We start from the raw sequence: 56,398 nt of genomic DNA, 5'->3' as shown, positions 1-56,398 counted from the left end.
CAGGGTGGTCCTCATCGCTTCCAAGGTCGAAGTCCGCATGAGAACCTCCCGAAGGATGACGCAGTCGCCCCTGACTCAACCAGCGTCTCGCCGGGGCAAGGGACCCGCAAAACGATCTCGACCCCGGCGGTGATCGGAAAACGCCGACGCCCCCCGTCCACCAAGGACAGGGGGCGCCCGAAGCCTCGCAGGCGGTTACTTCACCGGCTCACTTCACCGGCTCCGGCTCCGCCTCGCTCTCCGCGTCCGCCGAACCCTCCGGCGTCACCGGCGTCTTGACGGAGTCGAGCAGCAGCTGGGCCACGTCGACGACCTGGATGGACTCCTTGGCCGTCCCCTCGTTCTTCCGCCCGTTGACCGAGTCGGTCAGCATCACCAGGCAGAACGGGCAGGCGGTGGAGACGATGTCGGGGTTCAACGACAGGGCTTCGTCGACACGCTCGTTGTTGATGCGCTTGCCGATCCGCTCCTCCATCCACATCCGCGCACCACCGGCGCCACAGCAGAAGCCGCGCTCCTTGTGGCGGTGCATCTCCTCGTTGCGGATGCCCGGGACGCTGGCGATGATCTCGCGCGGCGGCGTGTAGATCTTGTTGTGGCGGCCCAGGTAGCAGGGGTCGTGGTACGTGATGATGCCCTCGACCGGCGTCACCGGGACCAACTTGCCCTCGTCGACCAGGTGCTGGAGCAGCTGGGTGTGGTGGATGACCTCGTAGTCGCCGCCGAGCTGCGGGTACTCGTTGCCGAGGGTGTTGAGGCAGTGCGGGCAGGTGGCGACGATCTTCTTGGCCGACTTGGGCTTGCGGGACTCCTCCGTCACCTTGCCCTCGTCGTCCGTCTCCTCGCCGAACGCCATGTTCAGTGCCATGACGTTCTCCATGCCGAGTTCCTGGAACAGCGGCTCGTTGCCGAGGCGCCGCGCCGAGTCACCCGTGCACTTCTCGTCGCCGCCCATGATCGCGAACTTGACGCCCGCCATGTGCAGGAGCTCCGCGAAGGCCTTGGTGGTCTTCTTCGCGCGGTCCTCCAGGGCGCCGGCGCAGCCGACCCAGTACAGGTACTCGACCTCGGTGAGGTCCTCGATGTCCTTGCCGACGACCGGGACCTCGAAGTCGACCTCCTTGAGCCACTCCAGGCGCTGCTTCTTCGCCAGGCCCCAGGGGTTGCCCTTCTTCTCCAGGTTCTTGAGCATCGTGCCCGCCTCGGACGGGAAGGCGCTCTCGATCATGACCTGGTAGCGGCGCATGTCGACGATGTGGTCGACGTGCTCGATGTCCACCGGGCACTGCTCGACGCAGGCACCGCAGGTGGTGCAGGACCACAGGACGTCCGGGTCGATGACGCCGTTCTCCTCGACGGTGCCGATCAGCGGACGCTCGGCCTCCGCCAGGGCGTCGGCGGGCACCGAGGCGAGCTGCTCCTCGGAGGCCTTCTCCTCGCCCTCCATCGTCTTGCCGCCGCCGGCCAGCAGGTACGGCGCCTTGGCGTGGGCGTGGTCCCGCAGCGACATGATCAGCAGCTTGGGGGAGAGCGGCTTGCCGGTGTTCCAGGCGGGGCACTGCGACTGGCAGCGGCCGCACTCGGTGCAGGTGGAGAAGTCGAGCAGGCCCTTCCAGGAGAAGTGCTCGACCTGGGAGACGCCGAAGACGTCGTCGTCGCCGGGGTCGGTGAAGTCGATCGGCTTGCCGCCGGACGTCATGGGCTGGAGTGCGCCGAGGGCGGTCTCACCGGTGGCGTTGCGCTTGAACCAGATGTTCGGGAAGGCGAGGAAGCGGTGCCAGGCGACACCCATGTTGGTGTTGAGCGAGACCACGATCATCCAGATGAACGAGGTGCTGATCTTCACCATCGCGGTGAAGTAGACCAGGTTCTGCAGCGCGGTGACGCTCAGGCCCTTGAAGGCCAGGACCAGCGGGTACGAGGCGAAGTACGCGGCCTCGTAGTGCTCCACGTGGTGGATCGCGCCCTCCAGGCCGCGCAGCACGTAGATCGCGAGGCCGATGGTGAGGATGACGTACTCGACGAAGTACGCCTGGCCCGACTTGGAGCCCGCGAAGCGGGACTTGCGCCCTGCCCGGGACGGCAGGCTCAGCAGGCGGATGACCATCAGGACGGCGATGCCCAGGATCGTCATCACACCGATGAACTCGATGTACAGCTCGAACGGCAGGAACCCGCCGATGACCGGCAGTGTCCAGTCGGCCTGGAAGAGCTGGCCGAACGCCTGCGCCAGGGTCGGCGGCAGCGTCAGAAAGCCGACGGCCACGAACCAGTGGGCGACGCCGACGATGCCCCAGCGGTTCATCCGCGTGTGACCGAGGAACTCCCTGACCAGTGTCACACTGCGCTGGTAGGGGTTGTCGGTCCGGCTGCCGGCGGGCACGGGCTGCCCGAGCCTGAAGTGCCTGACGAACTGGCCGACGGCGCGTGCGAGCAGCGCGACACCGACCACGGTCAGGACCAGCGACACGATGATCGCGGCGAGTTGCATTTGGGGGCTCCTCGGGCCTGCGAGGGAGATTACTAAGCGGTAACTTACCCAGTCCGTCTGAGACTACCCGCATCCCTCGTCGCACTGTAGCCAGGCATGGGGTGATCTGGGTCGCTGAGGGTCGCCTCACGAACCGGACGCTTTACCTGACGAACTGAACGTGTTATTCGTACCAAATTGATAGATTCGCACCTAATTTAAGAGCGTGCTCTACGGCATCGCCGCCGCCGTCGCGGCCCTCTTCTTCGCCTCGCTGCTCACGGCCCTGCTCCGCGGCCCCGCGCTGCGCCTCGGCCTGATCGACCGGCGGCGCCGCAACCGTCCCGTCCCGCTGCTCGGCGGGGTGGCCGTGGTGCTCACCACCCTCGCCGTCGCGGGCGCCGGCGAGTGGACCGGCGTCGCCCCGCTCGGTTCCGGCGTGCGCAGGCTGCTGATCACGGCCGCCGCCGTCGCCGTCCTGGGGCTGGTGGCGGACGTGTGGCGGCTGCGGGCCCGGGTGCTGCTGTGCGGTACGGCCGTGGCGGCGGCCTGTGTCGTGCCGTACGAGGAGGTCGGCGTGGCCGGTGGGGTGGTGGCCGTCGGGTGGATCGCCGCCGTCGCCGTGGCCTTCCGGGCGCTGGACCACGCGGACGCGCTGGTGGGGACCGTCGGGGTGGTGACCGCCTTCGGAGTCGGGGTGTGCGCGGCGGTCGCGGTGATGGACGGGCTCGCGGTGCTGCTGAGCGTGCTGGCGGCCGCGCTGACCGGGTTCCTGATGCACAACTGGCATCCGGCGCGGATCGCGCTCGGCGCGTGCGGGTCGCTGTTCACCGGGTTCGTGCTCGCCGCCGCGGTTGTGCTGACCCGTGCGGGGTACGCGCCCGGGGATTCCGTGGGCGTGCTGTTCGCGTTCACCGCCGTGGTGAGCGCCGACGTCCTGCTCGTGGTGCTGGTGCGGCGGTTCACCGGGCGGCCCGGGCCCGATCATCTCGCGCACCGGCTGCGCCGACTGGGGCTCACCCCGCAGGGCGTGACCGTCGTCCTCGGCGCCCTCGCCTTCGGTGGGGTGCTCGTCGGCGTCCTGGTGCACGCCGGGTGGGCCGACGGCGGTGCCGTGCTCGGGGTGGCGGGCGCCGCGCTGATCCTCGTAGGAGCACTGCTACGGGTGAAAAAGCGCGGCCCGCTGACGGCAACCTCCACGCACGCTCCTGCGTCTTTGCAGGTCACAGGGCACTTGCGTGTAAGGAACGGATAAGAGTTGAGTCTCACCGACTCAGGTCTGTTGACCCCGCCCCGGCCGTCGTGCACACTTGAGCCTGTTCCACTCAAGTCAGCTGGAGGAATCAACCATGGCACGTGCGGTCGGCATCGACCTGGGCACGACTAACTCCGTCGTCAGCGTTCTGGAGGGCGGCGAGCCCACCGTCATCACCAACGCCGAGGGCGCCAGGACCACGCCGTCCGTCGTCGCCTTCGCCAAGAACGGCGAGGTGCTGGTCGGCGAGGTGGCCAAGCGTCAGGCCGTGACCAACGTCGACAGGACCATCCGGTCGGTCAAGCGCCACATGGGCACCGACTGGAAGATCGAGCTCGACGGCAAGCCCTTCAACCCGCAGCAGATCAGCGCCTTCGTGCTGCAGAAGCTGAAGCGGGACGCCGAGGCCTACCTGGGCGAGAAGGTCACCGACGCGGTCATCACGGTCCCGGCGTACTTCAACGACGCCGAGCGTCAGGCCACCAAGGAGGCCGGCGAGATCGCCGGTCTGAACGTGCTCCGCATCGTCAACGAGCCGACCGCCGCCGCCCTGGCGTACGGCCTCGACAAGGACGACCAGACCATCCTGGTCTTCGACCTCGGTGGCGGTACGTTCGACGTCTCGCTGCTGGAGATCGGCGACGGCGTCGTCGAGGTGAAGGCCACCAACGGTGACAACCACCTCGGTGGTGACGACTGGGACCAGCGCGTCGTCGACTACCTGGTCAAGCAGTTCCAGTCCGGCCACGGCGTGGACCTGAGCAAGGACAAGATGGCGCTGCAGCGCCTGCGCGAGGCCGCCGAGAAGGCGAAGATCGAGCTGTCCTCGTCCACCGAGACCTCGATCAACCTGCCGTACATCACGGCGTCCGCCGAGGGCCCCCTGCACCTCGACGAGAAGCTCACCCGCGCCCAGTTCCAGCAGCTCACCGCTGACCTGCTGGAGCGCTGCAAGACCCCGTTCTTCAACGTCATGAAGGACGCCGGCGTCTCCATCAACGAGATCGACCACGTCGTCCTCGTCGGTGGCTCCACCCGTATGCCCGCCGTCGCCGAGCTCGTCAAGGAGCTGACCGGCGGCAAGGAGGCCAACAAGGGTGTGAACCCGGACGAGGTCGTCGCCATCGGCGCCTCGCTCCAGGCCGGTGTCCTCAAGGGCGAGGTCAAGGACGTCCTGCTGCTCGACGTCACCCCGCTGTCCCTCGGTATCGAGACCAAGGGCGGCATCATGACCAAGCTGATCGAGCGCAATACCACGATCCCGACGAAGCGTTCGGAGATCTTCACCACGGCCGAGGACAACCAGCCGTCGGTGCAGATCCAGGTCTACCAGGGCGAGCGCGAGATCGCGGCCTACAACAAGAAGCTCGGCATGTTCGAGCTGACCGGTCTGCCCCCGGCGCCGCGCGGCGTCCCGCAGATCGAGGTCTCCTTCGACATCGACGCCAACGGCATCATGCACGTCACGGCGAAGGACCTCGGCACGGGCAAGGAGCAGAAGATGACCGTCACCGGCGGCTCCTCGCTGCCGAAGGACGAGGTCGACCGGATGCGCCAGGAGGCCGAGCAGTACGCGGAGGAGGACCACCGCCGCCGCGAGGCCGCCGAGACCCGCAACCAGGGCGAGCAGCTCGTCTACCAGACGGAGAAGTTCCTCAAGGACAACGAGGACAAGGTCCCCGGCGAGATCAAGACCGAGGTCGAGGCCGCGGTCGAGGAGCTCAAGGAGAAGCTCAAGGGCGAGGACACCGCCGAGATCCGCACGGCCACCGAGAAGGTCGCGGCCGTGTCCCAGAAGCTCGGCCAGGCCATGTACGCCGACGCCCAGGCGTCCCAGGCGGCCGCGGGCGGCGCCTCCGAGCAGCCCAAGGCCGACGACGACGTGGTCGACGCCGAGATCGTGGACGACGAGCGCAAGGACGGTGCCGCGTGACGGAGGAGACCCCGGGCTTCGAGGAGAAGCCCGACGTCCCCTCCGGCGCCACTCCTGACGACGCCGAGCCGCAGGCCGCCCCGGAGGAGGGGGCGGCCACGGCAGGGGACGTGAACCAGAACGCCGGCCTGGTGGCAGAGCTGGACCAGGTGCGTACGGCGCTCGGTGAGCGCACGGCGGACCTCCAGCGGCTGCAGGCCGAGTTCCAGAACTACCGCCGCCGCGTCGAGCGGGACCGCATCACGGTCAAGGAGATCGCCGTCGCGAACCTCCTGACCGAGCTGCTGCCGGTGCTCGACGACATCGGGCGGGCCCGGGAGCACGGCGAGCTGGTCGGCGGCTTCAAGTCCGTCGGCGAGTCGCTGGAGACCGTGGCGGCCAAGATGGGCCTGCAGCAGTTCGGCAAGGAGGGCGAGCCCTTCGACCCGACGATCCACGAGGCCCTGATGCACTCGTACGCGCCGGACGTCACGGAGACGACCTGCGTCGCGATCCTCCAGCCGGGGTATCGCATCGGCGAGCGCACCATCCGCCCCGCGCGGGTGGCCGTCGCCGAGCCCCAGCCGGGCGCGCAGACCGTGAAGCCCGCCGAGGAGAGCGAGACGAAGGCCGACGACAAGGAGAACGGTGGCCCGGACGAGGGCTGACGTTGAACGGATGAGGAAGGAGGGACGTCGAGGATGAGCACCAAGGACTTCATCGAGAAGGACTTCTACAAGGTCCTCGGCGTCCCCAAGGACGCCACCGAGGCCGAGATCAAGAAGGCGTACCGCAAGCTCGCCCGCGAGTACCACCCGGACGCCAACAAGGGCAACGTCAAGGCCGAGGAACGCTTCAAGGAGATCTCCGAGGCGAACGACGTCCTCGGCGACCCCAAGAAGCGCAAGGAGTACGACGAGGCCCGCGCCCTGTTCGGCAACGGCGGCTTCCGTCCGGGCCCCGGCGCCGGCGGCGGCTCGTTCAACTTCGACCTGGGCGACCTCTTCGGAGGCGGCACCCAGGGCCAGGGGGCCGGCGGCTTCGGCGGCGGACTCGGTGACGTCTTCGGGGGCCTGTTCAACCGGGGCGGCGCGACCGGCACCCGGACCCAGCCGCGGCGCGGCCAGGACATCGAGTCCGAGGTCACCCTCAGCTTCACCGAGGCGATCGAGGGCGCGACCGTCCCGCTCAGGATGTCCTCGCAGGCGCCGTGCAAGGCCTGCTCCGGCACCGGCGACGCCAACGGCACACCGCGCGTGTGCCCGACGTGCGTCGGCACCGGGCAGGTGGCGCGCGGCTCCGGCGGCGGCTTCTCCCTCACTGACCCGTGCCCGGACTGCAAGGGCCGCGGCCTGATCGCGGAGAACCCCTGCGAGGTCTGCAAGGGCAGCGGACGCGCCAAATCGTCCCGCACCATGCAGGTGCGCATCCCGGCCGGGGTGTCGGACGGGCAGCGCATCCGCCTGCGCGGCAAGGGCGCGCCCGGTGAGCGGGGCGGCCCGGCGGGCGACCTGTACGTGGTCGTGCACGTCAAGGAGCACCCGGTCTTCGGCCGCAAGGGCGACAACCTCACCGTCACCGTCCCGGTGACGTTCACCGAGGCGGCCCTCGGCGGCGAGGTCAAGGTGCCGACCCTCGGTGGTCCCTCGGTCACGCTGAAGCTGCCGCCGGGCACGCCGAACGGCCGTACGATGCGAGCGCGGGGCAAGGGCGCGGTCCGCAAGGACGGCACCCGCGGCGATCTGCTGGTCACCGTCGAGGTGAGTGTCCCGAAGGACCTGACGGGGAAGGCTCGTGACGCGCTGGAGGCGTATCGCGAGGCGACCGCGGGCGAGGATCCGCGGGCGGAGCTGTTCCAGGCCGCGAAGGGAGCATGAGTCAAGCCATGGACACCAACGGCCGTCGACGCAACCCGTATGAACTGACCGAGGAGACCCCGGTCTACGTCATCTCGGTGGCGGCCCAGCTGTCCGGCCTGCACCCGCAGACACTGCGCCAGTACGACCGCCTGGGCCTGGTGTCTCCGGACCGCACGGCCGGCCGCGGCCGCCGCTACTCGGCCCGTGACATCGAGCTGCTCCGCCAGGTGCAGCAGCTGTCGCAGGACGAGGGCATCAACCTGGCCGGCATCAAACGCATCATCGAACTGGAGAACCAGGTCGCGGCCCTGCAGTCCCGCGTCGCGGAGCTCCAGGCCGCGCTGGACGGCGCGGCGGCGGCGATGCAGCAGCGCGAGGCCGCCGTGCACGCCTCCTACCGACGCGACCTGGTGCCGTACCAGGAGGTGCAGCAGACGAGCGCGCTGGTGGTGTGGCGGCCGAAGAAGGCAAAGGACTCCTAGTCAGGCGCACATGTGAAGGGGCCCGGAGGTTCACCCGAACCTCCGGGCCCCTGCCATGTCGGGTCAGAGCCAGCTCTCCCAGATGCCGTACGCCCGCTCCCACATGACCTTCTCGTTGCCGGCGGGGCCGTCGCTGTACACGGCCCGGTAGTAGTACAGGCCGAGCACGTCGTCGTGCACCGTGTTGTCCATGTAGGACTCCGGGGCGTCGACCTTGCCCGTGGCGAGTGTGGTCCACGAGGCGGTGGCCGGGTCCCACCGCTCGTAGCGGTAGTCGGTCCAGTTCTCGCACGGCGGGTCGAAGAGGATGTCGCCGCAGCGGACGGAGAGCTCCGGGTACTGGTCCGTGTGCACCTCGGTGCCGGTCCAGCCCGGCGGGCGGGTGTCGGGGAGGGCGACCGAGATCTCGGCCGTATGGAAGAACTCGGGCCCCTCGTGCGAGTACTCGCGGTCGGTGGCGGCCACCCGGTAGACGTGCTCGCGTCCGTCCGGCAGCGTCGGGCAGAGGATCTCGGTCCCGGCCGGCGAGTCGCTCGTCACGCAGTTCTTCTTCCACACCGTCTCGCCCGTGTCCGGGTCGGTGGTGCCCTGCCAGACGTAGTAGCCCATGACGTCGTCGTCGGCCGGGGGGTTCCAGGTGAGGCGGACGCCCATCGGAACGACCTCGGCCGCCAGGTCGGTGACCGGGGCGGGGCGCCGGGTGTCGTCGGTGGTGGCGGTGACCGGCTCGCTCGGCCGGGAGCGGTGCCCGTAGCGGTCGACCACGACGATCCGGTACTCGTACGTGGTCTCGGAGGCACCGGTGCCTTCCAGACAGTGCGAGTGGATGACCTCGGTGGCCCCCGCGTAGGAGGGGTCGTGCGCGTCCGCCGAGCCGTACGTGTAGCTGTTGGGCGGTTCCGGCGGACCCTCGCCGGTGATCGGCGGGGAGCACTGCTCCACGGTCGTGCTCTGCCCGGTCACGGGGTCCGTACGGACGATCTGATACGTCGGCAGGTGCCGCTCGTCGGCGGCCCAGGGGTCGGCGCTGCGCCAGGCCAGGTCCACGCCCTTCTGCCACACCAAACGGGTGTAGAGCCGGTACGGGGCGATCGCCTCGGGCCGGTCCGCCATCCTCAGCGTCACCTCGGCGGGCCCGGAGGCGTTGCCCTTGGCGTCCGTCGCGCGGACCGCGTACCGGTACTCGTCCGCCAGGGCCACCTTCTGCCGCGGCACGACATCGGTCGCGGTGGTGGTGGCGGTGTCGAGGGCGTTCACATAGGCGCCGGTGGCCGGGTCGTACTGAAGCACCTCGTACGTCGCCGCGTCCGCGACCGGCGTCCACACCAGGTGCGGTACGCCCGCCTCGTACGCGATGCGAAGGTTCGCGGGGGCCTTCGGCGGAACCGTGTCCCAGAGGGTGAGCGTCGTGGCGGCGGAGTACGCGGACCAGTTGCCGGCCGCGTCCCGGGCCCGACCGCGGTACGTGACCTTGCTGCCGTCGGCCGGCTGCCCGGCGTCGCAGACGAAGCCCTTCGGGCCCTCGTGGACGGTGATCCACGCACCGGTGGCGGCGTCCTTGCGCTGCGCCTGGTACCAGGCGATGTCGGCCTGGTTCGCGGCCGTCGTGACGAGCTCCGGGCCCGCCAGCTTGTCGTCGACCGCGCAGACGTCCTGCTCGACGAACGGCGCGGCGGGCGGCGTCCTGTCGACGGTGGTGACGGACCGTTCGGCGCTGCCGCTCGACTCGTTGCCCGCCTTGTCGTGGGCGCGCACCTGGTAGGCGAAGGCCTGCCCGGTGGCGGGCGGGGCGTCGGTGTACGAGGTGGCCGTGGTACCGGCCAGCCGCGTCCAGCTGCCCCCGGTCTTCAGCCGGCGGTAGACGCGGTAACCGGCGAGGTCCATCTCCTTGTTCCGCGCCCAGGTGACCTTGGCCTTGCGGGTCGTGGTGTCGTACGAGACGGCCGCGCCGGTCGGCGTCAGCGGCCTGACCTTGTCGACGCTCGGTGATGTCCGGGGCGTGTAGGCGAACTTCACGTTCGCGGCGCCCGTCCAGTTGACGTAGTCGACGCGCAGGCTGTGTGAGCCCTTGGAGATGGTGAGGTTGACCGTCTTCGTGACGGTCCTCGACACGTTCTTCCACAGGTTCACCTTGAGCTCGCCGTCGAGATACACCCGTATCCCGTCCTGGGCGGACGCCGTGAAGGTGAACGGGCCGCCGGAGCCGAAGTCCCGGGTGACCGACCAGCGGACTGCGAACCCGTCCTTCGGCAGGCCCGAAGCGGGCGCCTTGGTACCCCAGTTCTCGCTGACCACGCTGTCGCAGTCGGTCCGCTTCGGGGTGCCGGAGAACTTGGTGTTCGCCCAGAACTGCCGTTTGAGGACAGGGGAGGTGCAGGATGCCGCGGCGGAGGCGGGGGCCGCGACGCCGGTGAGCAGGCCGCCCGCCGTGGCGAGCACGACGGCCGTGGCGGCTGCCGCCGTCGTGCGTCTGGCTGGGTTCATTCGGTCCTCTGTCGGAATCGGAACGAGCGCGCAGCACGCTCGTGATCACGACTCGTGGCGAAAGGGATTGGTTGTGCGGCCCCGCGTGTGCGACCCAACTCCCCGTCCGTGGAAGGCTTGTAAGGGCTCTCGGGAGGGTGTTTCGCCCCGTGTTCACGACCTAAGCGGAACGTGATGTTGCCATCTCGTTAAGTAGTTTCCCTTGACGCTGAGGGGCGCCGACGCGTTGGCTTTTCAGTCATCCGGGCCGCAGCGTCGCGGCCACCTGACGGAAAGCAGCAGAAGTGGGCTCCTCCATGCGTCGTCGTATCGCCATATCCGTGGTCGCCTCGTCGTTGACCTTGTCGCTGGCAGGCTGTGGCGTGCTGGAGGCGACGGGCGACAGCAGCGACGCGAGCCCCACCAAGGGCAACGACATCACCGTCGGCCTGCTGCTTCCGGAGACGGCGAACACGCGGTACGAGAAGTTCGACTACCCGATCATCAAGGAGCGGGTGGCCTCGCTCACCAAGAACCAGGGCAAGGTCGAGTACGCCAACGCCGACGCGGATGCCAACAAGCAGGCCAGTCAGTTGCAGCAGATGATCGACGAGCAGGTCGACGTCATCCTGCTGGACGCCGTCGACGCGCACGCCATCGCCGGCGGGGTGAAGAAGGCCAAGGACGCGGGCATCCCGGTCATCGCCTACGACCGGCTCGCCGAGGGCCCCATCGACGCGTACATCTCCTTCGACAACGAACTCGTCGGCGAGGTGCAGGGCCGCTCCCTCCTGGAGGCGCTGGGCGGCGACATCGACAGCTCCGACAAGATCGTCATGATGAACGGCTCGCCCACCGACCCGAACGCCAAGCAGTTCAAGCAGGGCGCGCTGTCCGAGCTGAACGGCAAGGTGACGATCGCCCAGTCCTTCGACACCAAGGACTGGAAGCCGGAGAACGCCGAGGCCAACATGGCCCAGGCGATCCAGGCGATCGGCAAGGACAACATCGCCGCCGTCTACTCCGCCAACGACGGCATGGCCGGCGGCGTCGTCAAGGCCCTGGAGGCGGCCGGCGTGACCAAGCTGCCGCCGATCACCGGGCAGGACGCCGAACTCGCGGCGGTGCAGCGGATCGTCGCCGGTGAGCAGTACATGAGCGTCTACAAGTCCTACCCGCAGGAGGCCGAGGCCGCCGCCGAGATGGCCGTGGCCAAGGTGCAGGGCAAGGACATCCAGTTCGACGCCCTCGCCCGCGACCGGGTCGACAGCCCGACCGACAAGGGCATCCCGGCCCAGCTGGTGTCGGTGGTGGCGCTGACCCAGGAGAACATCAAGGACACGGTGGTCGCGGACGGCATCTACAAGGTGTCGGAGATCTGCACCGCCGAGTACAAGGACGCCTGCGCGACGCTCGGCCTCAAGTAGTCCTGCACAGTCGTGCACTGGAGGCTCGCGTTCCGGCGCGAGCCTCCTTCGTGGGCTCCACGCCCGTCGCTTTCACGCTACCTGCGTGGGCTCCGCCGACACCGCCGGCGGCCCACCCGCCCCCGGGACACCCGCTTGTACGGGGTGATGTCGTCTTACAGCCGGCCTCGACCGAACACGATGTGCGACGCGTCGACCCGGGTGCGCTTGATGGGGTCGTAGCCGCACGACTCGCCCGCCCAGTACTCGTTCCAGGCGTGGCTCTGGCCCTCCACCGGGCGGTGCAGGTCCGCCTCCCGCACGGTGCAGGTATTTGGAGACACAGCCTGCGTCCAGGCAGCATGGCGAGGGTGAGGTGCGAGATGTCCTGGCAGAGGCCCACGCCCCGCTCCCCACGGCCCGGCGAGGGCCGCCCGGAATGTCGTACGGGAGGTCGGGTGCACAAACTCCAACAGGCGGGGCCTTCGCTCGTTCGGCGATACGGAGGCGACGTCTCAGGCCTATCCCTGGGCCCACTCGATGGCCCCTGGTACGGGGAGAACCGTTCCGCGTCCGCGGAGCACGCTTGCTGCAAAGCCTGCAGCAGTACCGGGAGGTGGTCTTCGAGACCCCGGGACTCCAGCGGGTAGGAATACGACAGTGTCGTCAGGCTCACCACCCGATGCGCCAATGGCTGTCGCAATGCCGCCAACCAGCGTCCGAACACGTTGCATCACCACGGCGCGGCTGTCGATGCCTCAACCCCGCTCAGAATCGATGAGCCAGCAAAGCCCCGGCCCATCTGCCGAAGGGGGAGTGGCAGACGGGCCGGGGCGGACAACGGTCGGCGTCAGGGGTCAGCCCGTGCGCTCTTTTCCCTGTCCGGCCGAAGCTCGTGGCCTCAAGTTGATCACCGTCTGCCCGACCAGGACGACGAAGACGGTCACCGCTACAAGACGGGTGACGCTCCATGTCGCGCCAGCGACTGCCCCTTGCAGTGAAGCTTCGACGCGTAGCCGCTCTGACGTTTCGATGAAAGCGATCAGTGGAACCAGCGTGCGAAACGGGAGGCCTTGAATTCCCCGATTTCGCGCCAGGTTCCCGGCCAACCCCAAAAGGGCCCCTAGGGTGGCAGCGGCTGCACACCAGAACACTGTCTTGGACGAGAAGCCGTCCCAATAAAGCTGTGCTCCCTGGGAAGGATTACTAAGGTCCGCTGCCAGAAATTTGCCGCGCTCCAGCTTTGTCGCATAGTAAGTGATAACGGCGGCGATCAGGGACGCAGGGGCCAGGACCGCGGACTCAATCCGCGACTTTCGGGCGAGGCCGACACAAAAAGCCAAGGCTGCCCAAGACCATCCGGCAGCCAAGACAAGATGTGCCATGTGGCCTGCTGGCGCGTCGCTCATCTCAAGAAGGGGGGCAAGGACCCCGAGCGCCGCACCAGCCGTCAGCGCGGCGGCAGGCGCCAAGATGAAGGAGCGGGAAGAGAACACGAGGTTCGAGAGTCCTTTTTCGGTACCAGAGGCCTGAGGCCCTGCCTCGGCGCAAGTCGAGTGTTTCGTCCTCACGGCTTCACGACCCGTTACTCGCACAACCCGCCGATGAGGTCGTTGGAATGTGGGTGTTCATCGTGGCGCAGGCGCTCGCGGCGCCGGGCGTGCCGTAGCGGACCTCCCTGACTGTCGGCGCTTCCCAGGGGCGACGAGGCTGTGACGGTCGGAAGGCTGAAGGGCTCTTTATTCGAGATTTGCCCAGTACGCGTAGCACGTGTAGGCGGCGCCTGCCGTTCGGGTGGCCCTAGCCGTATGCCCAGGTGACTCCGCCGCCCTGCTTGTGCCACCGGCTATTGTCACGGACGCTCTGTGAAGCTTCGAGCCGTGGAAGTAGTACGAGTAGCAGCGCTTTCCATCGGCCGTTATTTCAGTGCCGTAGGTCCATGTACCACCGCCGACATTCTTAGTGGTCATAGGGGTCACCGACCGCGAGGACGGATCAACCTTGATGGCAACCATCCCCCAGTCCTTGGGCTGGGGTGTTGCCGCGCTGGCCGACGTGGCAGGAGCGAGTACTCCAGTGGTCAAGGCCGCAGCAGCGGCGGCCATAGTGAGAGATTTACCGGGGACCTTCGCGGTGTTGAATTCTCCTCTTGGTGTCGTTGCTGCAGAAGTGTGCGGCATACTCGCGAAAAATTGCGTTCGTTGCCGCTTGATCAACCATGCATGGCATGAGCATGTGCAGGTAGCCTCATGATGCTGAACATGCCTGAAGCGGAGGGGTTAAAAGGTGCATAACCTGGCATCTGGGCGAAGGTGGAGCCAGGGCCGGGTTGCGGTGGCAAGCCCCTCTGCGCATAGTTGCGCTGCGGAAGTTGGGCTGTTGCTCGTAATGCTGTGAGCGTGCTGCGCAGGCGTGTCGGTCGTGTGCGGCAAGGAACGGTAGCCGGGGGAGGAAGATGGCCGAGCGCGGAAGGGGCGAGCATCCACACGGTGCCGACCGACTGTGCGAGGCCGGGGATCGCGTGTATTCCCGGGCCGTACGCCGGGGCCGAGTGTCACGCCGGGATGCTGATGCAGTGCCCTGCCTACTGGAGTTGGCGCTGCTGCACCCGGACCCGGATGACATGGACTGGCTGGTGCCGACGTCCCCGCAGGAGGTCATGACGCGGCTGCTACGTGGGGTGTACGACGAAGTAAGTGCGAGTCAACGGCGGATGGGCTCGGCGGTGACGGCCTTCGAGTGGTACGCCGGCCTTCGCCCGCAGCCGCCGTCGTCCGCGGGGGAGGGCACGGCGATCCGGGTTCTCGACGGCTCCTCCCGCATCCAAGCGGCCCTGGACGAGGCGACCGAGGCGTGCACGACCGAGGTGCTGACCGTGCAGCCGGGCGGCATCCGCCGCGAGCACGAACTGACGGAAGGCCTGCACCGGGCCCTGGCGCTACGCAGCCGGGGTGTGCGAATGCGGGACCTGTACACGCATGTGGCCCGGCATGGCCAAGGCCTGCTCAACTACCTTGATCTAATGGGTGATTCGGTCGAGACCCGCACTCTGGACGAGGTGACCGACCGACTCATCCTCTTCGACCGCACCGTCGCATTCATCCCTGCGAACGCAGACCGCACCCTCGCACTGGAACTCCGCCACCCGGCTCTGGTCCACTACTTCGTCACGGTCTTCGAGCGTCTGTGGCGCCTGGCGATCCCCCTCGCGGCCCCCCTCCCCGACACCGGCATCGAGGGTATCTCCCACCGTGAGCAGTCCATCGCTGCACTGCTGGCTGAGGGCCACCAGGATGCGGTGATCGCGGAGCGTCTTGGCATAAGCGTCCGTACCTGTCGGGCACACATCGCCCGGCTCTCGGAGACGCTGGGAGCTGCCAGTCGCACCCAACTCGGTGTCCGCATCGCCCAGGTGGGCCTGGATGGGCCCCCTCGGCCCGCGGAAGGCAGGTCCTCAGCGCCGCTCAGCCTTCCTGATCAAGGATCCCCGACTGCCCTATGAGGTAGCCGAGTTGTGCTCGGCCAGCAGGCTCGCGATGGCTCGCCGGCAGGGGGTGATGCCCTGATGGGTGGGCGCTGGACGACTGCCTCCAAATACATGAACGTTGCCATGAACCAAGGCGGTCGAAGGTGATGGTGAAGTAGCCGATCTGGGTCGAGTGGCAGGTTTCGAGGGCGAGTGTGCGGTCCTTGTTGGCGTGGATGAAGGCGACGGTGCGGTCGACGACGAGGAGGCGGTCGGTGACCTGGTTGAGCGTGCGTGCCTCGGCGTCGCCGTTCAGCTGCTCGTAGTGAGCGACTACAGCGGGGATGTGGCGCTGTGTGTGCTGATAGGTGGTGCCTATAGGGTCGCCTCGGTCGAATAAGGCCTGGTCACGGTCCAAAGCCTTTGCCAGACGGGCGGCGGCCGGCGGCTGGCCGTTGTAGGGCTGCATAGCGAGGAGTTCGCTAGAGGCGGAGGTCATGGCCTCGGCGATGGCGTGTTTGATGGAGCCCAAGCCTTTCAGAAGAATGAGCTCCGATGGTTCCGCTGGTGAGAGGCGCTCTGAGCCGAAGACCAGGAGCGGCCCGAACGCTTCGGCCAGACGTGTCTCGGCCTGGCGGCGCTTGGCGATGTCCTCGGCGGCATTTCGCAGCAGCAGCGAGAGAGCCGCTGCAGGGTTGAGTGGTCGCAGCCGGCGCATGTCGTCCATGTCCGGGCGGAGCAGTCCGGGGTGCAGCAGGCAGGTCACCATAGTGGCGTCCTCCTCTGACGCGGAACCCTCGCCCAAGGCGCGGGCGTCTAGTGCCAGGTCTGTCGCACACACCTCCTCGCTGGATCAGTATGCGTATCTATGGTCACGCCAGGCTCTCCCCTCCCGACGGTCGGTGATCGCCAGTCAGGATGCCCGACTGGGCTATCAGGTAGCCGAGTTGGGCCCGGCTGCCGCTGCCCAGGGCCGAGGCCAGCTTGGCTATGTGGGCTCGACAGGTGCGTACGTTCATGCCGAGGCGGCGGGCGATTGCCTCGTCGACGTGGCCCTCCACGAGGAGTTTGGCGATGGAGTGCTGGATGTCGGTGATGCCGTTGGGGGCGGTCTCGTAGGGCGCGTGTTCGGTCAGCGGTACCGCGCGGCTCCACATGAACTCGAAGACCTTGATCAGGTAGCGGATGAGTCCGGGGTGGCGCAGCTCCAAGGCGACCTGCTGGTCGTCGCGAGTAGGGATGAAGGCGACCGACTCGTCGCAGATAATGAGGCGCTCGACCAACTCGTCGATGGTGCGGTACTCCACCTTTCCGTCGGAGAGCCGGGCCACATAGGCGAGCTTCCCAGGGTTGTACCGCACTGTGTGCTGGTAGAGGGTCCGTATCCGCACGCCGCGTTCGATCAGCGGCCGGTCCCGCTCCAGGCCCTGCAGAAGGCTGGCCTCCGAGATGCGGTTGCTCGGCTGGACCGTGAGCATTTCGACCTGGCACTGGGCGGTGGCCAGATTGAGGGCGGCGTTGATCCGCTCACCGCCCTCCAGCACAGTGACGGAGTGCGTGCTCCCCGTCACCTGAGTACTGAGGTCCATGAACGGCTGGAGGGTATCGGCAAGCTCGACGGACAACCGCCTGCGCTCGGCGATCTCCCGTTCGATGGGATTGAGTCGCTGTGCCAGGGCAACGGACGCGGGAATGGGGATCAGCCAGTTCGCGTCGTCAGGATCTGGGTAGAGCAGAGCGAACTCCATCAGGCAGGGTGCGGGCTCCACGTCGATGCGTGCGATACGCCCTGTGCGCAGCGCGTTTGCATAGAGACGGCCGCCTTCCGCACACATCTCAGTCATCGCATGGTGATGTGTCGCTTTAGTCTGGTTCGCTGCCAAATCTCCACCCCCCAGGGTCCTGAACATGCAGGAACATGATGCACCGATCGTGTGGCCATGAAGTGCCCGAATGAGCCATCGTCTTACTCGACGGGGGAAGAGGGGACCTTCAAGTGAGGACGAAGCCGATTATGCGGAACAGAATGCTTCGCTCGTTTCTTGTCGCCGCCTTCTCCACCGTTGTGGCCTTCGGAGTCCTGAGTGGCCTCTCGGAGGCGAAGGGCGACTCGCGAGCGGACAGCAGCTGGCCCAGCAAGGGGCAGGCTGTCACGATCGCCAAGGACAGTTCCTGGCCGAGCAGCATCGTCGAGGAGAGCAGCGGCGGGCAGGGGTCGGCATGACCACCCCACCCGACGACCGCTCCTTCCGTCGAGAAATGGCCACTGCCTACCGCTCCGGCTGGCACTTCATCGACCTGGCCACCGCCATCCCCCACAGCGGTGACTCGTTGATGGTGACCGTGTTCGGTGAGCCCGTCGTCGTGACCCGGGACGACGACGGAGACGTGCGGGCGTACCGGTGTCTGCGGCGGCCTCGGGGGGCGCCGCAGCCCGTGCGGTGCGCCATCCGGTACGGAATGATCTTTGTGAACCTGGACCAGCGCGACCATCGGCTGGCGGAGCCGGAGACCTCCGACCCCATGACCATCTCGGCCACCCCCCGCAGTGCCTGACGCGATTCCCCCGTCGTAACAGATCGCTCAGGTGCTTCCCCCCGCAGCGGCGTCACCGTGACCTGAACACGGTGACGCCGCTGCAGTTTTTGCGGGATATTTCCCGCTATCACGGCCTATCGGGCGGGCGTTCGAGTGTGGCTGAAAAGTGCCGCTCGCCGTCGTTGGCGCGTTCAAGACTTCCTCCGGGTACTCCATAAAGACCCTGGGTCGCCCCCACCCTCACCCTTGAGTGGAATAGACTCAACTTTATGCACGTTGCCTGAGTCAGAGGCTCACGCAAGGAGGAGAACGGACACGTGGACGCCGAGCTGACCAACCGGAGCCGGGACGCGATCAACGCCGCCGGCAACCGGGCCGTGACCGAGGGGCACCCCGACCTCACCCCCGCGCACCTGCTGCTTGCTCTGCTCCAGGGGCAGGACAACGAGAACATCACCGACCTGCTGGCCGCCGTCGACGCCGATCAGGCCGCCGTACGCGCCGGCGCGGAGAAGGTCCTCGCCCAGCTGCCCAGCGTGACCGGCTCCACCGTCGCGCCCCCGCAGCCGAACCGCGAGCTGCTCGCCGTGATCGCCGATGCCCAGGCCAGGGCGCAGGACCTCGGCGACGAGTACGTCTCCACCGAGCACCTTCTCATCGGCATCGCCGCGAAGGGCGGCGCGGCCGGCGAGGTGCTGACCCGGCAGGGCGCCGACGCGAAGAAGCTGCTGGAGGCCTTCCGCAAGGCGCGCGGTGGACGCCGGGTGACCACGGCCGACCCCGAGGGGTCGTACAAGGCCCTGGAGAAGTTCGGGACCGACTTCACCGCCGCCGCCCGCGACGGCAAGCTCGACCCGGTCATCGGGCGGGACCAGGAGATCCGGCGGGTGGTGCAGGTGCTCAGCCGCCGTACCAAGAACAACCCCGTGCTGATCGGTGAGCCCGGCGTCGGCAAGACCGCCGTCGTCGAGGGGCTCGCCCAGCGGATCGTCAAGGGCGACGTGCCCGAGTCCCTGCGCAACAAGCGGCTCGTCGCGCTCGACCTCGGCGCCATGGTCGCCGGGGCGAAGTACCGCGGGGAGTTCGAGGAGCGGCTGAAGACCGTCCTCGCCGAGATCAAGGACTCCGACGGGCAGATCATCACCTTCATCGACGAACTGCACACCGTCGTGGGCGCCGGCGCCGGCGGCGACTCGGCCATGGACGCGGGCAACATGCTCAAGCCCATGCTCGCCCGCGGTGAGCTGCGCATGGTCGGCGCCACCACCCTCGACGAGTACCGCGAGCGGATCGAGAAGGACCCCGCCCTTGAGCGGCGTTTCCAGCAGGTGCTGGTCGCCGAGCCGACCGTCGAGGACACCATCGCCATCCTGCGCGGACTCAAGGGCCGCTACGAGGCCCACCACAAGGTGCAGATCGCGGACAGCGCGCTGGTCGCGGCCGCGACCCTGTCCGACCGGTACATCACCTCCCGCTTCCTCCCCGACAAGGCCATCGACCTCGTCGACGAGGCGGCCTCCCGCCTCCGTATGGAGATCGACTCGTCCCCCGTCGAGATCGACGAACTCCAGCGTGCCGTCGACCGGTTGAAGATGGAGGAGATGGCCCTCAGCAAGGAGACCGACGCGGCCTCCCGCGAGCGCCTGGACAAGCTGCGCCGCGACCTCGCCGACAAGGAGGAGGAGCTGCGCGGCCTCAACGCCCGCTGGGAGAAGGAGAAGCAGTCCCTCAACCGGGTCGGCGAGCTGAAGGAGAAGCTCGACGAACTTCGCGGGCAGGCCGAACGCGCCCAGCGCGACGGCGACTTCGACACCGCCTCCAAGCTGCTGTACGGCGAGATCCCGGCCGTGGAGCGGGACCTTCAGGCCGCCTCCGCCGCCGAGGAGGAGGTCGCCAAGGACACCATGGTCAAGGAGGAGGTCGGCTCCGACGACATCGCGGACGTCGTCGCCTCCTGGACCGGCATCCCGGCAGGGCGGCTCCTGGAGGGCGAGACGCAGAAGCTGCTGCGGATGGAGGACGAGATCGGCAAGCGGCTCATCGGGCAGACCGAGGCCGTCCGTGCCGTGTCCGACGCCGTACGACGGTCCCGCGCCGGTATCGCCGACCCGGACCGGCCCACCGGCTCCTTCCTCTTCCTCGGCCCGACCGGCGTCGGCAAGACCGAACTCGCCAAGGCGCTCGCCGACTTCCTCTTCGACGACGAGCGGGCCATGGTCCGCATCGACATGAGCGAGTACAGCGAGAAGCACAGTGTCGCCCGGCTCGTGGGCGCCCCGCCCGGGTACGTCGGCTACGAGGAGGGCGGCCAGCTGACGGAGACGGTCCGGCGCCGGCCGTACAGCGTCGTCCTGCTCGACGAGGTCGAGAAGGCGCACCCGGAGGTCTTCGACATCCTGCTCCAGGTGCTGGACGACGGACGGCTGACGGACGGTCAGGGGCGGACGGTCGACTTCCGCAACACCATCCTGGTGCTGACCTCCAACCTGGGCAGCCAGTTCCTGGTGGACCCGATGTCCAGCGAGGAGGAGAAGAAGGAGCAGGTGCTGGAGGTGGTCCGGGCGTCCTTCAAGCCGGAGTTCCTCAACCGGCTCGACGACCTGGTCGTCTTCTCCGCGCTGAACAAGGACGAGCTGAGCCGGATCGCCCGGCTCCAGATCGACCGGCTGGCCCGGCGGCTCGCCGAACGCCGACTCGGCCTGGAGGTCACCGACGAGGCCCTGGCCTGGCTCGCCGACGAGGGCATGGACCCGGCGTACGGCGCGCGCCCGCTGCGCCGCCTCGTCCAGACCGCCATCGGGGACCGGCTCGCCAAGGAGATCCTCTCCGGCGAGATCAAGGACGGGGACACGGTCCGGGTGGACACGTTCGGAGAGGGCCTGATCGTGGGCCCGGCGACCGGGAAGACGCTGTAGCTGCCGTCCGTGCGCTTCTCGGTGTCACGTCGTGAACGCCGCGTCACGTCGTGAACGCCGAGAAACGCACCTGGGCGGTCTCGGTGCCCTCGTGGTCCACGTCCATGTGCACGCCGTGCGCCTCGACGCCCTTGGGCAGGCCCCCCGTGTAGACGCCGAGGTCGACACACAGCTCCGCGTCGGCGTCCGCGCACTCGGTCCGCGGCGCCGGGGCGTCCGGGTAGGTGTCGGCGAGCCAGGCGCGGAAGTCCGCCCGGGGCATCCGGAAGACCGCCGTGTAGGCCGTGTCGATGCCGTGCGCCACCGTGCACGACTCGGCCTCGACGCCCGCGGGCAGCGCGGCCCCGCCGAAGCCCAGCGCCTCGGCGCAGTCGGCGTTCTCGGCGGCGTACCGGCCGATCTCCTCGTCGTCGGTCAGGACGAAGGCCAGCATGGCGCCGACGAGCAGGACCACGATCAGTCCCGGCAGGGCCGCGACGGCCGCGAAGATCCCCCACCGGGTACGGCCCCGGGGCGCCCCTTGGACAGCCGTCGCGACGTCCCGTTTCTCCGCCATGAGCCCCCGCCCCGCCTCGCACCGGCCGTCCGGCCGGATCACGTCCGCCGACGGCTGACAGACTACGTCGGGGCTTGCCACCCCCCTCCCCGCATGGGGGAGGATGGCGGAATCCGTACGAAGGGAAATTCACGGTGACCATCGACCCGTCCTCGATTCCGAACTTCGGGGGCAAGCCCCAGCCCGAGCCCCAAGGACCGGCGGGCCCCGTCGTCCCGGATCAGGACCTTGTGAAGCAGCTCCTCGACCAGATGGAGCTGAAGTACGTCGTCGACGAAGAGGGTGACCTCGCGGCGCCGTGGGAGCAGTTCCGTACGTACTTCATGTTCCGCGGCGAGGGTGACCAGCAGGTCTTCTCGGTGCGGACCTTCTACGACCGCCCCCACCCGATCGACGAGAAGCCGCAGCTTCTGGAGTCCATCGACGACTGGAACCGGCGGACCCTGTGGCCGAAGGTCTACAGCCACACCCATGACGACGGCACCGTCCGCCTCATCGGCGAGGCCCAGATGCTGATCGGCACCGGCGTCAACCTGGAGTTCTTCGTCTCCTCGACGGTCAGCTGGGTGCGCGCGGCCATCGAGTTCGACCGCTGGCTGGTCGAGCAGCTCGGCCTGGAGAAGGAGATCAACGACGCGGACAAGCCCGAGGACGAGGAGTAGTCGGGCGTCACGGGAGCCCGGCCAGGGCACCGACCGGCAAGGTCGGGTGCCCGGGCCGGGCTCTTGCCGTGTCCGGAGCCCGCCGCCTCACCCGGCCGGCGTCTTCAGCCGCTTCACCGCCTCCTCCAGTACCGCCCGCTGCTTGCAGAAGGCGAAGCGCACCTGCCTGCGGCCGGCGTCGGGGTCGTCGTAGAAGACGGAGTTAGGGATGGCGACGACGCCGCAGCGTTCGGGGAGCGCACGGCAGAAGGCGTAGGCGTCCTTCTCACCGAAGGGCGTGATGTCGGTGGTGATGAAGTACGTGCCCTGGGGCTGGTAGACCTCGAACCCGGCCGCGCGCAGGCCGTCGCCCAGCAGGTCGCGCTTGCGTCGTAGGTCGGCGCGGAAGTTGTCGAAGTACGCGTCCGGCAGGCGCAACGCTTCGGCGATCGCGTATTGGAAGGGGCCGGAGCTGACGTAGGTCAGGTACTGCTTGGCCGTCCGGACGGCGGCGACGAGCGGGCCGTCCGCGGTGATCCACCCGACCTTCCAACCGGTGAACGAAAACGTCTTGCCGCTCGACCCGATCGTCACCGTGCGCTCGCGCATCCCCGGGAAGGTGGCCAGGGGCACATGCTCGGCGTCGTCGAAGACCAGGTGCTCGTACACCTCGTCGGTCACCACCAGCAGATCCCGCTCGACGGCCAGCTCGGCGATCGCGGTCAGCTCCGCGCGCGTGAGCACCATGCCGGTGGGGTTGTGCGGGGTGTTGATCAGCAGCAGCCGGGTGCGGTCGGTGACGGCGGCGCGCAGTTCGTCGAGGTCCAGGCGGAACGAACCCTCGTCGGGGCGCAGGGTGACCGGCACCCGGGTGCCGCCCGCCATCGCGATGCACGCCGCGTACGAGTCGTAGTACGGCTCGAAGGCGATCACCTCGTCACCGGGCTCGACCAGCGCCAGCAGCGCGGCGGCGATCGCCTCGGTGGCGCCCGCGGTGACCAGGACCTCGGCGGCGGGGTCGTACGACAGCCCGTAGCGGCGCTGCTGGTGCGCGGCGACGGCGGCGCGCAGCTCGGGGATGCCCGGGCCGGGCGGGTACTGGTTGCCCCGGCCCTCGCGCAGCGCCCGTACGGCCGCCTCCCGGACCTCCTCGGGGCCGTCGGTGTCGGGGAAGCCCTGGCCCAGATTGATCGAGCCCGTGCTCAGGGCCAGCGCGGACATCTCCGCGAAGATCGTCGTTCCGAACTCTGCGAGGCGGCGGTTGAGGAAGGGGCGCTCGGTGGAGGTCATGGCGGCCATCCTGCGCTCAAGCTCTGGACTTCCTCAACTCTGCTTTGGGCCGCGCGGCGGCCGGGCATCCCCTCGGCACGCAAGCGAACGAGGCGCCCACGGGGGGCCGCTTCGGGGGAAACGGAAGGAGGGTGACGCCATGGTCATCGGCATCATCCTGGCGCTCTTCATGATCTGCGTGCTCGTCGGGGGCATCGCGACCTCGGTCCGTAGCGGCCGGAGCAGGGTGGGCGCGCGGTCCCGCCGGCGCAGCCGCTCGTACGGGGACGGCGGCAGCAGCGGCGGGTGGTTCGGCGGGGGAGACAGCGGCTCGGGCGACTCCGGGGGCGGGCACTCCTGCGGGGGCGGCTCGTCCTGCGGAGGTGGCGGCGGTGGATGCGGGGGAGGCAGCTGACACGGGGCAGCCGAGCTCCGGAAGGGGGAACCGCATCCCCGCCGCGCGGCGCCCGCCGGGACCGTCGGTCCGGGCGGGCGCCGTGGTGTGCGCCGGGCAGTCGCCTTTCGCGCTCACTCCGGCGTACGCCAACCTCGCTCAGGCGTACGCCGTGGTTGAACAGTTGAGCTGATAAGCCCTCTGAGGGATGGAAACCCCACGAAGTTGGGTAAAAACGCTGTGGCGTCGCCACAGTTCATGATTCCCTCTTAACCACCAACGCGGCCCTCGGACGTCCTGCGGACCCCGCCACCGACCGGGCTCCTGACGGGCCGCCGGGCCGATCTCCCGGTGTCGACCGGGGCGCGCCGGACCCACACCGCCTTTCTTTGCGTGCTAGCGGAGCCGATCCATGCTCACGACCCTGAACACCTCCTACACCGACACGCGCGCGGCCGACCTCGCCTGGGCGCTGGGCCGTGAACCACTGCCCGCCCTCGCCACCCTGGACCTCGAACTGGCCGGTGCCAAGCTCCAGTTGCGCCTGCTCGGCGCGTCCCACCAGGTGCTCCTGGAGGAGAAGCGGAGCAGTTGCTCGGAGACGGTGGCGTGCATTCCCGGCAGCAGTACGCCCCTGCCGCTCGGCGTCGCCAAGCGGGTGGGGGACTGGGAGTACGAGTTCGCCGCGCGCGTCGAGGCCCTGTCACCGGGCTCCTTCGCGGGCCGCGCCCAGGAGTTGCTGGCCCTCGTCTCCGACCACCCCAACGGCCTTGTCGGCGTCTTCCCCGGCAGCCCGCACGCCTTCACGGCCCTGCTCGCCCAGCGCCACGAGGGCCAGGTGCACTGGCGCACCTGGCACGCGTACCCACAGGACGGCCAGTTGGTCGCGACGCGGACGAGAGTGGGGGTGAGACGAGCGGTGAACCCGCAACGCCGTGAGCTCATAAGCCCGTCCGGCGACTGAGGGCGGGCTCAAACGCCCCGAGCCTCGACAACACGCGGTTCCACACGTGTGGGTGACGAAGCGCACCGCACCCGTGACGTAACGTCGCAGTCGTGATCGACCCGCACGCGCCAGCCCCACCCGGCACCCCGCCCCCTGGCGCGCCCCCGCGCGGATCCCAGTGCGGCAGGCAACCGGACGGTTCCTGGTCCTCGCGGGCGTCTTCGTCTGCGCGGCCTGCGGACTGGTGTACGAACTCGAACTGGTCGCCCTGGCCGCGTACTTGATCGGCGACTCGGTCACCCAGGCCTCCGTCGTGCTGTCCGTCATGGTCTTCGCGATGGGCATCGGCTCGCTCGCCGCCAAGCGGCTGCGCCGCCACGCCGCCGCCGGCTTCGGCGCGGTCGAGGCGGCCCTCGCCCTGGTCGGCGGGTGCAGCGCGATGGCCCTGTACGCCGTCTTCGCCTGGACCGGGGACTGGGGCGGCCTGTGGGTCAACGGCCCGCGCTGGCTGCTGGTCGCCTTCTCCCTCGTCATCGGACTGCTGATCGGCGCGGAGATCCCGCTGCTGATGGAGCTGATCCAGCGCATCCGCCGCCAGGACGCGGGCGGCGCGGTGGCCGACCTGTTCGCGGCGGACTACGTCGGCGCCCTGGTCGGCGGCCTCGCCTTCCCCTTCCTTCTGCTGCCGTTCCTCGGCCAGTTGACCGGCGCCCTGCTGACCGGCGCCGTCAACGTCGTCGCCGGTGGCTGCCTGGTCCTGGGCCTGTTCCGGCGCGACCTGACGTGCCGTGCCCGTTGGCTGCTGCTCGTCGCCAACGTCGCCGTCCTCGCGATCCTCGCCTCGGCCGCCGTCCTCGTCGACGACTTCGAACGCGCCGCCCGCACCGCCGTCTACGGCCGGGACGTACGCGTCGCCCTGCAGACGGACGTCCAGGAGGTCGTCCTCACCGGCGGCAGGGACGGCCGCCCTCTCGACCTCTTCATCGACGGCCGGCTCCGCGTCAGCGGCCGCGACGAACGCCGGTACCACGAAGCGCTGGTGCACCCCGCGATGAACGGCACGCACGCGCGCGTACTCATCCTCGGCGGCGGGGACGGCCTCGCCGCGCGCGAGGTGCTGCGGCACCAGGGCGTACGGCACGTCGACATCGTCGAAATCGACGCGGCGGTCGTGGAGTTGGCGGGCGAGGACCCCGCGCTGGCCGACCTCAACGACCACGCCTACGACGACCCCCGCGTCCACGTCACCACGGCGGACGCCTTCCGCTGGCTGCGGGGCGCGCCGGCGGCGGCGTACGACGTGGTGATCGCGGACCTGCCCGACCCGGGCATCACGGACAGCACCAAGCTGTACTCCCAGGAGTTCTACGGCCTCGCCCGGCGCACCCTGGCGGACGACGGCCGCCTGTCCGTGCACGCGGGACCGTTCCGCTCCCACCCGCGGGTCTTCTGGACGGTCGAGGCGACGATCCGCGCGGCGGGCCTGCACACGGCCCCGTACCGGGTGTCGGGCCACGACTCCGCCTTCACCGCCGACCGCACCCCCGGCCCGGCCCACACCCCCCACGACTGGGGCTTCGTCCTGGCCGCCGCGCAGGCGACGCCACCGCTGGACGCGGCCGGGCAGGCCTTGACGCCACGGATGACGGGGCTGCCGGCGTCGACGTTGGTGCACCCGCGGTACTGAGGGCATGGGGGAGTTGCCGGGCGAGTTGCTGTCGAGGGGAGCGTACTTTCGCCCACCCCCGGGTAGGCTCGATCGCCATGGAGCATGAGGTGTTCGTTCCGGTTCCCTCCGACCGGTTGGCCGCGGCGCTGGCCGACCCCGCGCGGGTCGCCCGGGCGGTTCCCGGGCTCCAGCAGGAGGCGGGGGCCGAGCCCGTCGCCGGGCGGCTCAAGATGCGGATCGGCAGTCACTCCATCACCTACCGCGGCACCCTGCGCATCGCCGCGCAGGACGACGGTTCGTACGCCGTCGAGGGCGACGCCGCCGAGACCCGGGGCACCGGCTCGGTCAAGCTCGCGCTCACCGTCCGCCTCCGCGACACCGACGGCGGCACCACACTCACCGTCCAGGGCACCGCGTCGGCCGACGGCCGCATCACCGAGTTGCCCGAGGAAACGGTCCACTCCGCCGTGACCCGCCTGCTGGGCCGCACGGCGGAGAACCTGGCTGCGGACGCCGGCCGCGAGCCGCAGGAGACGGCGCCGGCGGCATCCCCCTCCGTGTTCGACACCGAGGTCCCGCCCCCCTCCCTCGACCCCACCACTGACGAACCCGACCTCATCGACGACCGCCCCGAAGAGCCCCCCGCCGCCCAGGACGCGACGGAACCCCCTGCTGCCCAGGACGCGACGGAACCCCCCGTCGCCCAGGGCGCGCAGCAATCCCCCGTCGCCCGGGACTTCGCCGAGTCCGCCGAGCCGCCCGCCGAAGCCGCGCACGCGCGCCGCACGATGATCGGCCGCAGCGCGGAGGAGGTCGACCACGCCCCGCCCCGAGGCCGCTACGCCCCCGTCCCGGCCCCGCAGACCGTCGCGCAGAACCCCACCCTGCGCTGGGCCCCGGCGGCCGCGCTGGTGGTGGCGACCGCCATCGTCGTCGGCCGCGCCCTGCGCCGCCGCCACTGAGACCTCGCCGGCCGGAGAGGCCGCCGGCGGGCGCCATTGGTGGTCGGGCCGGGTGCCGTCGCGGCTGGGTTCCCGCCGCGCGACAGGTCGCGACTGCCGTCGTTCGTGGGTCGCGGGTCGTGTGCTGTCGTCGCTGTCTTCCCACGGGCCGCGACGGCAACTGTTCGTGGGCCGCGCGCCCTGCGCCGCCGCCACTGAGCGGCCGCGGCCGGACAGGCGCTGTCGATCTCCCCGTAGGGTCGTCCCGTGAGTACGGGCCGCGACGGCAACTGTTCGTGGGCCGCGCGCCCTGCGCCGCCGCCACTGAGCGGCTGAAGCCGGACAGGCCCTCTTGATCTCCCCAGTAGGGTCGTCCCGTGAGTAACGAACCCATCACGCTGACCGCGGGCGACGCGGAAGTGACCGTGCGGCCCGACAACGGCGGCCGTGTCGCGGGACTCCGCGTCGGCGGCACCGAACTCCTCCGCCAGGGCGACCGTTTCGGCTGTTTCCCGATGGTCCCCTGGTGCGGCCGGATGCGCGACGGCCGGTTCCGCACCGGCGCCACCCTGCACCAGCTGCCGCTCAACGCCCCGCCGCACGCCATCCACGGCACCGCCCGCGACGGCGCCTGGCACCCCGCGCGCGTCACGGCCGACGAGGCGGTCCTGACGTACGACCTGGTGGAGCCCTGGCCCTACTCCGGCCGCGTCACCCACGCGATCGGCCTCACACCGGACGCCCTGACGCTGACCATGGCCGTCGAGACGTATGACGACTCCTTCCCGGCGCAGATCGGCTGGCACCCGTGGTTCAGCCGGAACCTCGGCGGGGCCGACGTACAGATCGACTTCAGCCCCGCCTGGCAGGAGGAGCGCGGCGACGACCACCTCCCCACCGGCAATCGCCTCGACGTCAAGCCCGGCCCCTGGGACGACTGCTTCGGCATGCCCGGCGGGGTCGACGTCACCCTCACCTGGCCGGAACAGCTGGAGCTGAAGGTCACCAGCCCCGAGGAGTGGGTCGTGGTGTACGACGAGCAGGAGGCCGCCGTCTGCGTGGAGCCGCAGACCGGGCCGCCCGACGGGCTGAACACCCTCCCGCGCCTGGTCACGCCACTGGAGCCGCTGGAGGCCACGACCACCTGGCGCTGGAGGCGGCTCTAAGCTGGTCGGCATGACGGACGTACGTGGCGCGCTGCTGCAGCAGATCAAGGACAAGGCCGTGGTGCACGGCAAGGTGACCCTCTCCTCGGGTCTGGAGGCGGACTACTACGTCGACCTGCGCCGCATCACCCTCGACGGCGAGGCCGCCCCGCTGGTCGGCCAGGTGCTGCTGGACCTGACCGCCGACCTGGACTTCGACGCCGTCGGCGGGCTCACCATGGGCGCCGACCCGGTCGCCGCCGCGATGCTGCACGCCGCCGCCGCGCGGGGCCGCAGGCTGGACGCGTTCGTCGTACGCAAGGCCGCGAAGGCGCACGGCCTGCAGCGGCGGGTCGAGGGCCCGGACATCGCCGGCCGCCGCGTGCTGGTCGTCGAGGACACCTCCACCACCGGCGGCTCCCCGCTCACCGCCGTCGAGGCGGTGCGCGAGGCCGGCGCCGAGGTCGTGGCCGTCGCGACGATCGTCGACCGGGCGACCGGCGCGGCCGAGAAGATCCAGGAGGGCGCGGGGGTGCCGTACCTGTACGCGTACTCGAAGGACGAGCTCGGTCTGGACTGAGCGCCTCTTAGAGCATCCCGGTTCGTCTGGAAAGATGGGGCCGACGATGACGTCGCACCCCAAGGTCTAGGTCAGGGCCGTAAGCACGCAGAACGCCAACCCGCACATACAAGGAGCGGACAGATGCCCATCGCAACCCCCGAGGTCTACAACGAGATGCTCGACCGGGCGAAGGCAGGCAAGTTCGCCTACCCGGCCATCAACGTCACCTCGTCCCAGACCCTGCACGCGGCTCTGCGCGGCTTCGCCGAGGCCGAGAGCGACGGCATCATCCAGATCTCGACCGGCGGCGCCGAGTTCCTCGGCGGTCAGCACAGCAAGGACATGGTCACGGGCGCGGTCGCCCTGGCCGAGTTCGCGCACATCGTCGCCAAGAAGTACGACGTGACGGTCGCCCTGCACACCGACCACTGCCCGAAGGACAAGCTCGACGGGTACGTCCGTCCGCTGCTCGCGGTCTCCGAGGAGCGCGTCGCCCGCGGCGAGAACCCGCTCTTCCAGTCCCACATGTGGGACGGCTCCGCCGAGACCCTCGCCGACAACCTGGCCATCGGCCAGGAACTGCTCGCCCGCGCCGCCGCCGCGAAGATCATCCTCGAGGTGGAGATCACGCCGACCGGTGGCGAGGAGGACGGCGTCACCCACGAGATCAACGACAAGCTGTACACCACGGTCGACGACGCGATCCGCACCGCCGAGGCGCTGGGCCTGGGCGAGAAGGGCCGCTACCTGCTGGCCGCGTCCTTCGGCAATGTGCACGGCGTGTACAAGCCGGGCAACGTCGTGCTCCGGCCCGAGCTGCTGAAGGAGCTCAACGAGGGCGTCGCCGCCAAGTACGGCCGTCCCGCCGACGCCAAGGTCTTCGACTTCGTCTTCCACGGCGGCTCCGGCTCCACCGAGCAGGAGATCCAGACCGCGCTGGAGAACGGCGTCGTCAAGATGAACATCGACACCGACACGCAGTACGCCTTCACGCGCCCGGTCGCCGACCACATGTTCAAGAACTACGACGGCGTCCTGAAGGTCGACGGCGAGGTCGGCTCGAAGAAGACCTACGACCCGCGCACCTGGGGCAAGCTGGCCGAGGCGGGCATGGCCAAGCGGGTCGTCGAGGCCTGCCAGAACCTGCGCTCGGCCGGTACGAAGCTGAAGTAGTACCCGGACTTCCCCGACGAGCCCGGCGCAACAGCGCCGGGCTCGCTGTATACCTGGGGGCATGCCCGATGTCCGGCTGGCCTCGTCCCAGGGCAAGTGGATCCTGTTCACCACCGTGCTCGGCTCCAGCATGGCCCTGCTGGACTCGACCGTCGTCAATGTCGCCCTGCCCCGCATCGGCCGCGACCTGGACGCCGACCTGGCGGCACTCCAGTGGACGGTCAACGCCTACATGCTCACGCTCGCCGGGCTGATCCTGCTGGGCGGCTCGCTGGGCGACACTTACGGCCGACGGAAGATCTTCGTCATGGGCGTGGTGTGGTTCGCCGTCGCCTCGCTGCTGTGCGGGCTCGCGCCGAACGCGGAGGTGCTGATCGCGGCCCGGGCGCTGCAGGGGGTCGGCGGCGCCCTGCTCACGCCGGGGTCGCTGGCGTTGATCCAGGCCTCCTTCCATGCCGACGACCGGGGGCGGGCGGTCGGCCTGTGGTCCGGCTTCGGCGGCATCGGCGCGGCCGTCGGCCCCTTCGTCGGCGGTTGGCTGGTGGACGGCCCCGGCTGGCGCTTTATCTTCCTGCTCAACGTCCCGCTCGCTCTGGTGTGCGTCCCCGTGGCCCTGCGGCACGTCCCCGAGTCCGCCGACGGCCGCAAACACGGCCGCTTCGACGTGCTCGGCGCGACACTGGGCGCACTGTCGCTCGCCCTGGTCACCTACGCCCTGATCGAGGCCACGGAGGGGTCCCTCGTCGTCGCCGTGACGGCGGTCGCGGGCGTGGCTGCGGGCGTCGCCTTCGTCTACGTCGAGAAGCGCCGCCCGGACCCGATGATGCCGCTGGACATCTTCAGATCGCGCCAGTTCACGGCGGTCAATCTGGTCACCCTGTGTGTGTACGCGGCCTTCGGCGGTTTCTTCTTCCTCGCCGTGATCCAGCTCCAGGTGGTCTCCGGCTACTCGGCCCTGGCCGCCGGTACGGCGCTGCTGCCGGCCACCGTCCTGATGCTGCTGTTCTCCGCCCGCTCCGGCGAGCTGGGCGAACGCATCGGCCCGCGCATCCCGCTCACCGTCGGCCCGCTGCTGTGCGCGGCGGGCATGCTGCTGATGCTGCGGGTGGGGCAGGACGCCTCGTACCTGGCGGACGTGCTCCCGGCCCTGCTGGTGCTGGGCCTGGGCATGGTCACCCTGGTGGCGCCGCTCACGGCCACGGTCCTGGCCTCCGTGGACACGGCCCGGGCCGGTCTGGCGAGCGGCATCAACAACGCGGCGGCGCGGGCGGCGGGCCTGGTGGCGGTCGCCGCGCTGCCCCTGCTGGCTGGGATGGGCCCGGAGGCGTACCGCGCGCCGGCCGCCTTCGACGAGGCGTTCGGCCGGGCGATGGTGGTGTGCGCGGCCGTGCTGGTGGTCGGGGCGGCGCTGGCCTTCACGTTCGTACGCCGTCTGCCGCCGGGCTGTGAGCGGCCCGAGTGCCGCAGGCACGGAAACGTGACCTCGCCACCGCTGGAGCGGCCGGGGCGCGGATAGGCGGGGGTCGGGAGCGCGGCGGGTGCGGGTTGGCGGGGTTGTGGAGCGTGGCGGGTGCGGGTTGGCGGGGTTGTGGAGCGTGGCGGGTGCGGGTCGGCGGCATGCGGGCGACCGCCACTGCCCTCGTTCCGCCGCGATGCACCAGACTGGGACCCATGACGATTCACGAGAACCTCCTCGGGGGACCGCCCCCGACCCACCTCCCCGACGACCCGGAGCCGCGTGAGCTGCTCGCGGGCGGGACCGCGCCCGCCGACGTCGCGGCGAAGTACCCGACGTCCTCGCTGGCCTGGGCCCAGCTGGCCGACGAGGCGTTCGAACGGGGCAGCGTCGTGGAGTCGTACGCCTATGCCCGTACGGGCTACCACCGCGGTCTGGACGCCCTGCGCCGCAACGGCTGGAAGGGCCACGGGCCCGTGCCCTGGGAGCACGAGCCGAACCGCGGCTTCCTGCGCGCCCTGCACGCCCTCGCCCGTGCGGCGGGTGCGATCGGCGAGCAGGAGGAGTACGAGCGCTGCTCGCAGTTCCTGAAGGACTCCTCGCCGACGGCGGCGCAGACGCTGGGTTAGCAGACGCTGGATCAGTCGCCTTTGTTGCGGGCCCGCCCGGTGTGACCTGGGCGGGCCTTGCGATGTTCCGGGGCATCCCTGAGGATGCGGGTGGGGACCGGGGCCCCCGTGTCGGTAACGGCAGGGGCGGACCGCTACCCGGAGTTACAACAGGAGACAGCGATGTCCCAAGAGGCTCACGAAACGAACGAGCCCGAGACCCCGCATCTCGACTTCGATGGCACAACGCCGTACGAGGACTACGTCAGGGCGGACGTGCTCACCCACCTCCAGCACACCCTCTCCGACGATCCCGGAGAGATGGTCTTCCTGGTCACGACCCAGGTGATGGAGCTGTGGTTCACCGTCGTCGTCCATGAGTGGGAGACCGCCGCGAAGGCGCTCCGCGAGGACGACGTGCCGGTGGCGGTGGCGGCGCTGAAGCGTTCCGTCCGCGAGCTGGAGGCGCTGAACGCCTCCTGGAAGCCGCTCGGCCAGCTGACCCCGGCCCAGTTCAACTCGTATCGCTCCGCCCTCGGCGAGGGCTCCGGATTCCAGTCGGCGATGTACCGGCGGATGGAGTTCCTGCTCGGCGAGAAGTCCGCGTCGATGCTGGTCCCGCACCGGGGCGCGCCCCGAGTGCACGCCGAGCTGGAGAAGGCGCTGCACGAGCCGAGCCTGTACGACGAGGTGCTGCGCTTCCTCGCCCGGCGCGGCCACGCGATCCCCGAGGCCGTGCTGAAGCGCGACGTCTCCGAGCGGTACGAGCCGTCGGAAGCGGTCGAGGCGGCCTGGACCGCGATCTACGCGGGCGACCAGAACTCCGAACTCGCCCGCTTGGGCGAGGCGCTGACCGACGTCGCCGAACTGGTGTGGCGCTGGCGCAACGACCACCTGGTCGCCACCCGGCGCGCCATGGGCGCGAAGCCCGGCACGGGCGGCTCGGCCGGGGTGGCCTGGCTGGAGAAGCGGGCGCGCAAGAACGTGTTCCCGGAGCTGTGGACGGCGAGGTCCCATGTCTGAACTGCTCCTGCGGGCTGAGAAGTGGGACGGCGAGGACCCGCTGGCCGGGAAGCGGTCGGCGTTCGTCCTCGACGACGTGGTGTACCTGGACGGCAACTCGCTGGGCGCGCTGCCGGCCGGCGTGCCGGGCCGGGTCGAGGATGTCGTCCGCCGTCAGTGGGGTGAGCTGCGGATCCGTTCGTGGGAGGAGAGCGGCTGGTGGACCGCGCCCGAGCGGATCGGCGACCGGATCGCCCCGCTGGTGGGCGCGGCGGCGGGCCAGATCGTGGTCGGCGACTCGACGAGCGTCAATGTCTTCAAGGCGCTGGTGGCCGCTGTGCGGATGGCGCAGTCCGCCGGTTCCGGCCGGGACGAGATCCTGGTCGACGCGACGACCTTCCCCACGGACGGGTACATCGCCGAGTCGGCGGCGCGGATGACCGGGTGCTCGCTGCGGGCGGTGGTGCCGGGTGAGGTGCCGGCCGCCCTGTCCGGGCGCACGGCCGCGGTGCTGCTGAACCACGTCGACTACCGGACGGGCCGGCTGCACGACCTGCCCGCACTGACGGCCGCGGTGCACGCGGCGGGCGCGGTGGCGGTGTGGGACCTGTGCCACAGCGCGGGCGCGCTGCCGGTGGGGCTGGACGAGCACGGGGTGGACCTGGCGGTCGGGTGCACGTACAAGTACCTGAACGGTGGGCCCGGTTCACCGGCGTACCTGTATGTGCGGGCCGAGCTGCAGGACCGGTTCGACTCGCCGCTGCCGGGGTGGAACTCGCATGTGGAGCCCTTCGGCATGCGGGCTTCCTTCGAACCGGCGCCGGGTGCGGTGCGCGGGCGGGTCGGTACGCCGGACATCCTCTCGATGCTGGCGCTGGAGGCCGCGCTGGAGGTCTGGGACGGTGTCTCGATCGAGGCGGTGCGGGCCAAGTCGCTCGCGCTGACGGACTTCTTCTTGGAGTGTGTCGGGGCGTATGTGCCCGAGGGCCGCGTGGAGTCGGTGACTCCGGCCGCTCATGAGGAGCGCGGCAGCCAGGTGGCGCTGCGGTGCGCGGATGCCGGGGACGTGATGAAACGGCTCATCGAGGGAGGGGTCGTGGGCGACTTCCGGCAGCCCGATGTGCTGCGGTTCGGCTTCACCCCGCTGTATGTCGGGTTCGCGGATGTGGAACGGGCGGCGCGGGTGCTGGCGGAGGTGCTGCGCTGACCCCGGTCACGTCCTGGTGACGTACACCCCCGCCACGGCAGCCGCGTGCGCCGCCCGCGCGGCGCGCTCCGCGGCGGGGGTGGCGGGGGCCCCGGTCGTCAGCAACTGGTAGTAGAGGGGGCGCAGACACCGCCCGTACGACCGCCTCCGCGTCCGTCCCGACGGGCAACTCGCCCCGGGCGACGCCCTGTTCCACGCACGGCGCCCACTCCGCCACCCGCACCTCGCGGCGGCGATGACGGCGCGGAACAGTGCCCCCTGCCGGGGATCCGCCAACGTCCTGCGCACCAGCCGCGCGTTGGCCCGCGTTCTTTGGGGTTCCTGGGGACTCCTGGGGACTCCTGGGGACTCCTGGGGACTCCTGGGGGCGAGTGTCCTGCCGTCACTCACCAGCGGAAACGAAACGGTGGAACCGTCACCCTGCCCCTCACCGAGCGTGACATCCCCATGCAGCCGCACGTCACCGGCCTGATACCGTCCCCGCCAACGGCCGATTCCCCTGGTCCGCCAAACCCGTTACACCGCTGAGAGGTTGGAGCATGCCGGACGACGCCGCAGCAGCCCGGGCCGCCGCCGAGGAGGAGTCCGCCTTCGCGCATCCGGCCGTCGACCCCGACGCCACGGCCGCGTACGGCGACCACCCCGACCAGGTGATCGACTTCTACGCCCCGCGCGGCACCGAGCCCACGGGGCCCACCTCCCTCGCCCCGCTCGTCGTGGTGCTGCACGGGGGTGCGTGGCGGGCGCCGTACGACCGCCGGCACATCAGCCCGTTCGCGGACTTCCTGGCCCGCCGGGGGTTCGCCGTGGCGAGCGTCGAGTACCGGCGGGGCGCCGAGAGTCCGGACGGGGACACCGGGCCGGGCACCGGACCGGTCGCCGGTCGCTGGCCGGAGACCTTCGACGACGTCGCCGCCGCGCTGGACGCGCTCCCCGCGCTCGTACGGGAGGCCCTTCCGCAGGCCGACTTCCGCCGTACGGTGATCACCGGCCACTCGGCGGGCGCGCATCTGGCGCTGTGGGCGGCCGCCCGGCACGTCCTCCCGGCGGACGCGCCCTGGCGCACGGACCGGCCCGCGCAGCTGCGGGGCGTGGTGGCGCTGGCCCCGATCGCGGACTTCGCGGTGGCCGACAAGCTGGATGTGTGCGGGGGAGCGGTACGTCAACTCCTGGGTGGCGAGGCGCACTTCGCGGAGCGGCAGCCGTATGCCGACCCGGCGCTGCTGCTGCCGACCGGCATCGCGACGACGCTCGTCCAGGGGCGCGCGGACGTGGATGTTCCGCAGGCCGTCGCCGAGTCGTACGCGGAGGCGGCGGCGAAGGCGGGGGAGGTGGTGGGGCTGACGCTGCTGGAGGACGTCGGTCACTTTCCGCTGATCGATCCGGTGGCGGATGCGTGTGCGGTGGTGGTCGAGGAGATTGGGCAGTTGGCTTGGTGAGGCCGTCTCATGCCCGTAACAGGTGAGGCCCTCTCATGTGCGTGATAGGTGAGTCGCTCTCATGCCCGTCCTAGGTGAGCCCCTCTCATACCCGTAGTACCTGAGAGCTACCTGCCGGAAGAGCTCCCTGGCGGGACGCGGACGACGAGCCCTGATCCGTAATTTCCCAACCAGACAGGCCCGATGGGCGGGCGGACTGGGAGGGAAGACGGCATGGGCCTGGGGTTCGGGGTTGATACGACGACGGCTGGGCCGGAGGGGCCGCGGGGCTGGAGGGCGCCCCTCCGCACCGCCCGGCGACTACGCCGCTCCCTGCTCGCCCTCCTCGTCACCGCCGCCGTCGTAGTCCCCCTCTCCGCCGCGGCCCACCCCCGCATCCCGGCCCCCACCCCCGCCGTACTCGCTCCGCTCACGGCATCCACCCTGGACGACGCCTACGCCGCCAACCGCGCCAACGCCGCGGAAGCGTCCCGTATGGCCGAGGCGCACGGCGACCGCGGCCGCGCCGCCGCCGACCGCTCCCTGGCCGACCCGTCCCGTACGCTTCTCGCCTTCGACGGCCGTGGCTCCGGCCGGGCCACCGAGGTGTTCGGCGACCTGGCCCACGCCGACCGCATAGCGGTCCTCGTCCCGGGCTCGGACACCACCCTCGACACATACGCCCGCTTCCGCGCGACGGCCACGGCCCTGTACGGCCGGCTGACCCGGCACGCCCCTCAGGGCACCCGCCCGGCGGTCGTCGCCTGGCTCGGCTACGAGACCCCGGACACGATCAGCACCACCGTCCTCACCACCACCCGCGCCGACCAAGCCGCCCCGAAGCTGCGCGAGTTCATACGACAGCTGCGCGGCATCACCGGCCGCCGGGCCCACGTCACGTTGGTCTGCCACTCCTACGGCACCGTCGTCTGCGCCCGCGCCGCCTCCGCCGGCACCGGCATCGACGACATCGCGCTCATCGGCAGCCCCGGCACGGGCGCGGACTCGGCGGCGGCGCTGCACACGTCCGCCCGTGTCTGGGCGGCCCGCGGCGGCGACGACTGGATCGCGGAGGCACCGCACATCAGGGCCGACCTCTTCGGCGTCACGGTCGGCTTCGGCACCGACCCCGTGTCACCGGTCTTCGGCGCCCGCGTCTTCGCGGCCGGCGACGGCGGCCACAGCGACTACTTCACGCCGGGCTCGGTCTCCCTGGCCAACCTCGCCCGGATCGTCCTCGGCGACACCTCGGAGGTGACCCGTGCGTGACATACGCGACCGGACTGTCCGGTACATCCGGGGCGTTCGGAAATCCGCCACCCGCATCGACGCGGCGACACCCCGGGAACGGGATCGCGCGGTCGACGCCCTGCGCGCCCTCGCGATCCTCGGCGTGGTGCTGGGCCACTGGCTGGTGACCGCCCTGGTGGCGGACGGCGGCACCCTGCGCGCGTCCAGCCCGCTCCAGCACATGCCCTGGCTGGCGCCGATCTCCTGGATCTTCCAGACGCTCGCCGTGTTCTTCCTGGTCGGCGGCCATGTGGCGACCCGGAGCCTCGCCTCGGCGCAGGCGCGCGGCACGACGTACGGGCGCTGGCTGATCACCCGTCTGGCCCGGCTCTTCGCGCCGGTGGCGGCCGTACTGGCGCTGTGGACGGTGGCCTCGGCGGCGCTGCTGCTGACGGGCGTGGAGTTCACGACGGTCCGGACGCTGGTCAAGCTCGCCCTGTCGCCCCTGTGGTTCCTGCTGGTCTTCGCCGCGCTGACCGCGGCGACCCCGTTGCTGACGCGGGTCAACCCGCTGTGGCCGCTGGCCGTCGTCCTCCATGTGGACCTCGTGCGCTTCGGCCTCGGCGGCCCGTCCTGGCTCGGCTGGGTGAACGTGGCCGCGGGCTGGCTGGTGCCGTACACGCTGGGCGCGGCGTGGACCCGGGGCGAGTTGGAGCGCCGCCGCGCAGGGTGGCTGCTGCTCACGGGCGGGGCGGCGGCGACGGCGGGACTGGTGGGCTGGGCCGGTTATCCGGCGTCGATGGTCGGCGTGCCCGGCGCCGGGGTCTCCAACCTCGACCCGCCGACCCTGGCCGCCGTCACCTTCGGCCTCGCCCAGTGCGGGCTCGCCCTGCTGCTGCGCGGTCCCCTGCGCCGGGCGATGCGCCGGTCCCCGGCCTGGGCGGCGGTCGCCCTGCTCAACCTCTCCGCGATGACGATCTTCCTGTGGCACCAGACGGCCCTGATGGCCACTACGGCCACCGGCCTGCTCGCCGGCCACCTCCCCGGCCTGCACACCCGCCCCGACGACCTGGTCTGGATACCGGCCAGGCTCATCTGGCTACCGGTCTTCGTTGCCGCACTGGCGGTCTGCTGGGGTGCGTTCCGCGCCTTCGAACACGGCGGACAGGCGGGCCGCCGGGGCGGTCGGGGCGGCGGATCCACAGTGGTGCACGTGCACCACAACTCCGGTCCGACGGAATCGAAGGCGGCCCACCGTGCCTAGGGTTGACCCTGTGAACGGGGCGGGGAACGCGGAGAACGGGCCACCGGCCGACGGACGACGTGCCTCAGCGTCACCACCACGCACATCCGCACCACCGCCGTCCCGTGCGACGGCGCGCACATCCGCACCACCGCCGTCCCGTGCGGCGGCGCCTTCACCCGCGTACCGCTGGCTGCGTGAGCTGCGCGACGAGATGTGGACCACGACAGCCAACCCGCTGCCGCCCTCGGTGTGGCTGCGCTGGCTGCCGCACGGGCTGGTCGTCCTGCTCGCGGTCGGCATCCTGTTCGCCTACGCGCAACGGATGACCGACGGCTACGGCCAGGGGCCGAACTACAGTCTGCTGTGCTCGGCGGCGCAGGCCGCGGCGGTGGCTCTGGCCGTGTGGCGGCCGGTTCCGGCGTGGTGGCTGTCGACGGTGGTCACGACCGTGGTGGCCATGGGCGCCCGCTCCCAACTCCTGTCCGGCCAGGCCCAGCCCGACGTTTCCTGGCCGTGGACCTGGGAGGCGATGATCGCGCACAGCACGGTGTTGTTCCTGCTCGCCCTGCGCGTACCCGCCCGCGCGTCGGCGACGGCGCTGGCCCTGACCGCGCTGGTCACCGGTGTCGTCCAAGGGCTGATCGGCGCGTCGAACTACTCGTCGACCGGTGCGTTCGCGGTGACCCTGTTCATCGGAGTCGTCCTCCTGGGCGCCGCCCTCAGAGGGCGCCGAGATGCCCGCACCCGACTCGTACAGCAGGAGACGATCACCGCCGAGGAACGCGCCCGGCGCACCCTGCTGGAGGAGCGCAACCGGATCGCGCGCGAGCTGCACGACGTCGTCGCGCACCACATGTCGGTGATCTCCATCCAGGCTCAGGTCGCCCCGCACCTGGTGGAGAACCCGTCCGAGGAACTCAAGGAGAACCTCCACGGCATCCGCAACAACGCCCTGGAGGCCCTCACCGAACTGCGCCGCGTCCTCGGCGTCCTGCGCTCCGAGCACCCCGAGGACCCCGAGGACCCGTACGGCCTGGGCGAGGCCGTGACCGGCACCGCCCCGGACTCCCCGCAGCCCACGCTCGACCGTCTCGACGCCCTGATCGACAACACCCGGGCCGCCGGACTCCACGTCGGCATCGACATCCGGGGCGAGCCGAGCCGGCCCTACTCGCCGGGCGTGGAGCTGTCGGCGTACCGGATCGTCCAGGAGGGGCTGAGCAACGCCCTGCGGCACGCGCCCGGCTCCACTGTCCGGGTCGAGCTCACGCACTTCCCCGAAGGCCTCTACCTGAGCGTCATCAACTCCCGACCGGAACGCCCGGTCCAGCCCTCCCCGGGCGCGGGCCACGGCCTGCTCGGCATGCGCGAACGCGCGACAATGCTCGGCGGCCACCTCTCGGCGACCAGAACTCTGCACGGCGGCTTCGCCGTCTCGGCGTTCCTCCCCAGGGACGGCCGCCCGCACCCCGACGGCCCCCGCAGGCCGGCCACCGACCCCCGGCTCCCGGCCCCGGAGCTGCACTTCCCCCGACCCGACACGGCAGACGACGTAACCCTGCGACCCCCGGACACCCTGCAACCTCCCAACCCGGCAGGAGAAGAAACCCCATGACGAGCGGCACCATCCGTGTACTCATCGCCGACGACCAGCAGATGGTCCGGCAGGGCTTCACCGTGCTGCTCAACACCCAGCCGGACATCGACGTGATCGGCCAGGCGGTCGACGGACTGGACGCGGTGGCCAAGGTCGCCGAGCTGGCCCCGGACGTCGTCCTCATGGACATCCGCATGCCCGAACTCGGCGGCATCGAGGCCACCCGCCGCATCACCGCTGCCACCCCGCAGATCAAGGTGCTGGTCCTGACCACCTTCGATCTCGACGAGTACGTCTACGAGGCCCTGCGTGCCGGCGCGTCCGGGTTCCTGCTGAAGGACGCCTCCGCGGACCAGCTGGCCGAGGCGGTCCGGGTGGTGGCGGCCGGCGACGCGCTCCTCGCGCCGGGCATCACGCGGCGGCTGATCGCCGAGTTCTCCCGGCTGGACGGCACGCCCCGCGCCCCGCTCAAGGAGCGCGTCGGCGATCTGACCGAGCGGGAGACGGAGGTGCTCGCCCTCATCGCCCGGGGCCTGTCGAACGCGGAGATCGCCCAGCACCTGGTGGTGGCCGAGCAGACGGTGAAGACGCACGTGGGCCGCATCCTGGTGAAACTGGGCCTGCGCGACCGCACGCAGGCGGCGGTGTTCGCCTACGAGTCGGGCCTGGTCCGGCCCTCCGGCTACTGAGGGACGTGAGGGAAGGGTGCGGCTCGTTCGTGCCGGAGAGGCGCCAGAGACCGCCCCGGGCGGACCCGTAGCAGCGGACCCGTAGTAGCGGACCCGTAGTACCTGAGAGGGACCCCGAATGACCCCTCTCACTGGTGACGACCTGGACCCCCACCCGGCCGTACGGTTTTGAACGTGACCGAGACGACCCAGACGCACAGGCCCACGGCACCGCCGAGCGGTGCCGCGGCGCGCAGCCCCGAGTTCCGGCTGGCCCTGGACGCCCTGCGGGGGCTGCGCCAGGACCTGTTCCACGACGCCTTCGCCTACCGCCCGCTGCCTCGCGTGAGTGCCGACGGCCCCATAACCCGTCGGCTGAAGGGCCGGCTGGGACAGTACGCGGCGTGGACCCCGCACGCGCTGGTGGTGTCGGCGGGCCTGCTGGCGATGCTCGTCGGGACCGAGTCGAGCCGCGGCGAGGCCCTCAACCTGTTCGTCGGTCTGCTCGCACTGGCCCCGGTCCTGCTGACCCTGGTCCGCCCGGTCGGCGCCTTCTGGGCCTCCCTGGTCGCGGCCCCGCTCTCCGGCATGTTCTACGGCGGGTGGTACGAGCCGTGGCCGTGGCCCCCCGGCAGCTTCGTGACGCACCTGACGGTGCTGACGGTCGTCGCCGTGCGCACCCGGCCTCGTACGGCCGCGTGGATGTGGGCGCTGACCCTGGCCTACGGGCTGCTCGCGGACACCCTCCTCGGCTCGGGCTACTACGACTCCAACACCGGCCCCATGCTGATCCTGTCGGCGATCATCCTGCTGATCGTCGCCGTGCTGCACATCCGCCGCCAGGCCCGGCAGGAGGTGACCGCCCAGCAGACGGTCACCGAGCACGAGCGCTCCCGCCGCACGCTGCTGGAGGAGCGCACGACGATCGCCCGCGAGCTGCACGACGTCGTCGCCCACCACATGTCGGTGGTCGCCATCCAGGCGGAGGCCGCGCCCTACCGGGTGGAGAACCCGCCGCCGGAGCTGGAGCGCGCCTTCGCCACCATCCGGGAGAACGCGGTGGCGGCCCTGACCGAGCTCCGCCGGGTCCTGGGCGTCGTGCGTGCCGAGGACTACGAGGCGCCCGAGGCCCCGCAGCCCACGCTCGCCGACCTGGACGCGCTGCTCGCCAATGTGCGGGACGCGGGCCTGACCGTCGACAAGGTGGTGACGGGAGCGGTGCGTGAACTCCCGCAGGGCGTGGAGCTCTCGGCCTACCGAATAGTCCAGGAAACGCTGAGCAACACCCTGCGGCACGCACCCGGTGCGACCGCCCGGGTCGAGGTCGGCTATGTCCTCGGCGGCCTGGGCCTGCGCATACTCAACGGCCCGCCGCCGCACCCGGCCCTGGTGAAGCCCTCGCCCGGCGCCGGCCATGGCATCACCGGCATGCGGGAGCGGGTCTCCATGCTGAACGGCGAGATGACGGCGGGCCCCACGGACGAGGGTGGCTACGAGGTGGCGGTGTTCCTGCCCGTGGCCACGGTGAGCGAAGGTGAGGCATGACCATCCGTGTCCTGATCGCGGACGACCAGATGATGGTTCGCGAGGGCTTCTCGGTCCTGCTGAACGCGATGCCGGACATCGAGGTCGTCGGCGAGGCGGTCAACGGCCGGGAGGCGGTCGAGAAGGTCCGCGAACTCGCCCCCGACGTCGTGCTGATGGACATCCGCATGCCCGAGCTGAACGGCATAGAGGCAACCCGGGAAATCATCGCGGCGGACGGCACCGCGAAGGTGCTGGTACTGACGACCTTCGACCTCGACGAGTACGTGTACCAGGCGCTGCGGGCGGGAGCCTCCGGCTTCCTCCTCAAGGACGCCTCGGCACGGCAGCTCGCCGACGGGGTCCGGGTGGTGGCGTCCGGCGAGGCCCTGCTGGCCCCCTCCGTCACCAGGCGGCTGATCACGGAGTTCTCGAAGCTGTCCGAGGCCCCGGGCATCCCGGCCACCGCCCAGGCGGCATACGGAGACCTCACCGAACGGGAGACGGAGGTGCTGGTCCTGATAGCCCAGGGCCTGTCGAACTCGGAGATAGCCGGGCGGCTGGTGGTGGCCGAGTCGACGATCAAGACCCACGTCAGCCGGATCCTGGTGAAGCTGGGCCTGAGGGACCGCACGCAGGCGGCGGTGTTCGCGTACGAGGCCCGCCTGGTGACGCCGGGCTGAACGCGCCCCTTGTTCCGCTCACTGCCGCCCCGGACGCCGACGGCCGGCGTGGTGGTTGCGGATCTCCACGTTGCAGTCCGATACACGGGACTGGTCGTTCCGGACCGCCGCTGCGGCACGCTGCCGTGCCAGCGCCTGGCACACTCCGCAGTCCGCCGAGGGCTCCGGCCACTCCAGCGGGAGGCCGAGCCTGGGCGCGTCATCCATGGTGGTCCTCTTCATTCAGAGTGCCTCCGAGGGCTGCAGGTGCCGACCGGGCCCGAACGCCGCGGCGAGTACGGCGGGGCCGGTGAGACTCCCCGATCCGTCGGGACGCCAGAGCCACCAACGCCCCGCCACCTGCCGACCGCTCGGCGGGCAGTCCAGCGCCCAGCCCGCCGGCCGCATGCTGACCTGCCGCACGTCGGCCAGCTCTTCGAGGGCATCAAGCGGCACGAGCCACCACAACTTGTCGAGCCCCGGGTCAGCGAGCACGGGCCCTCGCTGCTCCTCCTGAATACGCACGGCCGCGGCCATACCGGTGACGAGCCGAGACTCGGCGACGAGCCAGTGCTCACCGGACGTCACGGGCGCGAGTTCTTCTGCGTCCCAGGCGCGGCGCACGAGATCCGGCCGCGCGGAACAGCGGACGAGCCATGCGTCCCCGGCCGCGTACAGCGCCGTGAGGCGGATTGATTGAGTCATGCCCAGCACGCTATGCAGGGCGATTGCGTGCGTGTGCGTCGATTGCGCGTGGTTGCATGAGCTCACTCGGTGTTTGCGCCGATTGCTACGTGAGGTCGAGAGACGCCCTTGCCCGGCCGATCAGACGCCGCGCCGGCGCCCCGTACTCGGCAGACCCGGAGAGCCAGTCCCACGCCCGCTCGTACACCGCGATGTCCTCGTCACCGGTGAGCCACAGCTCCTCACTGATGGTCTCGACGATGACCAACCGCCGGTCGTAGATCCAGAACGCATGCGGGGCCGTACGGCGCAGCTGCGCGCCGAAGGGGATGATGCCGAGTTCGATGCGGCGCTGGCCGACTAGGTTGTAGAGACGGTCCAGTTGCTCGGCCATCACGTCCATCGGGCAGGGGCGGTGGTAGAGGGCCGCCTCGCAGAGGACGAAGTGGAACGTCTTGGCCGGGTCGTACAGAGCCTCTTGCCGCCTCATCCGCGCCTCGACTGCCGCTTCGGTCGTAGGCGGGATGCCTCGGAACTCGGCGAGGCCGTCGAAGATGACGCGCGCGTACTCCGGCGTCTGGAACAGGCCAGGGATCCTAGAAACCTCCAGGCCACGGATCCCCTTTGTGGCGTCGGTCAGCTTGACGCCGATCTCCTGGCGACCGCGGTGCCCGCCGGCCAGCTGCCGCCGCCAGGAGCGGTGGCGCTGCTTCATGTCCAGCCCGGCGAGGAGTCCGTGCAGCTCTGCCTCTACGTCTGGGCGCCCGAGGGCGTGCACCCATGCGGTGAGGTCTGCGCGGGTCGGGGTCTGCTTGCCGTTCTGGAGCCGGGAGACCTTCGACGTCTGCCAGCCAAGCTGGGCGGCGAGGTCCTTTCCTTCCAGGCCGGCCTCGGTGCGCAGCTCCCGGAGCCGCGCACCGAGGGCTTCCCGGGCGGTCTGGAAGTCGGTGGTCACACGGTGGAACGTACCCGCTCGGCGAATTCTTGGGTACGGACCGCATGGTGCCAGGCGGCATCGCGGGCCTGGCAGGCGGCGAGCACTTCGGCCGGGTCCTCGGTGACATACACGCCGAGCGTCGTGTCGTCTGCGTCGAATGTGAACCGGGCGAGCACCTTGGAGTCGAACAGCCAGAAGTCGAAGTCCGGCAGGCGCAGTTCCTGGGCGCGGGCGCGGGTGAGGTTGCGGATGTCCTCGCCCGCGGCCACGTTGCCGGGAGCACTGGCGAGGAGGAAGCGCTGGCCCTCGGTGGCCGGTTCGTCGACGATCCGGACGCGCCCGAACCTCTTGCCTGCGGCGGTCTGGGTGGCGACGTTCTCCAGCCAGGTGCTCGGCTCGGCTGCGATGCCCTCTCCGGCGCGCCAGCGCTGCCACTTGGGGCTCTTGCGGTCGGAGGCGTAGCCGCGGCGGGTCTCCAGCCGCCACGCGGTGTGGTGGAACTCATGGAACAGGTGGGAGAGCGACGAGAACGGCTGAAGCTGCGGCGTGTCGGTCCGAGGCGCGTAGCGGGCGAGCAGGCTGCGAGGGACGCGCACGAACGTCTCGGACGGCTTGACGTCCCGCAGCTGGACGAGGTGCTGCGGGTCGGTCTCCCGCTCGCCCTGAACGAGGATCTCGTCAGTGCCCTCGATCTCGTACAGGGTGGGGCAGTCTCCCTCGTCGCTGGTCGTGCCGATGAGCCTGAGCGCCATCTCGACCTCCCTCTGAGCTGGTTGGAGAACCAGGATGCGTTGCGGATGCGGAGGCGCGCCCGTGGATTGCAGCAGATTGCGCGCGACGCACGGTGTCCGTGGATTGCGCGCAACCTGCTGATTGCCGACCATCGCCATTCGATGCAACCCCCCTGTTCAGCGAACGACCCCCCGCGTTAGCGTCCGCTCATGGCAGCCTTCGATCCCTGGGACCCCGCGTTCCTCGCCGACCCGTACCCCGCCTACGCCGAGCTGCGGGCCCAGGGACGTGTCATCCGCTACGAGCCAACCGACCAGTGGCTCGTCCCGCACCACGCGGACGTCTCGGCGCTGCTGCGCGACCGGCGTCTCGGCCGGACCTACCAGCACCGGTTCACGCACGAGGAGTTCGGGCGGACACCGCCCCCGCCGGAGCACGAGCCCTTCCACACGCTGAACGACCACGGGATGCTCGACCTGGAGCCGCCGGACCACACGCGGATCCGGCGCCTGGTGTCGAAGGCGTTCACACCGCGCACCGTGGAGCGGCTCAAGCCGTACGTGGACGGGCTGGCCGGTGAGCTCGTCGCGGCGCTGGTCGAGGCGGGCGGCGGGGATCTGCTGACCGACGTGGCGGAGCCGCTGCCGGTCGCGGTGATCGCCGAGATGCTCGGCATCCCGGAGTCGGACCGCGCCCCGCTGCGGCCCTGGTCGGCGGACATCTGCGGGATGTACGAGCTGAACCCCTCCGAGGAGACGGCGGCCAAGGCGGTGCGGGCGTCGGTCGAGTTCTCCGAGTATTTGAGGGAGTTGATCGCCGAGCGCCGCAAGGAGCCCGGCGACGACCTCATCTCCGGTCTGATCGCCGCGCACGACGAGGGTGACCGGCTGACCGAGCAGGAGATGATCTCGACGTGCGTCCTGCTGCTGAACGCGGGCCACGAGGCCACGGTGAACGCCACCGTCAACGGCTGGTGGGCGCTGTTCCGCAACCCGGACCAGCTGGCGGCCCTGCGCGCCGACCACTCCCTCGTCCCCTCCGCCGTCGAGGAGCTGATGCGCTACGACACCCCGCTCCAGCTCTTCGAACGCTGGGTCCTGGACGAGATCGAGATCGACGGCACGGTGATCCCGAGGGGCGCGGAGATCGCCATGCTCTTCGGCTCCGCCAACCACGATCCCGACGTGTTCCACAACCCCGAGCATCTCGACCTCGCCCGCAAGGACAACCCCCACATCTCCTTCAGCGCCGGCATCCACTACTGCATCGGCGCTCCGCTGGCCCGTATCGAGCTGGCGGCGTCGATGCGGGCGCTGCTGGAGCGGGCCCCGACCCTGCGGCCGACGGCAGAGCCGAAGAGGAAGCCGAACTTCGTGATCCGGGGACTGGAAGGGCTGAGCGTGGAGATCGGCTGATCACCCGTTCGGCTGATCGTGCGGGGAGTCCGAGCGATGATCGGGTCCGACTCGGCAGGCTGGTGCGCCCTCGCGAAGGGAGGCACCCGTGACGGGAACGTCGGATCAGCTGCTGGTGGAGGAATTCGAGCAGATCGCCGCATTTGCCGAGCGGGAGATCGAGACCGTCCGACTTGAGTTCCTCGGCGGTCGGATAGGGCTCAAGAAGGCGACCAACGGAAGCCACGGCAGTGCCGTCATGTGGTTGGTCCACCGGTGGATGCAGGCCAGGCCCAAGCTGGGCCTCCACCCTTCGCGGGGACTGAGGGTGGAGGCGCATGGCCGGGGGCGCGTACTGCCCGACGGGGTGCTGGCACCCGTCGGGCACTTCTCGGGGGACGGGGAGTGGTCCGATCCCGAGGGGTGCTGATGACGGTGGAGATCACGTCGCACGACTCGTACACGCATCACCGTGACCGCGTGGAGAAACCCCGGGCGTACGCGGAGGCCGGAATCCCCGTCTATCTGCTGATCGACCGGGACGACGGCTCGGTCCTCGTGCACAGCGACCCCGCTCCCGAGGGCAGGTACCGGGACATCCATACGGTGACGATCGGCGCCAAGGTCAGCCTCCCGGTACCTGTCACCATCGATCTCGACACCGAGGGACTCAAGAAGTACCTCGACTGACCCCCACCGTCAGCTGCTGATCACGTCCCGCCGGCGCAACCCCACCAGCCCCCCGGCGACCAACACCACCGCCAGCCCGGTCAGGACCGACACCGCCCCCCACTCCATCTCCCCACCCGGCATCTTCGGCAGATGCCCGAACGGTGACACATTCAGCACCGCCTGCGGGACATCCAGCGCGGGACCGATCCAGCCGATCAGCAGCACGGCCCCGGCGACACCCCACGCCGCCGTCGCCACCCGCGGCGACACCCCGTGCAGCAGTACCGCCACCCCGCCGAGCACCCAGATCGCCGGGAGCTGCACCAGGCAGGCCCCCAGGATCGGGCCGGCCGACCTGCCGTAGCCGAGGGCGAGGCCCACCCCCGCCAGCAGCATGAGCAGCACCGAGCCGCCGAAGGCGACGATCAGGTGTCCGGCCGCCCACCGCAGCCGGCCGACCGCGTTCGCCAGTACCGGTTCCGCCCGCCCCGACGTCTCCTCGCCGTGCAGCCGCAGTACCGACGCCACGATGTACAGCGCGGCGACCAGGCCGAGCATCCCCACCATCGCCGCGAGGAACGCGTCCGTCAGGCCGGACTGACCGCCCATCCGCTGGAAGATCTCCCGGGCGTTGTCGTTGTCGCCGACCAGGTCCGCCGCGCCCTCGGTCATCCCGCCGTACACCACCCCGGCGAGCAGGAAGCCGATGCTCCAGCCGAGCACGCTGCCCCGCTGCAACCGCCAGGCCAGCGCCCCGGCCGTGCCCAGCCGCCCCTCGGCCGGTCCCGGGCGGCTGGGCAGGAAGCTCATGCCGACGTCCCGCCGCCCGGCGAGTTCGTACGCCGCCGCCCCCTGCACCACCACCGCCCCGGCGAAGAGCAGCAGCACCCACCACCGTTCGTCCGCGAACGGCCGCAGGTTCTCCAGCCAGCCGATCGGTGACACCCAGGTCAGCACCGACGAGCCGTCGTCGGTCGCCGAGTCGCCCGCCGCGCGCAGTACGAAGGCCGCGCCGAGCAGCCCGGCCGTCAGCCCGCGGGCCAGCCGCGCGCTCTCCGTGAACTGGGCGACGATCGCCGCCATCGTCGCGAAGACCATGCCGACGCCCGCGATCCCCAGCCCGAGGGCGAGCGCGCCGCCCGTGCCCTGACCGGCCAGGCCGACGGCCACCAGCAGCGCCAGCACCCCGTTCGCCACGAGAGCGGTCAGCAGCGCCGCCGTCAGCGGGGCCCGACGGCCCACCATCCCGGCCGAGATCATCTCCTGCCGGCCGCTCTCCTCCTCGTCCCGTGTGTGCCGTACGACGATGAGCAGGCTCATCACCGCGGCGAGCGCACCGGCGTACACACCGGCGCGCCACGCGGTCAGCGCGCCGAGCGAGTCGCCGAAGACCGGGCCGACCATGGCGCGCAGGGAGGCGTTGGTCTCCATCTGGCGGACCAGGTCGGCGCGTTCGGCGGCGGTGCCGTACAGGCCCTCAAGGGTGTTCGGCATGGACAGCACCATCAGGGCGTTCACGCCGACCCAGATCGGGATCATGGCCCGGTCGCGGCGCAGCGCGAAGCGCAACAGCGTGCCGGTACCGGCCAGTTGACGAGGCCCTGTGCCCCGTACCGCGAAGGTCGTGGCGGTCATCGCGCGGCCACCTCTTCGCGCTCGTCGGCGTAGTGCCGCATGAACAGCTCCTCCAGGGTGGGCGGCGTCGAGGTCAGGGACCGTACGCCGGAGTCGCTGAGGGACTTGAGTACGTCGTTCAGCTTGTCGGTGTCGACCTGGAGGCGGACCCTGCGCCCCTGTACGTCGAGGTCGTGCACGCCGGGCAGACGGGACAGCCCGTTGGGCGGACCGGCCAGCTCGGCGGTCACGCTGGTGCGGGTCAGATGGCGCAGGTCGGTGAGCGAACCGGTCTCCACGGTCCGGCCCTTGCGGATGATGCTGACCCGGTCGCACAGCTCCTCGACCTCGCTCAGGATGTGGGAGGAGAGCAGGATCGTCCGGCCGCGTTCGCGCTCCTCGGCCACGCACCGCTGGAAGACCTCCTCCATCAGCGGGTCGAGGCCCGAGGTCGGCTCGTCGAGGATCAGCAGGTCGACGTCCGAGGCGAAGGCGGCGACGAGGGCGACCTTCTGCCGGTTGCCCTTGGAGTACGTGCGGCCCTTCTTGGTCGGGTCCAGCTCGAACCGCTCGACCAGCTCCGCGCGGCGCCGCTTGTCGAGGCCGCCGCGCAGGCGCCCGTACAGGTCGATGACCTCCCCGCCGGAGAGGTTGCGCCACAGGGTCACGTCGCCGGGGACGTACGCGATGCGGCGATGGAGTTCGACCGCGTCCGTCCAGGGGTCGCCGCCCAGCACCTGGGCGGCGCCGGAGTCGGCGCGGAGCAGGCCGAGCAGGACGCGGATGGTGGTCGACTTGCCGGCGCCGTTCGGGCCGAGGAAGCCGTGTACCTCACCGGACTCGACGTCCAGGTCGAGGCCGTCGAGCGCGTGGGTCCGGCCGAACGACTTGTGCAGGCCGGAGACGGTGATTGCCTTGGTCATGCCATGAACGTACGCGGGCTTCAGAAATTTGTGAAGTTAAGGAAACGTATAAATCATCGGTACACTCGAGGGGTGGGCGCTGAGCAGGGGAGATGATGCCGGGATGACGGAACCGAGCGTGAACGGGGCAGACCGGCGGGATCCGGAGGCCGTCGCCCGTTTCGTCGAGCACTTCGCGGCGCAGCTCGTGGAGGCCGGTATGCCGAGGATGCCGTCCCGTGTCTTCGCCGCCCTGCTCGCCTCCGACGCCGGTGCCCTGACCTCCGCAGAACTGGGCGAACAGTTGCAGATCTCGCCCGCCGCCGTCTCCGGCGCGGTGCGTTACCTGGCGCAGGTCCACATGGTGTCGCGCGAGCGGGAGCCCGGTTCGCGCCGGGAGCGGTACCGGGTGCACGGCGACCAGTGGTACGAGGCGCTCACCAACCGCGAGGCCGTGCTCAAGCGCTGGGAGGACGCCTTGCGGGACGGCGTCGACAGCCTGGGCGCCGACACCCCGGCCGGCCGCCGGCTCGCCGAGACGCTCGCCTTCTTCGAGTACCTGGAGGGGGAGCTGGAGGCCCTGATGGAGCGCTGGCGCGCGCACCGGGAGCAGGTCTTCGGCCGCGGCTGACACCCCGCGCCCCGAGGCGGCTCGCGAGCCGCGCGCGAAGGGCGGTGGAGGCGCGGCGGTGGCATCGCGCCGACCGCGCGCTCAGTCGTAGGGGTGTACCTGGCCGTTCTCCATGGCCGTCACCGCCTCACCCCGCCACACTGGAGGCCGATCACCCGGAGTGCCGCTGCGGCGACATGAAGTGACCGATCGCCGGGGTGCCCCGCTGACCCGGCAGACCCCCTGACCGGCCTCGCTCCGCGACCGACACGCCACCCCGCCCGCGGAGCGAGGCCTCCAGCAAGCGCTGTCACACATGCCGGGCAACCCGCCGCTTGCCGAGCCCCTCCGGCAAGCCCCCTCACCCACCCGGCAACGTCAACCCCCACGCCCCCTCCCGCACCCGCCACGTCCGTGTCCGTACCGGACCGCTCACACCCGCGTCCGACCGGTACCGGAAGTCCGCCCCCGACACCGTCACCGTCCGCCCCTCCGCCCGTACCGGCGTGGCCTCCGCGCCCACCGACAGCGGGCGGACCTCGACCTCCGCCGCGCCCGAGCCGTCCGGGGCGACGGACACGGCCTCGACCGGCTGGTCCAGGTCGACCAGCGTCGACCCGTCGACCTCGACCCGCAGCCGCGCGGGCCCGGGCGCGGACACCGACGGCACCCGCGCCGGACGGGCCGCCACCAGGGTGCGTACGAGGGACTGGCAGGTCCGCAGCCAGGGCGCCCGCGTCGAAGCCGCGCCCCCCTCGCCCATCGGCACCGGCGGGATCCGCAGCGCCCCCAGCACCACCCCGTCGCTGTCGTCGACGAGCAGATCCAGCCGCCGCTCGACCCCCTCCAGCACGGCCCGCGCCGCCGACACCGCGCTCGTCGGCACCCCCAGGGCCGCCGTAAGACCGAGGGAGGACCCCACCGGGACGACCGACAGCACACTTCCGGTCAGCTCCCGCTGCCGGTGCAAATGGGACACCGCCCGCACCAAGGCACGGTCGTCGCCGATCACCACCGGCCGCCGCGACCCCCTGCGCTGAAGCGCCCGGGCGAACTCCTCCGGTCCGTCCGGCAGGCACACCTTGGTGGCCGCACCCGCGCTGAGCACGTCTTTCGCGATGCGGACGGACTCCCCGTCCGTCTTCCGAGCGACCGGATCGATGATCACCAGCAGCTGATCGGACATCGCGGAAGTCGCCACCTCGGTCATGCCTCGCTTCCTCGGGTAGCATCTTTGTGCAAGAGCCCCTTGCGCTATTGCGCCAGGGGCTTCGTCTATTCCGGGGCACCCGGTCCGACGGTCGCGGCCAACGACGGCCGCGGGGCACGCGGCGGCACGACCCACCGCGTACGCCCCTGACCTTGGACATGCCCCGCCCGGAAGGGGTGTACGCGCGTGCCCGCACTTGTGCTGCTCGGTGCTCAGTGGGGTGACGAAGGCAAGGGAAAGGCGACGGACCTGCTAGGCGGGTCGGTCGACTACGTAGTGCGCTACCAGGGTGGCAACAACGCCGGCCACACGGTCGTCGTCGGCGACCAGAAGTACGCGCTGCATCTGCTCCCTTCCGGAATCCTGTCCCCCGGCTGCACGCCGGTCATCGGCAACGGCGTCGTCGTCGACCCGTCTGTCCTGCTCTCCGAGCTGAGCGGGCTGAACGAGCGTGGCGTTGATACGTCCAAGCTCCTGATCAGCGGCAACGCGCACATCATCACGTCGTTCAACGTGACGGTCGACAAGGTGACGGAGCGCTTCCTCGGGAAGCGCAAGATCGGCACCACGGGCCGCGGCATCGGCCCGACGTACGCCGACAAGATCAACCGCGTCGGCATCCGCGTCCAGGACCTGTACGACGAGTCGATCCTGACCCAGAAGGTCGAGGCGGCGCTCGACGTCAAGAACCAGATCCTCACCAAGCTCTACAACCGCCGCGCGATCGCCGTCGAGCAGGTCGTCGAGGAGCTGCTGGGCTACGCCGACCAGATCCGCCCGTACGTCGCCGACACGGTGCTGATCCTGAACAAGGCGCTGGAAGAGGACAAGGTCGTGCTCTTCGAGGGCGGCCAGGGCACCCTCCTCGACATCGACCACGGCACGTACCCCTTCGTCACGTCGTCGAATCCGACCGCCGGCGGTGCCTGCACGGGCGCCGGTGTCGGCCCGACGAAGATCAGCCGCGTCATCGGCATCCTCAAGGCCTACACGACCCGCGTCGGCGCGGGCCCGTTCCCGACGGAGCTCTTCGACGAGGACGGCGAGGCGCTGCGCCGCATCGGCGGCGAGCGCGGTGTGACCACTGGCCGTGACCGCCGCTGCGGCTGGTTCGACGCGGTGATCGCCCGCTACGCGACCCGCGTGAACGGCCTGACGGACTTCTTCCTCACCAAGCTCGACGTCCTCACCGGCTGGGAGCAGATCCCGGTCTGCGTGGCGTACGAGATCGACGGCAAGCGCGTCGAGGAGCTGCCGTACTCCCAGACGGACTTCCACCACGCGAAGCCCGTCTACGAGATGCTGCCCGGCTGGTCGGAGGACATCAGCAAGGCGAAGACCTTCGCCGACCTGCCGAAGAACGCGCAGAGCTACGTCAAGGCCCTGGAGGAGATGTCCGGCGCCCCGATCTCCGCGATCGGCGTGGGACCGGGTCGGGACGAGACGATCGAGATCAACTCGTTCCTCTGAGCCCTCCTGGAGTCTCCAGGGGACTCCAGGACCTCACGTCCATCGGACGTTTATGCGTCCTTGCTTCCCTGGTCTCCTACGACTCATCTGTCCAGGGGGAGACCGATGTGGGCCGGGGACGAGACGTATCTGCAGGACGAGACATATCTGGACGAGGGGGCATGGCAGCGAGCGCTGACCGGTCTGTACGGGCCGGTCAGCGCCCGCGCCGATCACGGGGAGCACTTCCGCGCGTCGTTACGGGTGCGGGAGCTGGGTGCCGTGCGGGTGTCCGTGGCGCGCTGCCCGGCCGGGGAGGTGCGGGGCGGGCCGCCGTACGACGGTGGTGCTCGTGACGGGAGCGCCTCCCGCTATCACCTCGTGCTGGTGCTCGGCGGGGCGCTGGCGCTGGACCAGACCGGGCGGACCGCGCGGATCGGGCGGCGGGATCTGGTGCTGCTGGACGCGGGACGCCCGTTCCGGATGCGGTCGGCCGGTGCGTGGAACGAGGTGGTCACCGTGCATCTCGCGGTCACGCAGCCACAGTGGGGTCTGCCGGAGCTGGTGGCGCGGGAGCTACCGGGCCGTGCGGGGGCGGCCCGGCTGGCCACGGAGTTCCTGGCGGGGCTCGGGCGGGACACGACGCCGTACGGGAGGTGCGCCGAACTGCGGCTGGGCACGGTGGTGAACGAGCTGGTGCTGGCCGTGCTCGACCACCGGTTGGGCGACGCGGACCCGGCGGCGCGGGGACCGGAGCTGCTGGCGCGCATCCAGGCGTACGTGCTGCACCACCTCGGGGACGGCGGGCTGAACCCCGACCGGATCGCCGCCGCGCATCACATCTCCACCCGCTATCTGCACCTCCTCTTCCAGCGGCAGGGGCTCACCACCGCCGCGTGGATCAAGGCGCAGCGACTGGACCGGTGCCGGCGCGACCTGGCCGATCCCCGCCTGCGTGGGCTGCCCGTCCACGCCATCGGGGCGCGCTGGGGGTTCGCCAGTCCGGCCGACTTCAGCCGGGCGTTCCGCACCGCGTACGGCACCACACCCACCGGATTCCGCGGGGGCGGGAGCCGTCGGGGCGAGCCCTCAGCGCGGGTGCGCTCCCTGCCAAGGAACAGTGCGCGCAGTGACAACGACAGACCTGCGGCTGCTCAGCAGACTCATGCGTAGGACGAGGCGCGGCAGCCGCCGCTCTCGCACCGGACACATGGGGGACAAGTGACCGAGAGTGAACTGAAGCCGGTGGAACCGCAGGGCGGCGCCGGGCTGTTCGACGTCGACCCGGACCAGGCCGGCGTGAGCCAGGACCCGAACGCCGTCGTCAAGGGCGACGTCGACGTCCTCCCCGAGAACGGGGAGGTGTGACATGGGTTCCGTGGAAGGAATGCTCGCGCAGATGCGCAAGCTGATCGGCACCGGCGAGAACCCGCCCGGCTCGAACCGCAACCACATCACCAAGTGGTACGGCTTCGACGGCCCGTGGTGCGACATGACCGTCAGCTATGCCGCCGCCCACTCCGACAACCTGAGCGCGATCATGGGCAAGTACGCGTACACGGTCGCGCACGCGCAGGCGTTCCAGAACAAGGGCCGCTGGCACTACGGGCTCGGTGGCGTCCGGCCGGGCGACGTCGTGTTCTTCGACTGGAGCGGCACCCGGCGGATCGGCAACATCGACCATGTCGGTGTGGTCGAGGCGGTGCACTCCAACGGCACCATCACCACCATCGAGGGCAACACCAGCGACCAGTGCAAGCGCGTGCGCCGCAACTCCAGCACCATCGTGGGGTACGGCCGCCCCGCCTACGGCAACGCCAAGCCGCTGCCGCCCACCGACGGCATCCTGCGGCGCGGCTCCAAGGGCGCGGCCGTGAAGACCCTCCAGGGGAACCTGAACAAGGTCATGGGGTCGAAGCTGGTCGTCGACGGGGACTTCGGCCCCGCCACCGAGACGGCGGTGAAGGCATTCCAGAAGAAGTACGGCCTCACCGTCGACGGTGAGTACGGGCCCGCGTCGGCGGCGATGATGAAGGCCGCGCTCAAGGGCGGCACAAAGCCCCAAAAGCCGACCCCGCGCCCGCCCGCCGCCGGAAAGCTCGTGGTGGACGGCAAGTTCGGCCCCGCGACCTGCGCCGCGATGCAGCGTGCGCTGAACAAGCACGGGGCGACACTGACCGTCGACGGCGCCTTCGGTCCCCTGACCAAGAAGGCCCTCCAGCGCCACCTGAAGGTGACCGCGGACGGCGTCATCGGCCCGAACACCGTCAAGGCCCTCCAGAAGAAGGTGGGCGCGGGCGTCGACGGCGAGTGGGGCTCCGACACCACCCGACACCTCCAGCAGGCACTGAACGCGGGCAAGTTCTGAGCCGGACGCTCCGCTTCGGCACCGCGACGAAGGCGGCCCATGCTTCACCGGAGACGGTGAGGTGTGGGCCGCCGGGTTTGGGAGGGCGGGTGGAACGTCGTGCCCGGAGTGGTCACTCCACGGCATACGTGAGGAAGTCGGCCCAGGCTTCGGAGGTGAGGGTGAGTATCGGGCCGGTGGGGTTCTTGGAGTCGCGGATGTGGATGGTGGCGTGGGGGTGGCAGGGGGCGACTTCGACGCAGTTTCCGCCGCCGCCGTCGCTGTACGTCGACTTGCGCCAGTCGTAGGCGGCTTCGACGCAGGCGCCGCCGCCGCTGTCGCTGTAGCTGGACTTGAACCACCGAAGGGTTCCGGTGCTGGTCATCGTTCCTCTCCTGCCAACCGCTCGATGAGGCTCAGGGAATCGTCCGGACTCAGGGCCTGTGCGCGGATCTTTGCATAGCGGTGCGTCAGTTGAGACACCTCCGCGGGATTGCTGATCAAGATCCCCTGGTCCTCGACCTCCAGGTACACGACGTGCTGGTGCTCCTTGGTCTCCACGAGGTGCATAGGACCGCGATCGCCAGCGTACGTCCCGCGCAGTCCGCGTTCCAAGGGCAGCACCTGCACACAGACGTTGTCCCGCCCGGCGTCCTCGGCGAGCGATAGCAACTGCCCGCGAAGGATCTCCCAGCTGCCGAACGGCCGCCGCAATACGCTCTCTTCGAGGATCAGCTCGATCAAAGGGGCAGGTTCCCTGTCGAACAGCGCCCTGCGGGCCAGCCGTGCCTCGACAAGCTCCTCACGCTTCTGCTCGGAGACCGGCGGATAGCCACCGCCGATCAGCGCCCGTGCGTACTCCTCGGTCTGGAACAGTCCGTCGACGACCAGCGTCTCGTACGAGCAGATCGTGATCGCCCCGGCCTCCAGCTCCGAGAAGCCCCGGAACCGTGCCGGGTACTTCTCCAGCAGCATCCACTTGCGCGCCTCCTCGAAGACCCCCAACCCGCCCCCGAGCTGCTCCTCCAACTTGACCAGCATCTGGTCACTGGCGGGCTGCGCGCACGTCTCCATGGCGCTGACCGCCGAGGCGGTATAGCCCAACTTCGTCCCCAACTCCTCCTGCGAAAGCTGCTGTTGCTCCCGAAGGGCCTTCGCCAGCGCGGC

The 56,398-nt window shown here is 70.3% G+C and carries 53 protein-coding genes and 3 pseudogenes (2 of these 56 running past the window's edge); 36 read left to right on the top strand and 20 right to left on the bottom strand.

Annotated features, from left to right (window positions below; all coding sequences use genetic code 11):
• On the bottom strand, window positions 1-39 hold the start of the coding sequence (locus I2W78_RS17815; RefSeq protein WP_196461153.1) for an FAD-binding oxidoreductase. The gene continues 1,356 nt to the left of window position 1, outside the view; the window shows 39 of its 1,395 coding nt (coding positions 1-39); the start codon lies at window positions 37-39; its stop codon lies off the left edge, out of view.
• Between the two features lie 169 nt (window positions 40-208).
• Window positions 209-2,491, bottom strand: a complete 2,283-nt coding sequence (locus I2W78_RS17810) for a (Fe-S)-binding protein (protein WP_196461151.1) — start codon at window positions 2,489-2,491, stop codon at window positions 209-211.
• A gap of 205 nt (window positions 2,492-2,696) precedes the next feature.
• Here I2W78_RS17810 and I2W78_RS17805 point away from each other — a divergent pair, with 205 nt between their 5' ends.
• The 5 genes from I2W78_RS17805 (at window position 2,697) to I2W78_RS17785 (ending at window position 7,978) form a co-directional block, all read left to right on the top strand.
• A complete protein-coding gene (locus I2W78_RS17805) occupies window positions 2,697-3,725 on the top strand; it encodes an MraY family glycosyltransferase (protein ID WP_196461149.1) in 1,029 nt (342 codons plus the stop codon).
• 94 nt (window positions 3,726-3,819) lie between these two features.
• Window positions 3,820-5,658 (top strand): molecular chaperone DnaK, encoded by a 1,839-nt coding sequence (gene dnaK / locus I2W78_RS17800; RefSeq protein WP_196461147.1) that lies wholly within the window; start codon window positions 3,820-3,822, stop codon window positions 5,656-5,658.
• Complete coding sequence (gene grpE, locus I2W78_RS17795) at window positions 5,655-6,305, top strand: nucleotide exchange factor GrpE (protein WP_196461145.1); 651 nt, start codon at window positions 5,655-5,657, stop codon at window positions 6,303-6,305. The genes dnaK and grpE overlap by 4 nt, the downstream gene beginning before the upstream one ends.
• A gap of 33 nt (window positions 6,306-6,338) precedes the next feature.
• Window positions 6,339-7,514, top strand: a complete 1,176-nt coding sequence (dnaJ, locus tag I2W78_RS17790) for a molecular chaperone DnaJ (protein WP_196461143.1) — start codon at window positions 6,339-6,341, stop codon at window positions 7,512-7,514.
• Window positions 7,515-7,522: 8 nt separating this feature from the next.
• Complete coding sequence (locus I2W78_RS17785) at window positions 7,523-7,978, top strand: heat shock protein transcriptional repressor HspR (protein ID WP_196464604.1); 456 nt, start codon at window positions 7,523-7,525, stop codon at window positions 7,976-7,978.
• A 63-nt stretch (window positions 7,979-8,041) separates the two neighbouring features.
• Here the strand turns inward: I2W78_RS17785 and I2W78_RS17780 are convergent, their stop codons facing one another.
• A complete protein-coding gene (locus I2W78_RS17780; RefSeq protein WP_196461141.1) occupies window positions 8,042-10,462 on the bottom strand; it encodes a PA14 domain-containing protein in 2,421 nt (806 codons plus the stop codon).
• 296 nt (window positions 10,463-10,758) lie between these two features.
• On the opposite strand from I2W78_RS17780, the gene I2W78_RS17775 reads away from it, so the two are divergent.
• Window positions 10,759-11,868 (top strand): sugar ABC transporter substrate-binding protein, encoded by a 1,110-nt coding sequence (locus I2W78_RS17775; protein ID WP_196461139.1) that lies wholly within the window; start codon window positions 10,759-10,761, stop codon window positions 11,866-11,868.
• A gap of 155 nt (window positions 11,869-12,023) precedes the next feature.
• On the opposite strand, the gene I2W78_RS17770 is transcribed toward I2W78_RS17775, so the two are convergent.
• The 3 genes from I2W78_RS17770 to I2W78_RS41675 form a co-directional block, all read right to left on the bottom strand.
• Window positions 12,024-12,170 (bottom strand): hypothetical protein, encoded by a 147-nt coding sequence (locus I2W78_RS17770; RefSeq protein ID WP_196461137.1) that lies wholly within the window; start codon window positions 12,168-12,170, stop codon window positions 12,024-12,026.
• Between the two features lie 534 nt (window positions 12,171-12,704).
• Window positions 12,705-13,343 carry a hypothetical protein gene (locus I2W78_RS17765; RefSeq protein ID WP_196461135.1) on the bottom strand — a complete coding sequence of 213 codons (639 nt, stop codon included), beginning with the start codon at window positions 13,341-13,343 and terminating at the stop codon, window positions 12,705-12,707.
• Between the two features lie 243 nt (window positions 13,344-13,586).
• Complete coding sequence (locus I2W78_RS41675; protein WP_196461133.1) at window positions 13,587-13,952, bottom strand: lactococcin 972 family bacteriocin; 366 nt, start codon at window positions 13,950-13,952, stop codon at window positions 13,587-13,589.
• Between the two features lie 350 nt (window positions 13,953-14,302).
• Between I2W78_RS41675 and I2W78_RS17755 the strand changes: the two genes are divergently transcribed.
• The gene (locus I2W78_RS17755; RefSeq protein ID WP_196461131.1) at window positions 14,303-15,349 is read left to right on the top strand and encodes a helix-turn-helix transcriptional regulator; all 1,047 of its coding nucleotides are present in this window, start codon (window positions 14,303-14,305) and stop codon (window positions 15,347-15,349) included.
• Here the strand turns inward: I2W78_RS17755 and I2W78_RS17750 are convergent.
• The gene (locus I2W78_RS17750; RefSeq protein ID WP_230885493.1) at window positions 15,312-16,082 is read right to left on the bottom strand and encodes a helix-turn-helix transcriptional regulator; all 771 of its coding nucleotides are present in this window, start codon (window positions 16,080-16,082) and stop codon (window positions 15,312-15,314) included. The two genes, I2W78_RS17755 and I2W78_RS17750, sit on opposite strands and share 38 nt — an antisense overlap.
• Before the next feature lie 103 nt (window positions 16,083-16,185).
• Window positions 16,186-17,223 (bottom strand): helix-turn-helix transcriptional regulator, encoded by a 1,038-nt coding sequence (locus I2W78_RS17745; protein WP_196461127.1) that lies wholly within the window; start codon window positions 17,221-17,223, stop codon window positions 16,186-16,188.
• Window positions 17,224-17,339: 116 nt separating this feature from the next.
• Here I2W78_RS17745 and I2W78_RS17740 point away from each other — a divergent pair, with 116 nt between their 5' ends.
• From I2W78_RS17740 to clpB, 3 genes are all read left to right on the top strand, one after another.
• The gene (locus tag I2W78_RS17740) at window positions 17,340-17,537 is read left to right on the top strand and encodes a hypothetical protein (RefSeq protein WP_196461125.1); all 198 of its coding nucleotides are present in this window, start codon (window positions 17,340-17,342) and stop codon (window positions 17,535-17,537) included.
• Complete coding sequence (locus I2W78_RS17735) at window positions 17,534-17,869, top strand: hypothetical protein (protein ID WP_196461123.1); 336 nt, start codon at window positions 17,534-17,536, stop codon at window positions 17,867-17,869. The genes I2W78_RS17740 and I2W78_RS17735 overlap by 4 nt, the downstream gene beginning before the upstream one ends.
• Window positions 17,870-18,168: 299 nt before the next feature.
• Window positions 18,169-20,766 (top strand): ATP-dependent chaperone ClpB, encoded by a 2,598-nt coding sequence (gene clpB / locus I2W78_RS17730; RefSeq protein ID WP_196461121.1) that lies wholly within the window; start codon window positions 18,169-18,171, stop codon window positions 20,764-20,766.
• A 43-nt stretch (window positions 20,767-20,809) separates the two neighbouring features.
• On the opposite strand, the gene I2W78_RS17725 is transcribed toward clpB, so the two are convergent.
• Window positions 20,810-21,322, bottom strand: coding sequence for a hypothetical protein (locus I2W78_RS17725; RefSeq protein ID WP_196461119.1), 513 nt, complete (start codon window positions 21,320-21,322; stop codon window positions 20,810-20,812).
• A 134-nt stretch (window positions 21,323-21,456) separates the two neighbouring features.
• On the opposite strand from I2W78_RS17725, the gene I2W78_RS17720 reads away from it, so the two are divergent.
• Window positions 21,457-21,984 (top strand): type III secretion system chaperone family protein, encoded by a 528-nt coding sequence (locus tag I2W78_RS17720; RefSeq protein ID WP_196461117.1) that lies wholly within the window; start codon window positions 21,457-21,459, stop codon window positions 21,982-21,984.
• A gap of 87 nt (window positions 21,985-22,071) precedes the next feature.
• Here the strand turns inward: I2W78_RS17720 and I2W78_RS17715 are convergent, their stop codons facing one another.
• On the bottom strand, window positions 22,072-23,262 hold the full coding sequence (locus I2W78_RS17715) for a pyridoxal phosphate-dependent aminotransferase (protein ID WP_196461115.1): 1,191 nt from the start codon (window positions 23,260-23,262) through the stop codon (window positions 22,072-22,074).
• 130 nt (window positions 23,263-23,392) lie between these two features.
• Here I2W78_RS17715 and I2W78_RS17710 point away from each other — a divergent pair, with 130 nt between their 5' ends.
• The 11 genes and pseudogenes from I2W78_RS17710 (at window position 23,393) to kynU (ending at window position 34,335) form a co-directional block, all read left to right on the top strand.
• Entirely contained in the window at window positions 23,393-23,647 is a 255-nt protein-coding gene (locus I2W78_RS17710; protein WP_196461113.1) for a hypothetical protein, read from the top strand.
• A 391-nt stretch (window positions 23,648-24,038) separates the two neighbouring features.
• Entirely contained in the window at window positions 24,039-24,590 is a 552-nt protein-coding gene (locus I2W78_RS17705) for a DUF2617 family protein (protein ID WP_196461111.1), read from the top strand.
• Window positions 24,591-24,682: 92 nt separating this feature from the next.
• Window positions 24,683-26,259, top strand: a pseudogene (locus tag I2W78_RS17700) (polyamine aminopropyltransferase).
• 77 nt (window positions 26,260-26,336) lie between these two features.
• On the top strand, window positions 26,337-27,203 hold the full coding sequence (locus I2W78_RS17695; protein WP_196461109.1) for an SRPBCC domain-containing protein: 867 nt from the start codon (window positions 26,337-26,339) through the stop codon (window positions 27,201-27,203).
• A gap of 356 nt (window positions 27,204-27,559) precedes the next feature.
• Complete coding sequence (locus tag I2W78_RS17690) at window positions 27,560-28,348, top strand: aldose epimerase family protein (protein ID WP_196461107.1); 789 nt, start codon at window positions 27,560-27,562, stop codon at window positions 28,346-28,348.
• Window positions 28,349-28,358: 10 nt separating this feature from the next.
• A complete protein-coding gene (gene pyrE, locus I2W78_RS17685) occupies window positions 28,359-28,907 on the top strand; it encodes an orotate phosphoribosyltransferase (RefSeq protein ID WP_196461105.1) in 549 nt (182 codons plus the stop codon).
• Window positions 28,908-29,030: 123 nt separating this feature from the next.
• Window positions 29,031-30,062 (top strand): class II fructose-bisphosphate aldolase, encoded by a 1,032-nt coding sequence (gene fbaA, locus I2W78_RS17680; RefSeq protein ID WP_196461103.1) that lies wholly within the window; start codon window positions 29,031-29,033, stop codon window positions 30,060-30,062.
• A 61-nt stretch (window positions 30,063-30,123) separates the two neighbouring features.
• Window positions 30,124-31,578, top strand: coding sequence for an MFS transporter (locus I2W78_RS17675; protein WP_196461101.1), 1,455 nt, complete (start codon window positions 30,124-30,126; stop codon window positions 31,576-31,578).
• A gap of 155 nt (window positions 31,579-31,733) precedes the next feature.
• On the top strand, window positions 31,734-32,147 hold the full coding sequence (locus tag I2W78_RS17670; protein ID WP_196461099.1) for a DUF3151 domain-containing protein: 414 nt from the start codon (window positions 31,734-31,736) through the stop codon (window positions 32,145-32,147).
• Between the two features lie 162 nt (window positions 32,148-32,309).
• Window positions 32,310-33,149, top strand: coding sequence for a tryptophan 2,3-dioxygenase family protein (locus tag I2W78_RS17665; protein WP_196461097.1), 840 nt, complete (start codon window positions 32,310-32,312; stop codon window positions 33,147-33,149).
• A complete protein-coding gene (gene kynU / locus I2W78_RS17660; RefSeq protein ID WP_196461094.1) occupies window positions 33,142-34,335 on the top strand; it encodes a kynureninase in 1,194 nt (397 codons plus the stop codon). The genes I2W78_RS17665 and kynU overlap by 8 nt, the downstream gene beginning before the upstream one ends.
• 6 nt (window positions 34,336-34,341) lie before the next feature.
• Here kynU and I2W78_RS40500 read toward each other — a convergent pair.
• Window positions 34,342-34,641 (bottom strand): annotated as a pseudogene (locus I2W78_RS40500) (TetR-like C-terminal domain-containing protein); the annotation flags it as partial.
• A 233-nt stretch (window positions 34,642-34,874) separates the two neighbouring features.
• Here I2W78_RS40500 and I2W78_RS17655 point away from each other — a divergent pair.
• From I2W78_RS17655 to I2W78_RS17625, 7 genes are all read left to right on the top strand, one after another.
• Window positions 34,875-35,774, top strand: a complete 900-nt coding sequence (locus I2W78_RS17655) for an alpha/beta hydrolase (RefSeq protein ID WP_196461092.1) — start codon at window positions 34,875-34,877, stop codon at window positions 35,772-35,774.
• 213 nt (window positions 35,775-35,987) lie between these two features.
• Entirely contained in the window at window positions 35,988-37,022 is a 1,035-nt protein-coding gene (locus tag I2W78_RS17650) for an alpha/beta hydrolase (RefSeq protein WP_196461090.1), read from the top strand.
• Window positions 37,015-38,247, top strand: coding sequence for an acyltransferase family protein (locus I2W78_RS17645; protein ID WP_196461088.1), 1,233 nt, complete (start codon window positions 37,015-37,017; stop codon window positions 38,245-38,247). The genes I2W78_RS17650 and I2W78_RS17645 overlap by 8 nt, the downstream gene beginning before the upstream one ends.
• Before the next feature lie 193 nt (window positions 38,248-38,440).
• Window positions 38,441-39,844: a sensor histidine kinase gene (locus I2W78_RS17640; RefSeq protein WP_196461086.1), complete on the top strand. Its 1,404-nt coding sequence runs from the start codon at window positions 38,441-38,443 to the stop codon at window positions 39,842-39,844.
• On the top strand, window positions 39,841-40,515 hold the full coding sequence (locus I2W78_RS17635) for a response regulator (RefSeq protein ID WP_196461084.1): 675 nt from the start codon (window positions 39,841-39,843) through the stop codon (window positions 40,513-40,515). Before I2W78_RS17640 ends, I2W78_RS17635 begins: the two co-directional genes overlap by 4 nt.
• Window positions 40,516-40,689: 174 nt before the next feature.
• Window positions 40,690-42,039 (top strand): sensor histidine kinase, encoded by a 1,350-nt coding sequence (locus tag I2W78_RS17630; RefSeq protein WP_196461082.1) that lies wholly within the window; start codon window positions 40,690-40,692, stop codon window positions 42,037-42,039.
• Window positions 42,036-42,701: a response regulator gene (locus I2W78_RS17625; RefSeq protein WP_196461080.1), complete on the top strand. Its 666-nt coding sequence runs from the start codon at window positions 42,036-42,038 to the stop codon at window positions 42,699-42,701. The genes I2W78_RS17630 and I2W78_RS17625 overlap by 4 nt, the downstream gene beginning before the upstream one ends.
• Before the next feature lie 18 nt (window positions 42,702-42,719).
• Here the strand turns inward: I2W78_RS17625 and I2W78_RS17620 are convergent, their stop codons facing one another.
• The 4 genes from I2W78_RS17620 to I2W78_RS17605 all read right to left on the bottom strand — a co-directional run bounded on the left by I2W78_RS17620 (window position 42,720) and on the right by I2W78_RS17605 (window position 45,053).
• The gene (locus tag I2W78_RS17620) at window positions 42,720-42,908 is read right to left on the bottom strand and encodes a hypothetical protein (RefSeq protein ID WP_196461078.1); all 189 of its coding nucleotides are present in this window, start codon (window positions 42,906-42,908) and stop codon (window positions 42,720-42,722) included.
• Window positions 42,909-42,923: 15 nt separating this feature from the next.
• On the bottom strand, window positions 42,924-43,385 hold the full coding sequence (locus I2W78_RS17615) for a hypothetical protein (protein WP_196461077.1): 462 nt from the start codon (window positions 43,383-43,385) through the stop codon (window positions 42,924-42,926).
• 85 nt (window positions 43,386-43,470) lie between these two features.
• Window positions 43,471-44,319, bottom strand: coding sequence for a helix-turn-helix domain-containing protein (locus tag I2W78_RS17610; RefSeq protein WP_196461075.1), 849 nt, complete (start codon window positions 44,317-44,319; stop codon window positions 43,471-43,473).
• A complete protein-coding gene (locus I2W78_RS17605) occupies window positions 44,316-45,053 on the bottom strand; it encodes a DUF6879 family protein (protein WP_196461073.1) in 738 nt (245 codons plus the stop codon). The genes I2W78_RS17610 and I2W78_RS17605 overlap by 4 nt, the downstream gene beginning before the upstream one ends.
• Window positions 45,054-45,242: 189 nt before the next feature.
• On the opposite strand from I2W78_RS17605, the gene I2W78_RS17600 reads away from it, so the two are divergent.
• On the top strand, window positions 45,243-46,448 hold the full coding sequence (locus I2W78_RS17600; protein ID WP_196461071.1) for a cytochrome P450: 1,206 nt from the start codon (window positions 45,243-45,245) through the stop codon (window positions 46,446-46,448).
• Between the two features lie 88 nt (window positions 46,449-46,536).
• Window positions 46,537-47,117 (top strand): annotated as a pseudogene (locus tag I2W78_RS17595) (Uma2 family endonuclease).
• Between the two features lie 9 nt (window positions 47,118-47,126).
• On the opposite strand, the gene I2W78_RS17590 reads toward I2W78_RS17595, so the two are convergent.
• Window positions 47,127-48,734, bottom strand: a complete 1,608-nt coding sequence (locus I2W78_RS17590; protein ID WP_196461069.1) for an ABC transporter permease — start codon at window positions 48,732-48,734, stop codon at window positions 47,127-47,129.
• Window positions 48,731-49,636, bottom strand: coding sequence for an ABC transporter ATP-binding protein (locus I2W78_RS17585; protein ID WP_196461067.1), 906 nt, complete (start codon window positions 49,634-49,636; stop codon window positions 48,731-48,733). Before I2W78_RS17585 ends, I2W78_RS17590 begins: the two co-directional genes overlap by 4 nt.
• Before the next feature lie 103 nt (window positions 49,637-49,739).
• Between I2W78_RS17585 and I2W78_RS17580 the strand changes: the two genes are divergently transcribed.
• Window positions 49,740-50,246 carry a GbsR/MarR family transcriptional regulator gene (locus I2W78_RS17580; protein ID WP_196461065.1) on the top strand — a complete coding sequence of 169 codons (507 nt, stop codon included), beginning with the start codon at window positions 49,740-49,742 and terminating at the stop codon, window positions 50,244-50,246.
• A gap of 340 nt (window positions 50,247-50,586) precedes the next feature.
• On the opposite strand, the gene I2W78_RS17575 is transcribed toward I2W78_RS17580, so the two are convergent.
• Window positions 50,587-51,435 (bottom strand): diacylglycerol kinase family protein, encoded by an 849-nt coding sequence (locus tag I2W78_RS17575; RefSeq protein ID WP_196461063.1) that lies wholly within the window; start codon window positions 51,433-51,435, stop codon window positions 50,587-50,589.
• Window positions 51,436-51,621: 186 nt separating this feature from the next.
• Between I2W78_RS17575 and I2W78_RS17570 the strand changes: the two genes are divergently transcribed.
• The 4 genes from I2W78_RS17570 to I2W78_RS17555 all read left to right on the top strand — a co-directional run bounded on the left by I2W78_RS17570 (window position 51,622) and on the right by I2W78_RS17555 (window position 55,252).
• Complete coding sequence (locus tag I2W78_RS17570; RefSeq protein ID WP_196461061.1) at window positions 51,622-52,905, top strand: adenylosuccinate synthase; 1,284 nt, start codon at window positions 51,622-51,624, stop codon at window positions 52,903-52,905.
• Between the two features lie 105 nt (window positions 52,906-53,010).
• On the top strand, window positions 53,011-54,057 hold the full coding sequence (locus tag I2W78_RS17565; RefSeq protein ID WP_196461059.1) for a helix-turn-helix domain-containing protein: 1,047 nt from the start codon (window positions 53,011-53,013) through the stop codon (window positions 54,055-54,057).
• A gap of 48 nt (window positions 54,058-54,105) precedes the next feature.
• Window positions 54,106-54,252 carry a hypothetical protein gene (locus tag I2W78_RS17560; RefSeq protein ID WP_196461057.1) on the top strand — a complete coding sequence of 49 codons (147 nt, stop codon included), beginning with the start codon at window positions 54,106-54,108 and terminating at the stop codon, window positions 54,250-54,252.
• 1 nt (window position 54,253) lies between these two features.
• Window positions 54,254-55,252 (top strand): peptidoglycan-binding protein, encoded by a 999-nt coding sequence (locus I2W78_RS17555; RefSeq protein WP_196461055.1) that lies wholly within the window; start codon window positions 54,254-54,256, stop codon window positions 55,250-55,252.
• Between the two features lie 112 nt (window positions 55,253-55,364).
• On the opposite strand, the gene I2W78_RS17550 is transcribed toward I2W78_RS17555, so the two are convergent.
• Complete coding sequence (locus tag I2W78_RS17550) at window positions 55,365-55,616, bottom strand: DUF397 domain-containing protein (protein ID WP_196461053.1); 252 nt, start codon at window positions 55,614-55,616, stop codon at window positions 55,365-55,367.
• On the bottom strand, window positions 55,613-56,398 hold the 3' portion of the coding sequence (locus tag I2W78_RS17545; RefSeq protein WP_374222677.1) for a helix-turn-helix domain-containing protein. The gene runs 60 nt beyond the window's last position; the window shows 786 of its 846 coding nt (coding positions 61-846); the start codon falls outside the window, past its right edge; the stop codon is at window positions 55,613-55,615. Before I2W78_RS17545 ends, I2W78_RS17550 begins: the two co-directional genes overlap by 4 nt.

The organism is Streptomyces spinoverrucosus (genome assembly GCF_015712165.1).
GTDB lineage: Bacteria > Actinomycetota > Actinomycetes > Streptomycetales > Streptomycetaceae > Streptomyces > Streptomyces spinoverrucosus_A.
This window is presented reverse-complemented; position numbering and strand designations above follow the sequence as displayed.

Bases quoted from the DNA above. Each gene is read 5' to 3' on its own strand.
- I2W78_RS17810 (WP_196461151.1), bottom strand. From the start codon at position 2,491: ATGCAACTCGCCGCGATCATCGTGTCGCTGGTCCTGACCGTGGTCGGT.
- dnaK (WP_196461147.1), top strand. From the start codon at position 3,820: ATGGCACGTGCGGTCGGCATCGACCTGGGCACGACTAACTCCGTCGTC.
- dnaJ (WP_196461143.1), top strand. From the start codon at position 6,339: ATGAGCACCAAGGACTTCATCGAGAAGGACTTCTACAAGGTCCTCGGC.
- I2W78_RS17785 (WP_196464604.1), top strand. From the start codon at position 7,523: ATGGACACCAACGGCCGTCGACGCAACCCGTATGAACTGACCGAGGAG.
- I2W78_RS17780 (WP_196461141.1), bottom strand. From the start codon at position 10,462: ATGAACCCAGCCAGACGCACGACGGCGGCAGCCGCCACGGCCGTCGTG.
- I2W78_RS17775 (WP_196461139.1), top strand. From the start codon at position 10,759: ATGCGTCGTCGTATCGCCATATCCGTGGTCGCCTCGTCGTTGACCTTG.
- I2W78_RS41675 (WP_196461133.1), bottom strand. From the start codon at position 13,952: ATGGCCGCCGCTGCTGCGGCCTTGACCACTGGAGTACTCGCTCCTGCC.
- I2W78_RS17755 (WP_196461131.1), top strand. From the start codon at position 14,303: ATGGCCGAGCGCGGAAGGGGCGAGCATCCACACGGTGCCGACCGACTG.
- I2W78_RS17750 (WP_230885493.1), bottom strand. From the start codon at position 16,082: ATGGTGACCTGCCTGCTGCACCCCGGACTGCTCCGCCCGGACATGGAC.
- I2W78_RS17745 (WP_196461127.1), bottom strand. From the start codon at position 17,223: ATGTTCAGGACCCTGGGGGGTGGAGATTTGGCAGCGAACCAGACTAAA.
- I2W78_RS17740 (WP_196461125.1), top strand. From the start codon at position 17,340: ATGCTTCGCTCGTTTCTTGTCGCCGCCTTCTCCACCGTTGTGGCCTTC.
- I2W78_RS17735 (WP_196461123.1), top strand. From the start codon at position 17,534: ATGACCACCCCACCCGACGACCGCTCCTTCCGTCGAGAAATGGCCACT.
- I2W78_RS17725 (WP_196461119.1), bottom strand. From the start codon at position 21,322: ATGGCGGAGAAACGGGACGTCGCGACGGCTGTCCAAGGGGCGCCCCGG.
- I2W78_RS17715 (WP_196461115.1), bottom strand. From the start codon at position 23,262: ATGGCCGCCATGACCTCCACCGAGCGCCCCTTCCTCAACCGCCGCCTC.
- I2W78_RS17710 (WP_196461113.1), top strand. From the start codon at position 23,393: ATGGTCATCGGCATCATCCTGGCGCTCTTCATGATCTGCGTGCTCGTC.
- I2W78_RS17705 (WP_196461111.1), top strand. From the start codon at position 24,039: ATGCTCACGACCCTGAACACCTCCTACACCGACACGCGCGCGGCCGAC.
- I2W78_RS17695 (WP_196461109.1), top strand. From the start codon at position 26,337: ATGGAGCATGAGGTGTTCGTTCCGGTTCCCTCCGACCGGTTGGCCGCG.
- pyrE (WP_196461105.1), top strand. From the start codon at position 28,359: ATGACGGACGTACGTGGCGCGCTGCTGCAGCAGATCAAGGACAAGGCC.
- fbaA (WP_196461103.1), top strand. From the start codon at position 29,031: ATGCCCATCGCAACCCCCGAGGTCTACAACGAGATGCTCGACCGGGCG.
- I2W78_RS17675 (WP_196461101.1), top strand. From the start codon at position 30,124: ATGCCCGATGTCCGGCTGGCCTCGTCCCAGGGCAAGTGGATCCTGTTC.
- I2W78_RS17670 (WP_196461099.1), top strand. From the start codon at position 31,734: ATGACGATTCACGAGAACCTCCTCGGGGGACCGCCCCCGACCCACCTC.
- I2W78_RS17665 (WP_196461097.1), top strand. From the start codon at position 32,310: ATGTCCCAAGAGGCTCACGAAACGAACGAGCCCGAGACCCCGCATCTC.
- kynU (WP_196461094.1), top strand. From the start codon at position 33,142: ATGTCTGAACTGCTCCTGCGGGCTGAGAAGTGGGACGGCGAGGACCCG.
- I2W78_RS17655 (WP_196461092.1), top strand. From the start codon at position 34,875: ATGCCGGACGACGCCGCAGCAGCCCGGGCCGCCGCCGAGGAGGAGTCC.
- I2W78_RS17650 (WP_196461090.1), top strand. From the start codon at position 35,988: ATGGGCCTGGGGTTCGGGGTTGATACGACGACGGCTGGGCCGGAGGGG.
- I2W78_RS17640 (WP_196461086.1), top strand. From the start codon at position 38,441: ATGTGGACCACGACAGCCAACCCGCTGCCGCCCTCGGTGTGGCTGCGC.
- I2W78_RS17635 (WP_196461084.1), top strand. From the start codon at position 39,841: ATGACGAGCGGCACCATCCGTGTACTCATCGCCGACGACCAGCAGATG.
- I2W78_RS17625 (WP_196461080.1), top strand. From the start codon at position 42,036: ATGACCATCCGTGTCCTGATCGCGGACGACCAGATGATGGTTCGCGAG.
- I2W78_RS17620 (WP_196461078.1), bottom strand. From the start codon at position 42,908: ATGGATGACGCGCCCAGGCTCGGCCTCCCGCTGGAGTGGCCGGAGCCC.
- I2W78_RS17615 (WP_196461077.1), bottom strand. From the start codon at position 43,385: ATGACTCAATCAATCCGCCTCACGGCGCTGTACGCGGCCGGGGACGCA.
- I2W78_RS17605 (WP_196461073.1), bottom strand. From the start codon at position 45,053: ATGGCGCTCAGGCTCATCGGCACGACCAGCGACGAGGGAGACTGCCCC.
- I2W78_RS17600 (WP_196461071.1), top strand. From the start codon at position 45,243: ATGGCAGCCTTCGATCCCTGGGACCCCGCGTTCCTCGCCGACCCGTAC.
- I2W78_RS17590 (WP_196461069.1), bottom strand. From the start codon at position 48,734: ATGACCGCCACGACCTTCGCGGTACGGGGCACAGGGCCTCGTCAACTG.
- I2W78_RS17585 (WP_196461067.1), bottom strand. From the start codon at position 49,636: ATGACCAAGGCAATCACCGTCTCCGGCCTGCACAAGTCGTTCGGCCGG.
- I2W78_RS17580 (WP_196461065.1), top strand. From the start codon at position 49,740: ATGACGGAACCGAGCGTGAACGGGGCAGACCGGCGGGATCCGGAGGCC.
- I2W78_RS17575 (WP_196461063.1), bottom strand. From the start codon at position 51,435: ATGACCGAGGTGGCGACTTCCGCGATGTCCGATCAGCTGCTGGTGATC.
- I2W78_RS17565 (WP_196461059.1), top strand. From the start codon at position 53,011: ATGTGGGCCGGGGACGAGACGTATCTGCAGGACGAGACATATCTGGAC.
- I2W78_RS17555 (WP_196461055.1), top strand. From the start codon at position 54,254: ATGGGTTCCGTGGAAGGAATGCTCGCGCAGATGCGCAAGCTGATCGGC.
- I2W78_RS17550 (WP_196461053.1), bottom strand. From the start codon at position 55,616: ATGACCAGCACCGGAACCCTTCGGTGGTTCAAGTCCAGCTACAGCGAC.